This is a genomic window from Deferrisoma palaeochoriense (genome assembly GCF_054656955.1).
The window spans coordinates 1-54,419 of sequence record NZ_BAAHXI010000011.1; the positions used below are offsets into that span (position 1 = coordinate 1).

A 54,419-nucleotide genomic window follows, 5' to 3' on the forward strand; every position below is an offset into this window, starting at 1 on the left:
CCCAGGCCGGAGCTACCCCCGGCAGAAACGTGTGAGGAATCGCCACAAGATCCAGGCCTACAAGCCTGTCGGCTAAACTTAATGACATTGTCAAACGTATTGCCGGAGGCGGGCGGGGGACTGGTTCCGGCCGGGCGCGAGTGCGGCACCCTTTCCGCCGCGCCTTCTCACGCGGTTGTCAGCCCGGTAGGCTGGGGCATGGGTGGAGGGAGTTCTGGATCTTCCAAGTAACTTCCCGCTGGGACGCTAGGAGGCTAGGACGCTAGGACGCGAAAATCCTTTGGGATTCCAGCGTCGGCGGTTGTCCCTACTCGTGGGAGCGGCTTTCGAGCCGCGACCATGTTCCTTCGGGCCTTCGGCCCGGATCGCGGCGGGGACGCCGCTCCTACCCCTGAGCCACGTCTCGGGCGTTACTGTCATGCACAGTGGGGCCCCAAAGGGGCGTTGGGGAGCTTCCAAGTAACTTCAATCCACGGTTGCCGGTCTCGCGGTCTTCGGTCCCGTGGTCCAGACGGCCACGGTTCACCGTGTGGCCGAGGCGGAAGTTCTTATTTCTGCGAACAGGCCGCGCCTCGCGGCCTACCGGAGCTTCCAACTGACACGGAGTCGTCGCCCGCGTCTTGGGGGGCAAAGGGCCTCCGTGTCAGAAATCGGACATCAGGGGACAGAGGTCGGTGCACATCGGCGCCACCGAATCCTGTCGGCTGAATTCTGATTTCTGTTCACCGGTACGGCCGCACCCCACTCTCCACCCGCCCCCCCACCCGCTGGTTTCCGTAGCGACCAGAAGGATCTGACAAGACGTCCGTTGGTTTTGGTAACCGCGGGCCGCCCTTCGGCATCCAATATTCCGCAATTTACCGAGAAACTGCTTGCTGAGTGTCCAGGCTGTGGCAAAACGATTCTGCGCGCCACTTCCCTGCAGGGATTCCGGCGTGTGCCGACGCCACACCACAACCCGAAAGGAGGACGTCATGCGCAAACGATCGATTCTCTCTACCCTCTTTGTCCTCACACTCATCTGGTCGGCCGCGGCTTCCGCGGCCCAGACCCATCTCACCATCCGGGCCCGAGCGCACGACGCGAAGTTCATCGGCTCCGGGGTCGGCGGCATGGATGTCGCGGTATACGACGCCGTCACCGGGGCGCTGCTCGCCTCCGGTCGGATCGAAGGGGGCACGGGCAACACGAACGTTCTGATGAAAGAACCGGCGGCAAGGGGCCAGCGGTTGTCGAACGATGCCACCGCGGCGTTCGTGGCCGCGATCGACATCTACCGGCCCACAAAGGTCAAGGTGGTGCTCCGGGGTCCCTTGGCGGCCGGCAACAACGTTCAGGAGGCGTCCCGCACGCTCTGGGTGCTGCCAGGACAGGACATTACCGGCGACGGCATCGTCTTCGACATTCAGGGGTTCCTGGTGTATCCGGTGTCGCCGGCCCCCCACCAGTTTTTTGCCTTGGGCGACGAAATCCCGGTGGAGGCACAGGTGGGCATGATGTGCGGCTGCCCCATCAAACCCGACGGGCTATGGGATGCCAACCGGTATGCGGTGAAAGCCACGGTCGAGAGGAACGGAGAACCCGTCGCGCACCTGGACCTGGCCTATGCCGGCAGCACCAGCCGGTTCCGCACAACGTATCGGCCGGAGAAACCGGGCAACTACCGCATCGTCGTGACGGCGGCGGATCCGGCCACCAACAACTTCGGGGTGGGGGTCACGAGTTTCGTGGTGACGGCGCCGAAGAAGAAGTAGACTCCGGTCCGACAACCCGAAAGGAGGCAGCCGTGGCATACCGAATCCGCGTTCTGTGCGAAAACAGCGTCGCGGCCCCGTTCGGCCTGGTGGGGGAACACGGCTGGGCCGCGTGGGTCGAAACGCCCGACGGGGAGTGGTTGTTCGACACCGGCCAGGGGGTGGGCCTGGCCCGAAACGCGGCGGCGTTGCGCATCGACCTCTCTCGAGCGCGGGGGATCGCCCTGAGCCATGGGCACTACGACCACACCACGGGGCTTCCCGACGCCCTTCGGGCCCAAACCCGCCCCGTGAGCGTGTTCGCCCACCCGGATGCGTTTCTCACCCGCTATTGGGTGAAGGACGGAAACCAGCGGGAGATCGGGATTCCCTTCAAGCGCGAATTTCTCGAGAGCCTCGGCGCCCGGTTCGACGTGGCCCGGGAGTTCCGGGAGATCGGCCCCGGGGTTTTCCTCACCGGGGAAATCCCACGTGTGACGGACTTCGAACCCACGGATCCCACGATGAAGCTCCCCGACGGCCCGGGGAGGTGGCGTCAGGACCCCTTGCTGGACGATCAGGCCCTCGTGCTGGACACCCCGGAGGGGCTCGTCGTGGTCCTGGGGTGCGCCCACGCGGGCCTCGTCAACACCCTCCGGCACATCCGCTCCAGGATGCCCAACCGGCCGATCCACACCGTGGTGGGGGGTACCCACCTGGGATTCGCCCAGGACCGCCAATTCGAACAGACACTGGACCACCTGGCCGAGTTCGAGGTGAAGCGCCTGGCCGCGTCCCACTGTACGGGGCTTGGGGTGGCATCTCGGTTGGCGGCCGCCCTGGGCGAGCGGTTTTCCTTTGCCGCAGTGGGGGTCACCCTGGAAGTCGGGTAGAGGCAAACGGGCGGGCGTGGTACACTCGCCCGCCCGTTTTCCTCGTCCACCGGGGTGATCCCATGAACACGGTTCGACCGATCGAGTGGACCGGCGAGGCCCTGCGGCTTTTGGACCAGCGCCGGCTCCCCACCGAGGAGATCGTCCACACCTACGCCGACGCCGAGGCCGTGGCCCGGGCCATCGAGGACATGGTGGTGCGCGGGGCCCCGGCCATCGGGGTCACGGCGGCCTACGGCCTGGTGCTGGCGGCCCGGGCCGCCCGGGCAGAGCCGGCCGAGCGGTTCCGGGAGCGGGTGGAGGCCGCGGCCGGGCGACTGGGCCGCACCCGGCCCACGGCCGTGAACCTGTTCTGGGCCCTGGACCGGTTGCGGGGGGTGCTGGAAAGCACCTGGGCCGACCCGGCGCACTCCGTCAGCGCCCTGGAGGCCGAGGCCCGGGCCATCGAGGCCGAGGACCTCGAGGCCTGCCGGGCCATGGGCCGGCTGGGGGCCGAACTCCTCCCCGACCCCTGCACCGTGCTCACCCACTGCAACGCCGGGGCCCTCGCCACGGCCGGGTACGGCACGGCCCTGGGGGTGATCCGGGCCGCGGCCGAGGCCGGTAAGCGGGTGCGGGTGCTCGCCGACGAGACCCGGCCGTTCCTCCAGGGGGCCCGACTCACCGCCTGGGAACTCCACAAGGACGGGATCCCGGTCACCCTGATCACCGACAACATGGCCGGGTACCGGATGAAGCTCGGCGGGGTGGACGCCGTGGTCGTGGGGGCCGACCGGATCACGTCCACGGGCGACGTGGCCAACAAGATCGGCACCTATTCCCTGGCCGTTCTGGCCCGGGAGCACAGGATCCCCTTCTACGTGGCGGCCCCCCTGTCCACCATCGACTTCTCCCTCGCCTCGGGCGACGAGATCCCGATCGAGGAGCGCGACCCCTCCGAGGTCACCCACTGCGGCGGCGCCCGGATCGCCCCGGAGGGCGTGGGGGTGTGGAACCCGGCCTTCGACGTCACGCCGGCCGGACTCGTCACCGCCATCGTCACCGAGCGGGGGGTGGCCCGTCCCCCCTACAAGAGCTCCCTTGCGGCCCTGCGGCGTTGACGCGCCCGGGCTTTGCCGGTAGGGTTTTCGCCAACCACGGAGGCACGCCTTGTCCCGACCCCTGCGGCTTCTCCTCTGCCTGGCTTTCGCCGGACTTCTCGCCGGATGCTGGGGCGCCCAGCGCCTGGAGGACCTCTCCCCGGCCGAACTCTACACCCGGGCCCAGGAGGCCGTGGAGAAGTACCGGTACGAGGAGGCCCAGCAGCTCATCGACCGGATCCGGGACGACCACCCCTTCTCCAAGTTCGCCACCGAGGCCGAGCTCCTCGAGGCCGACATGCTCTACCGGCAGGAGAAGTACGAGGAGGCCGCCGCGGCCTACCGGGGCTTCGAGGAGCTCCACCCCACCCACCCCAAGGTCCCCTACGCCCTCTTCCGCCGGGGGATGAGCTACTACGAGATCAGCCAACCCCCCGACAAGGACCAAACTCCAACCCACAGAGCGCTCGAGGCGTTCCAGAAGCTCCTCTACGCCCACCCCAAGAGCGAGTACGCGGCCGAGGCCCAGGAGAAGGTGCGGGAACTCCGGGAGCGCCTGGCCGCCCACGAGATGTACGTGGCCCGGTACTACCTGCGTAAACAGCGCTTCACCGCCGCCCTGGAGCGGCTCCAGGGGCTCGTGCAGGCCTACCCGGAGTCACCCCTCAGGGACGAGGCCCTCCAACTCGCGCTCCAGATCCAGCCCGAGGCCGAGCGCGAACGGGCCGAGGCGCAGTAGAGGGGCGGGTGGGGGGGCGAACCCCGCCACCGCGCGGCGCGTGCACGGACATCGCGGGAACGGCCTCCGGCCGCCCGGCAGACCGAAGGGAGGTGTTCGCGTGGACTCGGCGATCGTGGAACTCACCCACCTGGGCCGCGAGGCCTTTGCGGACGGCCGGTACGACGAGGCCGAGCGGTACCTCCGGAAGCTCCTCGGCATGGGGTGCCGGTTCGCCGACATCTTCAACATGCTGGGGGCGATCGCCTTCAGCAAGGGCGACCGGGAGGGGGCGGTGGACCTGTTCCGGGAGGCCCTCGACATCAACCCCCACTACACCGAGGCGCTCCTGAACCTGGCCGTGGTTCTCAATGAGCTCGGACGCTACGACGACGCGGCCGAGGCGTTCCAGAAGGCCCGGCGGGCCTCCCGGGTGGACCAGGGCGCGGTGGACCCCTATATCAAGGGCCGGCTCGCCAACCTCCACGCCGACATCGCCGAGATCTACCACAGCCTGGGCATGCTGGCCGAGGCCGAGGCCGAGTACCAAAAGGCCCTGAACCTGGGGCCCACCTTCCCCGATCTGCGCACCCGGGTGGGCGTGCTCTACCGGGACATGGGCCGGTACGAGGAGGCCATCGCCGAGTTCGAGCGGGTCAAGCGGGAGCACCCCCACTACACCGAGGCCGGCATCCAGCTCGGCATCACCCACTACAGCCGCGGCGACGTGGAGCTTGCGGTGGAGGAGTGGAACCGGGTCTTGGAGCGGTCGCCGGAAAACCCCAAGGCCCTGATGTACCTGCGGCTGGCCGAGCGGGAGCAGGTGTGAGGGAGGCTGGAAGGCTGGGAGACGGCTGGAAAGCTAGGAATCTAGGAGGCCGGGAAGCGAGAGCGCCGAAGATCCGCAGATATTTGCCAGCGCACCCGGCAGGAGGGGCGCGATGGCGGAGGCGGACTCTCTGTTGCGGGCCTATGGCCCGGATCGCGGCGTGGACGCCGCTCCTACAGGGGCCCCGAACCGGCCGTTCTTTCCGGCCGCCCATCCCGGCGGAACCCGCCCAGCCGCCCAGCCGCCTCGCCGCCCCGCCGCCCCGCCGCTCAGCCCTTTCCCTCCGCGATCCGGAACTCCTCCTGGTGGAGCCCCGGGCGGGCCTTCAGCACGATCTGCTTCCCGAGGGTCTTCTCCAGGGCCTCCAGCCCGGACCGCTCCTCGTCGTAGAGGTAGTGCACCACCTCGGGGTGGGCCTCCACGACGATGGTGTCCGACACGAGGTGGTGGCGCCGCCGCCGGATCTCCCGGAACACATCGTAGGCCACGGTGGCGCGGCTTCGCACGTACCCCTTGCCCTCGCAGTAGGGGCACGGCTCGCACAGCATCCGCCCCAGGTCCTCGTGGACCCGCTTGCGGGTCATCTCCACGAGCCCCAGGCTCGAGATCTCCAGCAGATTCGTCTTCGCCCTGTCCTTCTTGAGCTCGGCCTCCAGGGTCTCGAACACCTTCCGGCGGTTCTCCTCCACCTCCATGTCGATGAAATCGATGATGATGATCCCGCCGATGTTCCGGAGCCGAAGCTGGTAGGCGATCTCCCGGGCGGCCTCGAGGTTGGTCTTGAGGATCGTCTCCTCGAGGTTGCGCTTGCCCACGTAGGAGCCGGTGTTGACGTCGATCGCCGTGAGGGCCTCGGTGCGCTCGATCACGATGTAGCCGCCGCTCTTGAGCCACACCCGCCGTTCCAGGGCCTTGGAGATCTCGATCTCGATGTCGTAGAAGCTGAAGATCGGCTCGGGCCGGTTGTAGAGCTCCACCAAGGGCCGGGCCTTGGGCACGTAGGTGGTGACGAAGTCCAGGATCTTCCGGTACTCCTCGGCCGAGTCCACCACGATCCGCTTGACCTCGGGGGTGTAGAGGTCGCGGATGGCCCGGAACGAGATGTCGAGGTCGCAGTGGAGCAGGTTGGGGGCCGACACCCGGGCCGAACGCTCCACGATGTCGTCCCACAGCCGGGTCAGGAACTCCATCTCCGGCCCGATGTCGTCCTCGGAGCACCCCTCGGCCGCGGTGCGCACGATGAACCCGCCGGGGCCGGTGCGAAGCCCCGCCACCACCTCCCGCAGCCGGGCCCGCTCCGCGTCGTCGGTGATCCGGCGCGACACCCCCACGTGGCTCACGTGGGGCAGATACACCACGTGCCGGCCGGGGAGGCTCACGTACTGGGTGATCCGCGCCCCCTTGCGGCCCAGGGGCTCCTTGGCCACCTGCACCAGGATCTCCTGGCCCTCGTGGAGGAGATCCTCGATGGGGGCCGCCGGTTTCGAGGGCCGCAGCGGCACGTCGTCCGCGTCCTCCTCCAACCCGAACAGCTCCTCGTACTCCCGCTGGTCGGAATAGACGTCCGACACATAGAGAAACGCCGCCTTCTCGAGCCCGATGTCCACGAAGGCCGCCTGCATGCCGGGCAGCACCCGCACCACCCGGCCCTTGTAGATGTTCCCCACGACCCGGCGGTCCTTCACGTGCTCGATGTAGAGCTCCGTCAGGACCTTGTTTTCCAGGAGCGCCACCCGGGTGTCCTGGGGGGTCGCGTTGATCACGATCTCCTTGGAGACGCTGGGGGCGGCTTCGGTGTCGGCCATGGTCGGCTCCGGTCTGTCGGCTGGAAAGCTGGAAAGCTGGGAAGCTGGAAGGCTCGGCGGCTAGGAAGCCAAACCCCTTCCCCGCCCCAAGTGGGAAAAAGCCCGTCACCCTGGCGAGAACGGCCCGCCGGAACGCCTCCGCCCGGCGGCGTGAGTCCCCCGTACCGGCTCGCACGCGGGCGGCCCGGCCCGGAAGCAGGATCGTCTCTCCTCCGCGTTCTCCGTGCCCTCCGTGGTACCCCGCATACCCGGTCCCGTCACGCGAGGCGCATCCGCACCTTCACGATGCGCTCGCAGGCCCGCACGCCGTCGGGCAGCCCGGCCAGGGTGTGCAGGAGGTCCTCCGGGGTCACGGCCGTGCCGTTCTCGTCGCGGCGGATCCGCACGAACACCCGGCCGGCGTCGGCCCACAGCCCCTCCACGAACCGCCGGGCGTCCAACACGCGGTCGGCCTTGTTTTTCCGGCGTTTCACCACCGGAAACCCGGCCGCAGCCCAGAACCCCTCGATCCGGGCGGGCCACCCTCCCTGGTCCCGCACCGCCGCATCGGCCTCGGCCGAGGGCACCACCTCGTACTCCTCCCGGGTGTTCCCACCGGTAAGCCCCTTGGCGTCGGGGCCCAACACCCACAGGGCGTCCACCCGCAGGCCCTCGGGCAGGTGGGCGTTCAGCCGTTCCTGCGTCTCGGCCAGGGGCGGCACGGTCCACACCTTGACGTCGGCCAGTTCCGCCCGGCTTTCCGTGCCGAGCGGCAGGGCCGGCCCCAGCACCAGCCGGGGCTGGGGATGGAACCCCCGGGAGTACACGAGGTCCACGCCGGCGGCCCGCAGGGCCCGGTGGAGCGCGCCCACGGTCTCCAGGTGGGCCAGGAACGAGGCCGGGCCCATCTTCTCGAACCGGAACCGGACCCGGGGCACCTGGGAGAGGTCCTCGGTTTCCTCCGGCGGCTCGGCCCGGGGCGGGTACTCGGCCGGCGGGCTTTTTCGAGGCCGAACCTCGTCGAAATCGCACAACCCGCACCCCTGGCACGCCCCGTCCCGGCAGTCGGGGGTGGGCTCCGCCCGCTGGGCCCGCTCCCATTCGCCCCTGAGGAACGCCGGGTCCACCCCGAGGTCCACCACGTCCCAGGGCTGGGGCGCGCCCGGGTCGCGCTCGGCGAGGAACGCCTCGGGATCGAGCCCGGCCTCGGCGAACGCCTCCTCCCAGAGGTCCCACCGGAACTCCCCGGTCCAGGCGTCCATGCGGCAGCCCCGGCGGTAGGCCGCCTCGATCACGTCGGCGAGCCGCCGGTCGCCCCGGGCGATCACCCCCTCGAGCAGGCTCATCCGGGCGTCGTGCCAGCGCAGCTCCACGTTGCCCCGGCGCAGGCGTTCCTTGAAAAACGCCTGGATCTCCTCGGTCTCGGCGATCCCGATCTGCCGGGCCCACTGGAACGGCGTGTGGGGCTTGGGCACGAAGGTGGAGAGGCTCACCCCCACCCGGCCCCGGCCCTTGGGCGCGGCCTGGGCCACCCGGCGCACGAGCTCCACGATGGCCTCCCGGTCTTCGGGGGTCTCGGTGGGAAGCCCGATCATGAAATAGAGCTTCAGGCCCTTCCAGCCGGCCGCGAACACCTTGTGGACCGCGCCGAAGATCTCAGCCTCGGTGATGTTCTTGTTGATGACCCGGCGAAGCCGATCGGTTCCGGCCTCGAGGGCCAGGGTGAACCCGGTTTTCCGCACCCGGCGGATCTCCTCGAGCACCCGGTCGTCGAGGCTGTCCACCCGGAGGCTCGGCAGGCTCACGGCCGTGCGCTTCGGGGCGTGCTCGGCCATGAGCCGGACGAGCAGGGGGCCGATCGCCGAGTAGTCCCCGGTCGAGAGCGACAGGAGCCCCACCTCGTCGTACCCGGTTTCGGCGAGCCCCCGGCCGACCGATTCGAGCACCTGCCCGGCCGGCCGTTCCCGCACGGGCCGGTAGTAGAACCCGGCCTGGCAGAACCGGCACCCCCGGGTGCACCCGCGGCACACCTCCACGGAGAGCCGGTCGTGGACGGTGCCGATGAAGGGCACGAGGGGCCGCTCCGGCGGAGGAGCGTCGGCCAGGTCCGGAAGCACCCGCCGTCGCACCCGCACCGGGGGCTCGAACCCCGCAAACCGGCCGGCCTCGAACCGGGGCCGGGTGCGCGCGGGCAGGTACACCCCCTCCACCCGTCCCAGGGCCTCCAGCCGGGCCGCCCGGTCGGGGCCGGCGGCCTCCAGCACCCGGGCCATCTCCACCACGGCCTCCTCCCCGTCGCCCACGAACACGGCGTCGAAGAACGGGGCGAAGGGCTCCGGGTTGGCCGCCACGGGCCCCCCGGCCACCACCAGCGGGTCGCCTTCGGTCCGGTCGGCGGCCCGCAGGGGGATCCCGCCGAGATCGAGCATCAGGAGCACGTTGGTGATCGAGAGCTCATAGGGCAGCGTGAACCCCACGAGGTCGAACTCCCGGAGGGGCCGGCCCGATTCCCGGGTCACCAGGGGCCAGCCCCGCCGGCGCAGGAGGGCCTCCATGTCCTTCCACGGGGCGTAGGCCCGCTCCGCCAGGACCCCCTCGGCGCGGTTCAGGGCGTGGTAGAGCACCGGCAGGCCCGCGTGGCTCATGCCGATCTCGTACACGTCCGGGAAGCACAGGGCCACCCGCACCCGGGCCGCGGCCCAGTCCTGGACCACGGCCCCGACCTCCAGGCCCTCGTACCGGCCCGGCTTTTCCACCTCGAGCAGTGCGCGTCCGTATCGCATGGGGTCCTTACGAGGGGCTGGGCGGCTCGGCCGCCGGGCGGCCCGGCGGCTCACCCGCTTCCGAGCCCCATCTCGTCGCCAGCGGAAACCTGCAGGAGCGTCCCCTCCCCAGGGGGCACAGGGGCCGGGTCAGGGAGACGGCACGTCGCGCCGTCAATGGACCCTCCCCCGGCTGGCCTGGGACTCCCCCGCGGCCCGGAGGCCCAGGGGATCGTCCAGGAACGACGCCTTGCACGCGGGGCACAGGAGAAACCCCTGGGACTGGTACACGTCCTTTCCGGCCTCTGGGGAGTCCGGCGCGTCGATGGCCCGCATGAACGCCTCCAGGTCCTCCATCTCCCCCTGGTCGGGCAGCACGCCGTCGAAATCGGCCGTCACGTGGATCGTCACCAGGTATTTGAGGCTGCCCGCCGGCAGATCCACGCCGCACCGGTCGCATCGGGCCATGGCCGCGCCTCCGCAAAACGAAACCGTAAGGGGATGGATTCAAACACACCCGGCCGCGGCCCCACAACCCGCGGGGGCGCGGGACCGGCGCGCGGACGCGTGTAGGGGAATCCAGAAGGGGTCGGGGTTCCCCCGGGGGCCCCTTTGCCAGGAACTCAGCCCTCGAGGGCCGAATCCCGGACCGCCCGGGTCAGGTCATCGGGGGTGAACGGCAGGGATCGGAACAGCTTTTCCTCGAGGCGCCGGGTGCGGTCCCAGTTGGCCCGGATCCGGGCCTCGGCCTCGGCGTTTCCCTTGGCGTAGCGGTGGATCAGGTCCTCGAACCGCTCGGCCAGGCTCACCACCTCCTCGTGGCGGACCCGCTTGTCGCTGTAGTTGAGGACCTCGGCCTCCCCCACCGGGCCTTCGGGGTCGAAGGAGGCGAGTTCCACGTGCTGGCCGACCAGGTCGGCCACGGCCTCGTACCCGGCCTCCCGGAGGATCTCCGCGCCCTCCCTCGCGTGGTCCTGGAGCGACCCGAAGCACCGGGCCTTGGCCACGTCGTGGAGCACGGCCGCCGCGTCGAGCAACGCGAGGTCGAGGGATTCCTCCCCGAACCGCCGCAGCCAGCCGCCCAGCACGCGAGCCACCCGGGCCACCTGTCGGCTGTGGCGGCGGATGTGGGGCGGCACACCCCACTCGTCCAGCAAGCGCTCCTGCTCCCCCGGCGCCGGGACCGGGGGGGAGACGTCGTGCAGGGGGGTCACCCGGCCCTCACCGCTTGAGGAACTTCGCGGCCCGGGCCACCAGGGCGCCGGCGTCGAGCCCCAACCGCCGGCGGGCCTCGCCGGCCTCGCCGGCCATGCCCACGCCCTCCACGCCCACGGCCAGGAGCCGGCACGAGATGCCCCGGGTCGCGATCACGTCGGCCACACGGGCCCCGAGGCCGGTGCGCACGTTGTGGTCCTCGTAGGTGATGACCCGGCCCTTGCGCAGGTGCTGCAGGAGCTCCGGATCCTCCACCTCCAACAGGGCGCCCGGCGACGGCACGTGGAGCACGGCCGGTTCCATGCCCCGCTCCTTCAAGGCCTCCCACGCTTCGATCGCGTCCAACACCAGGGGTCCCGTGGTCAGGATGACGCCCGAATCTCCGGGCCGAATCACGTCGACCCGGCCGTACTCGAAGGTGTAGCCGCAACCGAACAGGGGCTTTCCGTCGGCGTCGAGCACCACCGGGGTCGGCCCGTCCCAGATGCCCACGACCCAGTTGCCGGGCTCGGCGAACACGGCCCGGGCCACCCGGTCGAGCTGGTTTACGTCGGCCGGGAACACCAGGCGCCATCCCGGCAGGTTCTCCACCAGGCTCACGTAGTCGAGGCAAAGCCCGGCCCGGCCGCGGCGGCCGCCGTCGAGCCCCAGCCCCCCCGCGAACAGCTTGACGTGGGTGCGGTTGATCCCGTCGAGCCGCAGGCTCTGGAACGCCCCCTCCAGGGCGTCGGTGCCCCGGGCGAGCCACACCGGCACCCCGCCCGAGAGGCTGAACGTCCCCAGGGTAAGGGCGACCGTGTCGTGCTGCCCGCGCACCTCGAAGAACCGGTCCTTGGGCTTCGGCAGGCTCACCACCCCCCGGCCGACGGCCACCATTCCCTCGAACAGGACGACCGGCCCGGCGGTGTCGGAGGCGGCCTGGGCCTCCACCACGTCGTGGAGCACCGCGGCCAGCGCCTCGTTCCCGGAGACCTTCTCGCCGGCCCCGTACTCCCGGCCCCCCTCCGGGAGCTCCAAAACCGGCGCGTCCTCGGGCTCGTCCTCGGTGCTCAGATCGAACTCTCCGAACGCCGTGCGGTATTCCCGTTCCTCCTCCAGGGCCGGCTCCAGGCGGAGTTCCCGCATGGCCTCCTGGTACTCGTCCTCCGAGAACCGCACCTCGTGGTATTTGGGATCGTTCTCCATGAACGAGACCCCGTATCCCGAGGTGGTCCGGGCCACCACGAGCACCGGGGCGCTCTGGATCTGGATGGCCCGGCGGATGGCCCGGTAGATGTCATCGGGGTCGTGGCCGTTCACCTCGATCACGTCCCAGCCGTCGGCGATGTACTCGTACTTGATGCTCTGGAGGTACGCCTCGGCCGCCTTCCCGGTGGCCACCACCCCGTTGGCATCCATGAGCGCCGTGATCTGGTTCAGGCGGTTGCGCTTGGCGAACCGGCGGGCCTCGGCGACGATGCCCCGCTGCTGCTCGCCGTCGCTCATGACCACGAACACCTGGTTCTTGGCCCCGGCCACCCGGCCGGCCAGGGCAAACCCGCACGCGGCCGCCAACCCCGCGCCGGGCACCCCTCCGGTCCACTCCACCCCCGGGATCGCCCGGTTGGGAGCCCCTTCGAACACACTGCCGGCCTTGGCGAACAGGCTCACCGCATCGTCCCGGTCCACGAAGTCGAACCGGCCCAGGGTCGCATAGAGAGCCGCCGTGAGGTGGGGGGGACTCAGCACGATCCGGTCCCGCTTGGGGTCGTCGGGATCGCTGGGGCGCACGTTGGCGGCGGCGTAGAGGGTGACCAGGGTCTCGGCGCACGACAGGCATCCGGCCGGATGGCCCTCGCCGACCACCCGGATCATTTTGAGCACGTCGCCGCGCACCTGGCGGGCCACCTCCCGCAGGTTGCGCACCTGCTCCGCGGTCAGTTCCTCCTGCTTGAACCCCTTCGGCAACTGCATCCGCAACTCCTTGCCCCTCGGAACCGTGACAGACGCCCCCCGCACTCCGGCTTAGTCCTCGTCCTCGTCCAGGTCCTCGTCCTCCTCGTCCAGGTCCTCCTCGTCGTCTTCCTCCTCGAACGACTCGTAGGCCTTCCGGGCCACGGGGGTCCGAAGCAGTTTCGCCAACTCGGACAGGATCACCTGGACCGGGTTGTCGACGTCCTCGAGCTCGTCGGCCTCCACGTACTCGGCCAGCTCCTCGGCGGCCTCGGCCCGGAGTTCCTCGTCGAACAGGTCTTCCCAGGAGAACTCCATGTCCTCCACGGGCTCGCCGTCGCAGTAGAACACCACCCCGTCCTCGTCGTAGACCGCTTCCAGGCTCGACAGAATCTTCCGTTTCGGCATGGCTCCTCCTTCGCCGCCTCCGGACGAGAGAAAGACGCGGGAACATAGCATCGCGCCCCCCGGCTGACAAGGCCTCAGGCCCGGGAGAGCGTCTCGCGCACGGTCGTTCGGAACTGCAGGGCCTCCAGCACGTGCTCCCGGAGCACCTCCTCGACCCCCGCCAGATCGGCGATGGTGCGGGCCACCTTGAGGGCCCGGGTGTACGCCCGGGCCGAGAGCCCCAGGTGCTCCACCGCGTGCCGGAGAATCCGGTCGGCGTCGGCCGCCGGCGTGGCCCACCGGCGCACCGCCCGGCTCGACATGGCGGCGTTCGAGCGGATCGCGGTGCCGCGAAAGCGCTCCTCCTGGCGCCGGCGGGCGGCCTCCACCCGCGCCCGGATCTCCGCCGACGACTCCCCCGGCGGGCCCGTGTGGAGCTCCCGAAACGGCACGGCCGGCACATCCACCTGCAGGTCGAACCGATCGAGGAGCGGCCCGCTCACCCGGGTGCGGTACTTTCGGAGCGCGGCCGGAGAGCAGGCGCACGCGTGGTACGGGTCGCCCCAGTACCCGCAGGGGCAGGGGTTCATCGCCGCCACCAGCGTGAACCGGGCCGGGAACGTGAGCGAGGTGGTCGCCCGGGCGATCGTGACCTCCCCGTCCTCCAGGGGCTGGCGCAGCACCTCAAGCACGTTTCGCTTGAACTCCGGGAGTTCGTCGAGAAACAGGACGCCGTTGTGGGCCAGGCTGATCTCGCCGCACCGGGGCACCGTGCCGCCGCCGATCAGGCCCGCGTCGGAAATCGTGTGGTGGGGCGCCCGGAACGGTCGCCGGACCACGAGCGGGCTCGCCCCGTCCCGGATGCCCATGGCGCTGTAGATCCGGCTCGTCTCCAAGCACTCCTCCCAGGTCATGGGCGGCAGGATCGTGGGAAGCCGCCGGGCCAGCATGGTCTTGCCCGAACCCGGGGGACCCACCAGGAGCACGTTGTGGCCCCCGGCCGCGGCGATCTCCAGGGCCCGCTTCGCGTGGGCCTGCCCCCGGACCTCGGCGTAGTCCACGTCGTGGGTCTCTCGCGCGGCCAGGAGCTGGGCGAGGTCGGCCTTGACCGTCTCCAGGCCCCCGCCCCGAAGCCCCTCCACCAACTGGCCCAGGGAGTCCACCGGGTGCACCGTGAGTCCCCCCACCACGGCGGCCTCCTCGGCGTTCTCCCGGGGAACGCACAGCGCCGCAAACCCGAGCCGGCGGGACTCCAGGGCGATGGGGAGGACCCCCCGGACCGGGCGCACCCCGCCATCGAGGGCCAACTCCCCCAGAAACCCCATCCCTTCCGGGATCGGGACCGCCAAGTCGGGGTCGGCGGCTAGGACCGCGAGGGCAACCGGCAGGTCGAACCCGGCGCCCTCCTTCTTCACGTCGGCCGGTGCCAGGTTCACGGTGATCCGGTGGGGCGGAAACCGGTACCCCGTGTTTCGGATGGCCGACTTCACCCGGTCGCGGCTCTCCTTGACCGCCCCATCCGGCAACCCCACCACGGTGAACGATGGGAGCCCGTGGGCCACGTCCACCTCCACGTCCACCGGAAAGGCCTCGACCCCGAGCACCGCGGCCGACCGCACCCGTGCGAGCATCGGCTTCCCCCTACCGGTGGCCGCCCGGGCCGCCGTCCGGCGGCACGAGGCCGCCCCGTTGCCGCGCCGTTCGCGTCATCGCCTCCCTCCCCTCGGGGGTATGTCCCGGGGCCCGTCCGGACCGGCCCGGGCGCGTCCCGCGTCCGGCAACGTACCCAAGCGTTTCGGCCCCCGCAAGGGGCAGGGCTTTTCCCGGCACGGCCCGGGGGGGTAGAGTGCCGGCACCCCCTTTCGTCCGGAGCGATGCGGCACCATGACCCCCCGTGAGAAGGGCCGGCTCTTCGTCGTGGCGGTTCCCCTGGGCAACCCCGACGACATCACCCTGCGGGCGCTTCGCGTCCTGGCCGAAGCGGACCTCGTGGCGGCCGAGGACACCCGCACCGCGGCGAGGCTCCTCGCCCGCCACGGGATCGGCGTGCCCCTCGTGTCGTACCACGAGTGGAACGAGGAGGCCCGCGCCCGGCAACTCCTAGAGCGCCTGGAGCGGGGCGAAACGATCGCGCTGGTGTCGGAGGCCGGTACCCCCGGGATCAGCGACCCCGGGTTCGACCTGGTGCGTCTGGCCCGCACGGCCGGCCACCGGGTGGTGCCCGTGCCGGGTCCGAGCGCGGTGGCCGCCTTCCTGAGTGCCTCGGGGCTGCCCACCCACGCGTTTTCCTTTTTCGGGTTCCCTCCCAAACGGCGAACCGCCCGCCGCAGGCTCTTCGCGGAACTCGCCGGCCGCACCGAAACCCTGGTGTTTTACGAATCGCCCCACCGGGTGGTGGCCAGCCTCGAGGACGCCCTGGAGGCGTTCGGCGACCGCGAGGCCGCCCTGGCCCGGGAAATGACCAAACCCTACGAGGAGTTCCTCTTCGGCGCCCTGTCCGAGATCCTGGCCGAACTGCGGGGCCGGGACCGGGTGCGGGGGGAGGTCTGCTGGGGGGTGCGCGGACGGGATCCCAGGGAACCCGCCGGCGACCCCCTCGACCTCGAAACCTCGCTCTCCCGGGTGGAGTCCCGGGGGCTCCCGCCCCGCCAGGCGGCCAAGGAACTCGCAAAGCTGGCCGGGATCCCCACCGACGAGGCATACCAACTGCTCGCGGCCCGGCGAAAGGCCGGGGCCCCGTGAGGCGCAGTGGCGCCGGCCCGGGGTCCGACGGATTCCCCGTTTTCCGGCTTGACACCCCGGGAACCGATCGGGTAGCGTACCGGCGCCCGGCACGGGGAGGGGCCGGGCGAGGGGTTCCCGCTTGTTCCACTTTTCTTTTGGCCGACGCGATTCCCACCCCAAAGGAGGAGGAGCTATGAGGAAGCTGTTCGCCGCCGCCGTCGTTCTCGGTCTGGCCGCCCCGGCCGCCTGGGCCTATGGCCCCCACGACCCCAACTGCGTGGAATGCCACTCCATCCACTACGCTAAGGGCAAGGCCATCCTCGCCGTGGCGCCCAACACCAAGGAAAAGAACCCGGCCACCGGCAAGGGCGCCGAGGGCGACGCCGCCCTGTGCCTGGGCTGCCACAACGAGGACGAGGGCATCGTGCCGATCCACCTCGCCCAGACCCATCCCGTGGGCATGAAGCCCAACAAGGTGAAGGTGCCCGCCGAACTCCTGCGTAAGGACGGCACCCTGGGCTGCACGAGCTGCCACGATCCGCACCCCTCGAACCCCAACTACAAGTACCTGCGGGGCACGGTGGCCAAGGGTAGCGAGCTCGGCAAGTTCTGCGCCCTGTGTCACGGCGACAAGGCCGACATGGGCGCCTTTGCCAAGGCCCCGGCGAAGAAGAAGTAGCGCCACCGAGAATAGGCACCCAAAGGAGGGCTTCGGCCCTCCTTTTTTCATCCTTGGGCACGGGTTTGCCTGGGGGCGCCCGCCCCGGTACCCTTGTGGTTTCGTCGCCCCCCCTTTTTGATGGAGGACCCCCTTGGCCCAGAAGCGCCGGACCGTACGATCCCTCAAGCAGCACCGGGGCTCTGAGGCGGAGTTCGTGGACCTGTTCCGGCTGGGCGCTCTGTCGAGCGCGGTGAGCTCCCGGGGCGACCGGTACCTCCGACTCACGCTGGAGGACCGCACGGGCTCCATCGAGGGGTTCGTGTGGCAGGACGTGGAGCTGTACGAGGGAGCGGCGGCCCCCGGGGACATGGTGGAGGTCCGGGCCCGGCTCCGGACCCACCGGGACCGGCCCCAGCTGCACGTGGCCTGGCTCCGGCGGCTCGACGAGGCGGAACTCCAGGAGCTCGACCTCTCGGAGCTACGTCCCGGTCTCGACCGGGACGCCCTGGACGCCTGCTGGAAGCGGGTGGAAGGAGCCCTCGGGGAGATCGCCGACCCCAACCTCCGGCGGCTCGTGGCGAGCTATCTGGAAGAGCCGGGGTTCCGGGAGACCTTCGAGGAGGCCCGCGCCGCGAAATCCATGCACCACGCCTACGCCGGGGGTCTCCTGGAGCACACGGCCACCCTCCTCGATCTCGCCCGGTCGGTTGCTACCGTGTACGGCGACCGCCTGAACCGGGATCTCCTGCTCACGGGGGCATTCCTTCACGACGTGGCCAAGATCCGGGAGTTCGAGGACGTGACCGGCGAATACACCAACGCCGGCCGGCTCGTGGGACACATCGCCCTCGGGGTGACCGAGATCGACCGCCGCACCCGGGAGCTCCCGGGGTTCCCCGAGGACCTGAAACTCCACCTCATGCACCTCGTGCTCGCCCACCACGAGCGGGCCGAGTGGGGCTCGCCCGTGAAGCCCCAGACCCTCGAGGCCCTCGTTCTCCACCACCTGGACCTCCTGGACGCCCGGGTCGGGGGAGCGGCCGCCTGGATCGAGCAGGAAGGCGTGGCCCCCGGCCAGTGGACCGGGTTCTGGCGCGGCGGGGAGACCCAACTCCAGCGCACCCCCGCCTTCGAGACCCCCGAGGAGGAGGTCCCGCCGTTCCAGGACATCGAGGCCCATTTCCTCCGGGAGGAAGCTGCGCCAGAGCCGGAGGCTGCGCAGGAGCCGGAGGCCGAGGAATCCCCCCCCAAGCCGGCCAAACCGGCCCGGCAGCCGACCCTGTTCTGACTCTCTGAGGGGGCCGGTAAACCCCGGGCGGACCGCGCGCGTCCTAAAGGGCACGAAGCCGGGGCGGCGCCCGGGGCGGTCCCATGAACCTCCCTTTCCCGTGCCCCGGACCCCCGATGGACGACGCCCGGTTTGAACGACTCGTCGTAGAGGTGCAGGAGAAGGCCCTGCGGCTCGCCCACGCCTTCCTCGGCGACTGGGACGAGGCCCGCGACGCCGTGCAAGAGGCGCTCGTGAAGGCGTACCGCCGCCGCCACACGTTCCGGGGCGACGCCGACCCGGCGACCTGGTTCTTCCCGATCCTCGCGAACCACTGCCGCGACCAACTGCGGCGGCGGAAGGTCCGGTCGTTCCTCCTGCCCTGGCGGCACCGGACCGAAGGGGAGGACGAGGCCGGCCCGGCCGCCGAGGACCTGGCGGCCGACCCCGGGGACGGCCCGGAGGACCAGGCCCAGAGAAGCGCGTTCCGGCGGGCGCTCGCCCGCGCGCTGCGAAACCTCCCCCGGCGCCAGAGGGAGGTGTTCCAACTGCGGGCCCTGGCCGGGCTTACCGGGGCCGAAACCGCGGCCGCGCTGGGCATCAGCCCCGGAGCGGTCAAGGCGCACCTCTTCCGGGCCACCCAGGCCCTCCAGCGGGAACTCGCGGAGTGGAGGGAAGGACTCCGATGAACCCCATCGACCCGTGCCCCGAATACGCCGACGCCCTGACCGAGGCGGTCTGGGGCGGGCGAGCCGATCCGGCCTGGGAGGCCCACCGGGCGGGGTGCGCCCGGTGCCGGGAAGCCTGGGCCCGGGCGTCGGGGTTCGCCGCCGAGGTGCACGAGGCCGCTCCGGAGGTGCCCGCGTCCGCCCGCAACGGCCTCGCGGACGCCGTGTTCGCCCGGACCACCCGCCGAGCGAGGGCCGTCTGGGCCGCCTGGGCCTGGGCCGGAGGGGCCCTGGCCGCGGCCGGGGCGGCCTTCCTGGTGCTCCGGCGGCCGGGGCCCCCGGCGGTGCCCGGGGACGAGGGGATCGACTTCGCCAAGGTGGACCTGGAGCTCCTCGAGTCCCTGGACCTCGCCGAAAACCTGGAACTCCTGGAACTTCTGGACGCGCTGGAGGCGCTCGACGATGCCGGATGACCCGACTCCCCCGCCCGAACCCTCCCCCGAGGAACTCGACGAGATCCTCAAGGATCTCGAGTTCTTCCTGGCGATGGACGAGGCCGAGGCCCTGCCCCTGGAGGAGGACGGGGAAGGGGGAGAGGAGGACCGCGATGGCGACTGATGGGATCGGCCGCAGGGAGGCCCTCGCCCGGCTCGCGGCCCTCGGGGGCTGGGCGCTCCTCGCCCCCGCGGCCCGGGCCGAGAGCCTCCGGGAACGGTGGGAGCGCCTCACCCCCGAGCAGAAGGCGCGGGTGCTGCGCAACTACCGCCGGTGGAAGAGCCTGAGCCCCGAGGAACGCGAACGCCTGCGGCGGCGCTACGAGCGCTGGAAGCGGCTCACCCCCGAGCAGAAGGCCTTCATCCGGCGAAACTTCGACCGGATTCGCGCCATGTCGCCGGAGGAGCGCCGGGCCCTGGCCCAACGGCTTCGCCGGTGGCAGACTCTTCCCCCGGAACGGCGCGAGGAGTACCGACGCCGCCTCGAGCGGCTCATGCGGATGCCCCCGGCCGAGCGCCGGCGCACCCTCGACCAACTGCGCCGGTGGAGGGACCTCACTCCCCGCCAGAGGGACCACATCCGCCGCAAGCTCCGGCGGCGGTAGGGCCGGGGCCCGTGCCCGGGCCTCCGGAGGGGCTTCGCCGCCGCCAGGCGGACCCCGGAGGTCCCTTCGCCGGCGCCCCGGCGGGGGCCGCTCCCACCGCGTCTCGGCGCCGTTTCGTGGGAGGGAACTCCGTGGTCACGAACATCCCCGCGCCCCACCCTCCCGGGTCCCCGGGCTGGATCTGGCTCGCCGATCTCGTGGCGTGGATCCACCTAGGGTGGGTGCTGTTTCTCGTGTTCGGGGCAGCCCTGGGATGCCGTCACACGTGGGTGAGGCGGCTCCACCTGGCGGGGCTCGGGTTCGCCGCCTGGATCGTCGCCGGAAATCGGGTCTGCCCGCTGACCCATCTGGAGGCCTGGCTGCGGGAGCAGGGCGACGCCCCCGGGCCCTCGGGCACGTTTCTCGGCCGCCTAGCCGAGGCCGTGGTCTACGCGGAACTCCCCCGGGTCTGGGTTGCCGCCGGTTTTCTCGCGGTGGCCGGAGCGAGCCTCGGTGTCTACGGGTGGACGTGGTACCGGAGGCCAAGATGAGACACCTGGCACTGGCCGTTCTCCTCGTCGCAGCAACCGCCGCACCGGGCCGGGCCGACCCCTTCGCAGCGGCCCGGCAACGGATGATCCAAGACATCCAGGCTGACCTTGCGCTCACCCGGGCCCAGGTGGGGATCGACCGGTTTTCGGACGCCGTGCTCGCCGCCCTCGCCCGGGTGCCCCGCCACGAGTTCGTTCCGGCCGAATACCGGGACGCCGCCTACGAGAACCGGCCCCTCCCCATCGGCCACGGCCAGACCATCTCCCAGCCCTACATCGTGGCCCTCATGACCGAACTCGTCCGGGTGGGCCCCGGCTCCAGGGTGCTCGAGGTGGGCACCGGGTCCGGCTACCAGGCCGCCGTGCTCGCGGAACTCGGGGCCCGGGTGTACACGATCGAGATCATCGAGCCGCTCGCGGCGGCCGCCCGGGGCCGGCTCGCACGCCTGGGCTACCGAAACGTCGAGTGCCGCACGGGCGACGGCTATTACGGGTGGCCCGAGGCCGCACCCTTCGACGCCATCGTGGTCACGGCGGCGGCGGACCACGTTCCGCCCCCCCTCGTCCGGCAACTCAAGCCCGGCGGCCGCATGGTCATCCCGGTGGGCGGGCCGTTTCGGATCCAGACGCTAACGGTGGTGGAAACCGACGGGGCCGGAACGGTCACGAGCCGGGAACTCCTGCCCGTGCGGTTCGTGCCCCTGACCGGGGGCCCCGGGTAGGGACGCGGCCGTGGGCGCCGCCCCCAGCCCCGGACGGCTCCGCCTCGCGGTGGGGCTCCTCTCCGCCGGCGTCCTCGCCTACGAAACCCTCCTCCTCAAGCTCCTGCCGCTCAAGCTCTGGGCCCCGGCCGCCGGGGCGGTGATCAGCCTCGCCCTCCTGGGGTTCGGGGCGGCCGGGGCGGTCGTCACGACGGTCTCGCCGGAGGCCCTCCCGCCGCGCCGGGCGTTTCCCGGCCTGGCCGGGGCGTTCGGGATCGGCGCGCCCGCCGCGTTCGCCCTGGCCGAGGCGGTCCCCTTGAACCCGCTGGAGCTCCTGTGGTCGCCCGCCCCCTGGCTCGGGCTCGGCGCCGTGTACCTCGCGCTGGGGGCGCCCTTTTTCCTAGCCGGCCTGGCCCTGGCCCTGGCCTACCGACACCAGGCCGCCCGGCCCGGCCCCCTCTACGCCGCGGACCTCGCCGGGGCCGCGGCCGGGGCGTCCCTCGCCGTGGCGGTCGTGCACCTGGGGCCGCCGTCGTGGGGGTTGCGGCTCGTGTGCCTCGTGGGGGCCCTCTCCGCCGCGTCCCTCCTCCGCCCCAGGGCCGCGGCGGCGGTCGGCCTGGCCGGGCTCCTCCTTGGCACCGCCTGGCCCGACCGGCTCCTCGAGCCCCGGCTTTCGCCCTACAAGCCGCTCGCCCGGATGCTCGCTACCCCGGGCACCCGGGTCGAGGTGGACGCCTGGACGCCCTGGGGCCGGCTCACGGTCGCCCGATCCGCTGGGGTTCCGTTTCGCCACGCGCCGGGGCTTTCGCTCGCCTGCCCCCACGATCCGCCCCCGGCCCGGGCCGCCTTCCTCGACGGGGACCTCCTGGACGCCCTCCCCCCGGGCGACGCCCCGTGGGACTACCTGGAATGCCTCCCCTGGTCCCTCCCCTACCGCCTCTGGAAGCCCCAGACCGTGCTCGTGCTCGAGGCCGGCCTGGGGTTCCGGGCGGAAGGCGCCCTTCGGCTCGGCGCCCGCCGGGTGGTGGCCGTGGAGCCGATCCGGGTTCCGACCCGGCCGGCCGCCCGGGGCCGCCCGGGGATCGTCTGGGCCCACGAACCCCCACGGCTTGCCGTGGCCCGGACCCGGAAGCGCTACGATCTCGTCGACCTCGCGGCCCCGGGGCCCTACCGGCAGGTCGGGGCCGCCCCCGACCTCCTGACGGCCGAGGGCCTGTACGCCTGCCTCCGCCGCCTCGGGCCGGGGGGCGTTCTCTCCATCGCGGCCGGCGCCGAGGTGCCCCCGCGCACGTCCCTTCAGGTGGTGACCACGGCGGCCGAGGCCCTCCGGAGGTTGGGCCTCGACGATCCCGGCCGGGCCATCGCCTGGGTCCGCTCCTGGGGCGCAACCCAGGTGCTGGTGCGCCCCCGGGGGTTTTCGCCTGAAGACCTCGCCCGGCTTCGCGAGTTGTGCGACGCCCTCGCCTTCGACCTCGCCTGGATCCCCGGCATGGCCCCCTCCGAGGCCAACCGGCACCACTGGCTCGACCGCCCGTGGTTTTTCGAGGCCGCCCGCGCCGCGCTCGGCCCGGACCGGACGGCCCTCCGGCGGTACCCGTTCCGGACGACGCCGGCCACCGACCTTCGGCCGGCCCTCGGCCGCACGCTCCGCTGGACCCGGCTGCCCGAGTGGATCCGAAACCGCCGGCTGGGGACCTCGGGGTTCGCGGAGGAGGCGCCCCTTCTCCAGGCCGGGGTGCTGGCCGTGGCCACCTTAGCCGGGTCGGCCCTGATCCTCTGGCCCCTCCGGCGGCTCGAAGCGAGACTTCCCGTCCGGCCGGCCCTTTACTTCGCCGGGCTCGGGTTCGGGTTCATGGGCTGCGAGGTCACCCTGGTGGAGACCCTGGGCCGGCTGGTCGGCCATCCCGCGGCCGGCGCGGGGCTCGCCCTGGCCGGGATCCTCGTGGCCGCCGGCGCCGGCGCGGCCTCGGCCCGGACGACGGCCCCGGCCGCGGCCGCCGGAGCCGCTGCCGGGGCGGCGACCCTGTTGGCCCTTGGCTTCGGACCGCTCCTCGGGGCGGCCGGGGGCGCGGCGGCCCCGGCGCGCCTGGGGGTCGCCACCGCGCTCGTCGCCGCCACGGGCTTCGTCCTCGGCCGCCCGTTCCCCGCCGGCCTGGCCCGGGTGGGGGCCCGGGCCCCCCGGCTCGTGCCGTGGGCCTGGGGGGTGAACGGGTTCGCCTCGGTGGCCGGCGCGGCCCTTGCCGGCCTTGTGGTCCCGGAGGCCGGATACGCCTGGACCCTCGGCCTCTCCGCGGCCGCCTACGCGGTGGCGGCCCTGGCCGACCCGGAACCCCGCGGTTGACCTTTCGGGGCTCCCGCCCCATTATTCCCCCTCTTCCGCGGGGGAGCGCGGGGGGCCTCCGAAGGGTGCCGCCGGTTCCCGGGCCCGCGCCCCCACCCGACTCCCCGCGACCGGCCACGGCGGACCGAGGGAGGGAACCAGGAGGTACGAACCATGCCGGTGTACGAGTTCTACTGCCCCGACTGCCACGTGATCTTCAACTTCCTCGCCCGGCGGCCCGACCCGGCCCGGCGGCCCGACTGCCCCCGGTGCGGCCGGGAGGACCTGGAGCGGCAGGTGTCGCTCTTTGCGATCTCGAAGGGCCGGAAAGACACGGGCGGCGAGGGGGACGACGACCTCCCCGACATCGACGAGACCCGCCTCGAGCAGGCCATGGAGAGCCTGGCCGCCGAGGCCGACTCCATCGACGAGGACGACCCCCGGCAGGTGGCCCGGCTCATGCGCAAGCTCTACGACGCCACCGGCATGAACCTGGGCCCCGGCATGGAGGAGGCGATCCGCCGGATGGAGGCCGGGGAGGACCCGGACAAGATCGAGGAGGAGATGGGCGACATCCTCGAGGAGGAGGACCCCTTCACCGGGGGCGGCGGGCCGGCGGGGCCCCGGTGGAAGGCCCTCAAGAAGAGGCTGCGGCCCCCCGAGGTGGACGAGACCCTCTATGAGCTCTGAGCCCCGGTTCCTGGACCGGGCCGGGCGTCCTCGCCTGGCCTACCGGGCCACCCCGGGCCGCGGGCCCTGGGTGGTGTTCTGCGGGGGGTTCACCTCCACCATGGACGGCACCAAGGCCACGGCGCTCGAGGCCCACTGCCGGGGGCGGGGGATGGCTTTCGTGCGGTTCGACTACGCGGGCCACGGCGCCTCGGCCGGCCGGTTCGAGGACGAGACCGTGGGGACCTGGGCCGGTGACGCCCTCGCCGTGGTGGACCGGGTGGCCGAAGGGCCGGTGGTGCTGGTGGGCTCCAGCATGGGAGCCTGGATCGCGGCCCTGGTGGCCCGGGACCGGCCCGGCCGGGTCCGGGGGCTCGTGACCGTGGCCGCGGCGCCGGATTTTACGGCCGAGCTCGTGGAGCCGGGCCTCGGGCCCGAGGCCCGGCGGCGCCTCGAGACCGAGGGCCGGGTTCTCACGCCCAACCCCTACGGCCCCGAGCCCACGGTGATCACCCGCCGGCTCGTGGAGGACGGCCGGACCCGGCGGGTGCTCTCCGGGCCCGTGCCCCTCGACGGGCCGGCGCGGCTCCTGCACGGCCTGGCCGACGACCAGGTCCCGTGGAGCCTGTCGGTGCGGCTCGCCGAGGCCCTGTCCACCCCGGACGTCCAGGTCACCCTGGTCAAGGGGGGTGACCACCGGCTCTCCGATCCGGTGGGCCTCGAACTCCTCACCCGGGCCGTGGACGAGGTCTGGGCCCGGGCAACGGGAAGCTAGAGCCGTGCTTGTCGAGGCCCGGGGGCTCCGAAAGACCTACGCCGGCCGCGACGTGCTGGCGGGGGCCACGTTCCGGATCGCCGAGGGGGAGCGCTGGGCCCTGGTGGGTCCCAACGGAGCCGGAAAGACCACGATCCTGCGGCTCCTGGCGGGCCTCGAATCCCCGGACGGCGGTCGGGTCCTCCGGCGCCGGGGCCTCGAGGTGGGCTACCTGCCCCAGGAGATCCCGGCCGCCCCGGATCTCGGGCTCCGGGAGTACGTGGAGGACGTGGCCCAGGACCTCCGGGCCCTGGAGCGGGAGCTTCGGGCCTGCGAGGCCGAGCTCGCAGCCGGGGCCGACGACCCGGCCCTCCTGGAGCGCTACGGCTGGCTCCAGACCCGGTTCGACCACCTGGACGGGTACCGGCTCCGGGCCCGGGCCGAGAAGATCCTCCAGGGCCTCGGGTTTTCCGAGGACGAGTTCGTCCGTCCCCTGGCCGCGTTCTCGGGGGGCTGGCGGATGCGGGCCGCCATGGCCCGGATCCTCCTGCGGGAACCCGACCTCGTGCTCCTGGACGAGCCCACCAACCATCTCGACATCGTGAGCCTGGAGTGGCTCGAAGGCCACCTGGCCGAGAGCCCGAGCGCCTTTCTCCTGGTGAGCCACGACGTGGCCTTTTTGAACCGGGTGGTCCAGGGCGTGATCGCCCTGGAAGGGGGGCAGGCCGTGGTCTGCCGGGGCGACTACGATCAGTACGCCCGGGAGCGGTCCCAGCGGGAGGAGGCGGCCCGGGCCGCGTACGAGAACTACCTCCAGCGCCGCGCCCAAGCCGAGCGGTTCGTCGAGCGGTTCCGAGCCAAGGCCACCAAGGCCCGGCAGGTACAGTCGCGCCTCAAGCAGCTCGAAAAGGAGGAGCCGCCGCCCCCGCCCCCGCCGGCGGCCCCGGGCTTCCGGTTCCGGTTCCCCCAGCCCCTTCGCAGCGGCCGCACCGTGGTGGAGCTCGAGGGCGTGGAGGCCGGGTACGGCGGCCGGCCGGTGTACCGGGGGCTCACCCTCCGGATCGACCGGGGCGAGAAGGTGGCCCTGATCGGGCCCAACGGCGCGGGGAAATCCACCCTGCTGAAGCTCCTCGCCGGCGAGCTCGCCCCCACGGCCGGCCGGATCCGGTTCGGCCACAACGTGGCCGTGGGCTACTTCGCCCAGCACCACCTGGAGCAGCTCCACCCCGGCCGCACGGTGCTCGAGGAGATTCTCCGGCTCCCCACGGTGTCGGGAGAGCTGGAGGCCCGCACGCTTCTGGGGGCGTTCCTGTTCTCGGACGACGCGGTGGAGAAGCGGGTCGAGGTGCTCTCGGGCGGCGAGAAGAGCCGGCTCGTGCTCGCCCGGATGCTCGCGGCGCCCGGGAACTTCCTGCTCCTCGACGAACCCACGAACCACCTGGACATCCAGGCCTGCGGGGTCCTCAAGGAGGCCCTGACCTCCTTCGGGGGCACCCTGTGCCTCATCACCCACGACCGGGACCTCATCAACCGGGTGGCCACCCGGGTGCTCTACGTGGAGGGGGGCCGGGTCGACTCCCACCCCGGCAACTACGACGACTTCCTGCGGGTGCGCGCCCAGACCGAGGCGGCCCGGGTGCCGACGGGTGGGCAACCGGAAGACGCCGGTCGCAAGAGCAAGAGGGACCTCCGCCGGGAGGAGGCCGAGCGCCGCCGCCGGGTTCGGGAGCGCACGGCGCCCCTGCGGCGGAGGGTCGGGGAACTCGAGGACGAGATCGCCGGGCTCGAGGCGCGCCTCGCCGAGGTGGAGGCCGACCTCGCCCGGCCCGAGACCTACGCCGCCCCCGACCGGGCGGCGGAGCTCGCCCGGGAGCGGGCCGAACTCGCCCAGCGGGTGGAGACCCTCACCCGGGAGTGGGAGCGGGCGGCCGAGGACCTGGAGGCCCTGGAGGCCGAGGCGGGGACGGCGTGAGCGCGGCGGGGTGGATCGCCCGGTTCGTCGCGGTGGAGGGGGATGAGCCCCGGCAAGCCCTGTGGGCCGAGGCGCTGGGCGCCGGCCCCGCCGCCGAGGCCGCGGCGGTCCTCGACGCCCTGGTCCGGCAGGCGGCCCTCCGGGACGTGGGGGCGGGGCTCGCGCTCCGGGCGCTTGCCGACCTCGAGGGCATGGCCCGCCGCGTCGGGCCGGGGCGCATGGCCGACCTCCTGGCCGCGGCCCGGGAGGAGGACCTGGACGCCGCGCTCCTGGTGCTCGAGCACCCGGGCCCCCCGCGCCGGGCCGAGGAACTCGGCCCACCTCCCGACCCGGCCGTGGAGGCCCACACGCTGGGGCACCGGAAAACTGCGGCCCGGGGCCCCCGCTCCCCCCTTCTGGAACGCCTCCTCACGGACCCCGACCCGCGGGTGGTTCGGGAACTCCTCCGGAACCCCCGGCTCCGGGAGGCCGAGGTGCTGGGCCTCGCCAGCCGCCGGCCCTGCCCCGAGGCCGTGTTCTGGCACCTGGCCCGGGCCCCCCGGTGGATCGCGCGGCCGGCCGTGCAGCGGGCCGTGATCCGGAACCCCTACGCCCCGCCCCGGCTCGCCCTGGTGCTCCTCGTGCCCCAGCCCGACCCGTTCCTTGCCGAGATGGCCCACGACGGAGGGCTCCATCCCGCGGTGCGGGATGGAGCCCTCCGGGTCCTCGGGTGGCGCCGCCGCGCCTGAGCATCGGCCCTAGCCCGGTTTACGACCACCTCCCAACGCAGTGCCGGCGGCGGGTGGGGGCCTGGCTCCGGCCGGGCGCGAGTGCGGCATCCGTTTCGCCGCGCCTTTCCATGCCGTTGTCAACCCGGTGGGCCGGGGCGCCGGTGGCGGAAGTTCCGGATCTTCCCGATCGATCCAGGCCTGGTGGGGGCGCGGCGACGTGAGGGGCCGCGCCCGGCTCTCCACCAGGCCCCCACCCGCCGGGTTCCCCATCAATGCGGGGAATCTGCCAGCGCCTCCGTCGGTGTTCGCGAGGGGGCTAGGCCTTTTTCTCCTCGTCCTCCTTCTCGGCGGCCCCGGTGTTCTGGGGGATCTCCTCCTTCTTCTCCGGGGTCACATCGATGGGGTCGGGTTCGTTCATGGCCTTCTTGAAGCTCTTGATCCCCTTGCCGAGCCCCCCCATCAATTCGGGGATCTTCTTGCCGCCGAAGATCACGAGAACGATAAGCAGGATGATGAGCCACTCCGAGCCCCCGGGCATTCCGAACATGGGCATCTTCCTCCGCGTATAGTGGGAAACGGTGGTCTCAGGCGAACCGCGCGTACTCTACCATGCCGGGCGGAAACGGAACCAGGGAAAGGGCGCGCCTCTCACCCCTCCTCGTACCCCTTCGCCAGGTTCTCGAAGGCCGTGTACTCGTTGAGGAACGCGAGCTTCACCGTGCCGGTGGGGCCCTGGCGCTGCTTGCCCACGATGATCTCGGCGATCCCCTTGTCGGCCGACTCCTTGTTGTACACGTCGTCCCGGTAGATGAACAGGATCACGTCGGCGTCCTGCTCGATGGCGCCCGATTCCCGCAGGTCGGAGAGGAGGGGCCTCTTGTCGCTGCGGCTCTCCACGCCCCGGTTGAGCTGGGAGAGCGCGATCACCGGCACGTGGAGCTCCTTGGCGAGCGCCTTCAGGGACCGGGAGATCTCGCTGATCTCCTGCTCGCGCACGTCGTAGCTTCCCCGGGCCCGCATGAGCTGGAGGTAGTCCACGATGACGAGCTCGAGCCCGGCCTCGGCCTTGAGCCGCCGGGCCTTGGCCCGCAGCTCCAGGGTGGAGATGCCCGGGGTGTCATCGATGAAAAACGGGGCCTCGGCCAGCACCCCCGCGGCCCGGGCGAGCTTCGGGAAATCGGAGTCCTTGAGCATGCCCCGCCGGAGCCGGTGGGAGTCGATCCGGGCCTCGGCGCACAGGAGCCGCAGGGCCAGCTGCTCCCGGCTCATCTCGAGGCTGAAGAACCCCACCGGCAGGTTCTCGTGGACCGAGGCGTGGTGGGCGATGTTCAGCACGAACGAGGTCTTTCCCATGCCGGGCCGGCCGGCCACGATGATGAGGTCGGAGGGCTGGAGCCCCGCGGTGAGCTGGTCGAGGTCGTGGAACCCGGTGGGCACGCCGGTGACGAGCTCCTTGCGCTCGTAGAGTTCCTCCACCTTGGCCATCGCGCCCTTGAGCACGTCCCGAAGCCGGACGAACGACGGCGAGATCTTGCGCTGGGTGATCTTGAAGATCTCCTGCTCGGCCCGGTCCAGGTACTCCTCGACGTCGGCGTCCGGGTCGTACCCGCCGCTCGCGATCTCGGTGGCCACCCAAATGAGCTTGCGCAACACCGCCCGCTCGCGCACGATGCGGGCGTAGTGCTCGGCGTTGCGGGCCGAAGGGACCTGGTCGGTGAGGCTCCCCACGTAGGCCGCGCCCCCGGCCTTTTCCAACACGCCTTTCTTCCGCAACTCCTCGGTCAGGGTCACCAGGTCGATGGGCTCCCCCCGCTCCGAGAGGTCGAGCATGGCCTCGAAGATGAGCCGGTGGCCGGTGCGGTAGAAATCGTCCCGGTCCACCAACTCGGCCACCTGGGGCAGGACGTCGTTGTTGAGCAGCACGGCCCCCAGCACCCCCACCTCGGCCTCGAGGCTGTGGGGGGGAACCTTGGAGGGGGCGACCGCCACCTGGGAACCGGACATGGACCTCGCTCTCCGGGAACGACGAGGGCGACAAAACGAAACCGGCCCGACCCCTCCACGCCAGGTGGGGGCCGGGCCGGTCGGGTGCCAGCCGGGCGCCGGCGGCCCGATGGTGCCGCGGCGCGCGCGGGGAGGCTAGGCCTCGGCCGCCTCGGCCTCCACCACCGCCACGACCTCGGTGCGCACCCCGCCGTGGAGCTTCACGGGCACCGTGAACTCGCCCACGGACTTCAGGGGCTGGTCCAGCACGATCTGCTTCCGGCTGATCGCGAACCCCTTGTCCTGAAGGGCCCGCTCGATGTCGATGCTCGTCACCGACCCAAAGAGGTGCTGCTGGTCCGAGGCCTTGCGGGTGAACACGAGCCGCTGGCCCTTGAGCGCCTGGGCCAACTCCTCGGCCTTGGCGATCTCCCGCAGCCGCTTCTTCTCGAGGGCCCGCTTCTGGTGCTCGATGGCCTTCACGTTGCGCGGGTCGGCGAGCGCCGCGAGCCCCTTGGGGATCAGGTAGTTGCGGGCGTACCCGTCCTTCACCGTCACCACATCGCCCACGGTGCCCAGGTTGGGAACCGTCTCCTTCAGGATCACCTTCATCGGTCGCCTCCTTCGCAGGACTTCGGTCTACGGTCGCCGGTCTTCGGCCCCCGGTCGAGCCCCTCCCCGTGTCCGAAGCCGCGACTTGCTTTGAGCCGCTGGGGCCCCGGTCAGGCCTGGGGCGTGCGGGCCCAGCGGGCCCGGAAATCGAACCACAGATCGAACGCCCCGATGCCGGCCACGAGCACCATCACCGGGAACTGTACGAACACCAACACGTACGCGATCGCCCGCACGAACGCGGGGAACCCGCGGGTCACGAAAAGGTGCTGGACCACCGCGATCCCCTGGAGGAAGTAGGCGGTGGCGAGCACCAGGAACACGTTCCAGCCGAGGGTGCCGAGGGTGCCCCCCGCCAAAAGGGCCGAAAACCCCGAGGCGAGAAGGCCCCAGATCCACCCGGCCGGGGCCCTCCACTCGATCCAGGGCTCCGCCCCCGGGTCCCGGACGACCCGACGCAGGGACACGGCGTTCATCCAGCCGGTGAGCGCCGTGACCATGCCGAAGAGCCCGGGGAAGAGCCGTCGCAGGAGCTCGGCCGTGCGGTCGAGCCCCTCGGCCAGGGCCGCGGCGGCCGTGGGATCCGCGGCCGCGCCCTCGAGCATCCGGGCCAGGGCCTCCCGGGTCTGGGCGATGGTTGCGTCGAGCCAGGCCAAGGGGCCGGTGCCCGCCGCCCAGGCGAGCCCCGTCACGGCCACGGCCGTGCCGGTGGCGGCCAGGAACACGTAGGCCCCCACCACCTGGTGGGCCGGCCGCCGGGCCGCCTCGAAAAACCCCAGGGCCACGCCGGGGCCCGCGAACTGGGCCACGTAGAGGGCCGTGGCCGCCGGACCGGCCACGGCCGCGGAGGCCGCGGCAGCGATTCCCATGGCGGCGAGGCCCGGGCCGGGCCCCCTGGTCCGGGCCACCCAGGCCAGGGGCAGGGGGCTCAGGAGGGCCAGGCCAAACCCGAGCCCCGGGGCCCAGAGCGAAAGCCAGAACAGGCCGGCCGAGCCGAGGGCGGCCCCCACCAGGGGCATCCATCGGCGCCGGCCCGCCAACGACCGGATCACCCCGGCCTCAGGGCATCTCCGTGAACGGCAGCAGGGCCACGTTCCGGGCCCGCTTGATCTCCCGGGTCAGCACCCTCTGGTGGTAGGAGCAGTTCCCCGAGATCCGGCGGGGCACGATCTTGGCCCGCTCCGACAGGAACTGCCGGAGCACCTCGGGATGCTTGTAGTCGAGCGGGATGCTGGGATCCACACAGAACCGGCACACCTTCCGGCGGCCGCGACGTCTATACGGATGGGCCATGGGTCGCCTCCTTTAGTCCTCGTCCTCTTCGGCCTCGTCCTCGTTTTCCTCTTCCTCCTCGTCCGGCACCGGGGGCTGGGAGGTCGGGGCCGACGAGGCCTGCGCCACCTCCTCCACCTCCTCCGCCGGCAGCTCGGCCGGGTCCACCCGCTCGTCGAGCTTGATGGTCTGGAACTTGAGCACGGTGTCGAGGAGGTTCAGCCGGCGGTCCAGCTCGGTGGCGGCCCGGGCGGGGCCGGCGAACTCGAGAAGGAGGTAGTAGGCCTTGGACCGGCCCTTCATCTCGAAGGCCAGGTCCCGGAGGCCCCAGTGGTTGGTCTTGAGGATCCGGCCGGACTCGTTGGTCACGTATTCCTTGACCCGGCGGATCAGGTCCGTGCGGGCCTCCTCCCCGAGGTCGGGGTCGAAGAGCACCATGCACTCGTACCGATTCCAGATGTCAGCCATGCTCTCTCCTTTCGGCTGTCAAGCCCCCGAGGGGGCAAGGAGAAGGACCTGCGGGCGGCCCCCGCCGCCCGCGCGAACTGCGCCTTATACCGGAAACCCCGTCCCGGGGCAAGCGGTTTTCCGCCGGGGAGCCTACCGGTCCCGGGCCACCACGTAGTCGGCCACCACCTCCAGGGCGTCCCGTTCCGGGCACGGGGGGAACGCCCCCAGGCGGGCCTTGGCCGCGGCGACCCGCTCGCCGGCCATGGCCATGGCGGCCTCGATGCCGCCGTGGCGCGACACGAACTCCCGCACCCAGGCCCGGTCGGCGTCCGAGAAGGACTCCTGCTCCACCAACCGGGCCACCCGCTCCCGCTCTTCGGCCGACGCCCGGGCCAGGGCGTGGATCACCGGCAGGGTGACCTTCCCCTCCTCCAGATCGGCGCCCACGGGTTTGCCGAACCGTTCCCGGTCGCCCACGAAATCCAGACAGTCGTCCACCAGTTGGAACGCCACCCCCACGTCCATGCCGAAGCCGCGCAGGGCGGCCACCCGATCCTCCGCGGCGTTCCCGAGGAGCGCCCCCACCTCGCAGGCGGCCGCGATCAGGACCGCCGTCTTGTTGACGATCACCTCCAGGTAGTCGTCCGCCGTGACCCCGAGGTCGCAGGTGCGAAGGAGTTCCAGGATCTCCCCCTCCGCGAGCGCGGTGGTGGCGTCGGCCATGGCCCGGAGGATCCTTAGATCGCCGTCGGCCACCATGAGGGCAAACGATTTGCTGAACAGGAAATCCCCCACCAGCACGGTGGCCTCGTTGCCCCACACCGTGTTAGCCGACTTCTGACCGCGCCGCAGATCCGCGTCGTCCACCACGTCGTCGTGCAGGAGCGTGGCCGTGTGGATGAACTCCACGATGGACGCCAGCGGCACAGCCCGGTCCCCCCGGTACCCGCACAGCCGGGCCGAAAGCAAAAGCAGCAGCGGCCGGATCCGCTTGCCCCCGCTCGTGAGCACGTACCGGCCCACGGTCTGGATGAGCGGCACCCGCGAGTCGAGATTGCGCTCGAACTGCCGCTCCACCGCATCCAGGTCGTCTCGCATCATCCGCACCACCGCGCCCATGTCCATGGGGGCGCGGGCCGGCGCCTCGGTCTGCCGGACAGGCCTTGTCATGCGCGTACGTCCTCCGGGATTCGGAATGGTCGAAAAACGCGGCCCGGACCGCTGGGCCGCCGTCGGGGGCGGAAACCTACGCCGTGCCAGCGGCCTGCCGGCCGGCGGCACCTCCGGAGAGCAGGAACTCGACGGCCCGTTCCACCTCTCCGAGATCCACCAGGGTGTTGCGGCACGGCCCCTCGGGCCGGCGGTTCAGGATGCCGTACACCGGCAGGGGATAGGCGTCCTGGATGCCGCTCGCCAGGTCCCGCTCGCACGCCACGGCCACGATCAGGTCGGGCCGGGTTTCCACGATGGTCCTCCGCGCCACGGTTCCGCCCGTGGCCACGCTCAGGCTCACCCCGTAACGGTCCCCGATGGCCACCAACCCGGCGATGGGGCACTTGCCGCAGCCACGGCAGTTGTGGATGTCGCCGGTGATCCGCACCCCGCAGGAATCCACCTGCAGGCAGTGGGGCAGCAGGATGAGGAGCCGGCCCGGCCGGGCCCTCTGGCCCGAGCGCAGCACCAGTTGGTTGTTGACCGCGATGAACGACCTCTCGAGCCGCTCCTTCGACACCCCCACGAGCCGACCCAGCACGATCAGGATCGGGAACGCCCCCTTGACGATGAGCCCCCGGAGCCGTTTCGTGCCGGGCAGGTCCCGCTCGAACACGATGGCGTAGCACACCACCCCGATGCCCGCGAGGGCCACCAGGGCCGCGGCGCCGAACACCGCCCCGAAGGCCGTGAGGAACAGGGTCTCCGCGCCCGAAAACCAGCGGGGGCCGAGCCACACGCCGGCCCCCAGCACCCCGAGCAAGAGGCCGAGGGCCAGGAGCAGCCCGAGAAACAGCCGCTTGTCCTCGCCGCGGGTCACCCGGCCCCGCCTCCCAACATCTCGCCCGGTGCGGGGCCGCCTCCCCTCGCCCAGTCAGCACCGCCCATGGGCCGGCGGCCCTCGGGCTGCACCTCGAGGAGCACCACCGCCCCCCGGCCGCAGGCCACCACCGGACCGTCCCGGTCCAGCCGCACCACGGTGCCCGGGGGCCCTTCGCCGTCTCGTTCCCCGGCCCGCAGCACCTTGACGGCCGCCGCCCCGCGAAAGGTCAGGGCCCCGGGCCGGGGGGACAGGGCGTGGATCCGGGCCCTGACCCGCCGGGCCGGCTCGTCCCACCGGATCGTGCGCAACTCCCGGTCGATCAGCCGGCTGTAGGTCGCCCGGTCCTCGTCCTGGGGCTCCGGCCGGATGCGGCCCGCCCGGAGCCCCTCCAGGGTTTTCACCACCAGATCGGCCCCGGCCCGCGCCAGGTGGTCCTCCAGCTCCCCGCAGGTGGTCTGGGGCAGCAGGGGAAACGAGCGCTGCAGCAAGACCGGCCCCGCGTCCATGCGCTCATCCATGAGCATGGTGCTCACCCCGGCCCGGTCGTCCCCCTCGAGGATGGTCCACGCGACGGGCGAAGGGCCCCGGTGACGGGGCAGGAGGCTCGGGTGCAGGTTGACCGCGCCGCGCCTGGGCACCTCGAGGAGGCCGCGGCCCAGGATCTGGCCGTAGGCCACCACGACCAGGAACTCCGGCTCCAGGGATCCGATCCGTTCCAGGGCCTCGGGGGCGTTCACCCGCTCGGGCTGGAACACGGGAAGGCCCCGTTCCAGGGCCAGCGCCTTCACCGGAGGGGGTTCGAGTTTGCGCCCCCGGCCCCGGGGCCGGTCGGGCTGGGTCACCACCAGGGCCACCCGCTCCCCGGCCGCCAGAAGCGCCTCCAGGGCCGGGAGCGCAAAGGCCGAGGTGCCGAGGAACACGACCGGTCCGGGGTCGGCCACCCTCTACCCTCCGGCCTTGGCCGCCTGGAGCTCCTTCTTCCGGCGCGCCACGTAGCGGCTCCGCTTGAGCTGGCTCAGGTGATCGATGAAGAGGATCCCGTCGAGGTGATCGATCTCGTGCTGGAACGCCACGGCCAGGAGGTCCTCGGCCTCGATCTCGACGGGTTTCCCTTCGAGGTCGAGGCCTCGCACCACGACCCGGCTGCACCGGGTCACCTCGTCCCGGAGGTCGGGGACCGACAGGCACCCCTCCTCCATCCGGACCTTGCCCTCCCGGCACACGATCTCGGGGTTCACCACCACGATCCGTTCGTCCGGCCGCTCCCCCGCCGAGAGATCCACCACGATGACCCGCTGGGGCACCCCCACCTGGTTCGCCGCCAGGCCGATGCCCGGGGCGCGGTACATGGTCTCGGTCATGTCCTCCACGAGGCGGTGGATCGTCTCGTCGATCCGCTCCACCTCCTGGGCCCGCTGCCGGAGCACCGGGTGGGGGAAGGTCAGGATTTCCAGTACGGCCATGGGGTTCTCTCCTGGCGCGGGGATGGCCGGAGTCTACCGGAGGGCCGCCGGCCGATCAACCGGCTCCGGCCGCCCGGTGGGGCTCCTGGAAAAGGACCAGGTCCACCCGGCCGCCTGGGCCCTTGTCGGCCCGCACGAGCTCCATGTGCCGAAGGGTCGCGAGTGCCCGCTGGGCCTCCGCCGGGGAAACCCCCAAGAGCTTCGGCACCTCGTCCCGGGGCACCCGCCCCCTCTCCTTGACCAGGTCGTAGAGCCTGCGCTCCACCCCCTGGAGCGCGGCCACGGGGTCGCTCCCCAGGGAGCTCTTCGCGTGCCGCACGGCCCACGGGTCGCAGGCCTTGGCCGGGCTCAGGAGATCCATGAGGCAGTCCTCGCACACCTTCTGGCTCCCCTGCTCCACGAGGGTCTCGGCGGGAACGTCTTTCTGACAACGATCGCAGCGCATGGCACACCTCCGTCGTCGGCTTGAAAGCTGGAAGGCTCTAAGGCCGGAAAGCTGAAACCCCGCTCTCCCAGACTGCGCGCGAGATTTCCGCAACCCCCCCAAAGGGCCTCGGCCGCCGGACGGCCAAGGCGCCAAGCTGAAGCCACGAGACGCTCCGCTGGGCCGTGAGGGGGCCTGTTCGCAAGAACAAGAACGCTTCGCTTTCGGCCACACGGCGTCGCGGTCGGGGCTAAGGCACCGGCGATCGGCGACCGGGGTTACTTGGGCTACGCGTCCCGCCCACCCTTCGCGTCCGGCCCCCGGGATCGGCCCGCGAGGAAGCCCCCGACGGCCGCCGAAACACCGTAGACGAGCACGGTAACGACCAGGGAGAACCCGCCCACCCAGAAAAGGTCGTACACGAACACCTTGGCTCCGGCCGCCAGGTACACGAGCCCCCCTACGGCCCGAAGTTCCTTGTCCCGGCGCCTCGTTCCCCCGATCCACAGGAGCGCCGCAGCCACCGAAAGGAGCACCGTGTCGGCGGCCGCGAGGGCCCCGGCCCCAGCCCCCGGCCAGATCCACCGCGCGAGGATGCGGGCCGAGAAAAACGCCGCGCCCAGGGCCGAAAGGAGCACGATCGAAGCCGTATCGTCCGACCGGTCGATCCGGTCGAAATAGATCGACCCCGAGGGCGGAGGGGTTCGGCGGCACCGCCGGTGGACCGCCCATCCCAACCCGGCGGCCACCGCGGCCCCGAGCGCCTGCCCCGGGCCCCGGGCCGTGCCTCCCAGGAGGACGAGCATCACCGGCACCACGGCCAGGAGGTAGGCCGCGACCCGCAGCGAAGCCTCCCGGCACCGATCGGAGCGATCCAAGGCCACCAACGCGACGGCCATTCCCAGGGCCGGGCCCCACCACCCGGGCAGGAGCGCCCCTGCCCCCAGGCCGGCCGCCAGCCCCCCGGCCGGGGCCACCGAGCGGGCGAAGACCGGGTCCACGGCCGCGGCAAGCAGGAAGATCACTCCCGCCCCCCCGACCCCGGCCGCCGCCGGGGCGCCCGCCCCCGCCATGCGGGCCACAACATAAGCCGCCCCGACGCCCGTGGCCAGTTCCAGCGCCCCCCAGGCCCTGGTCTTGCCCCTCGCCCGGTCCGCCAGCGCGGCCGCCAGGGGGATCAGACAGAGCCCGGCCGCCGCCCAAAAGGCTCCCCGCCCATCCGCCTCGCCGGCCAAGGCCCCGGCGGCGGCCACCCCGAGAAGCCCCGGGGCCCGTAGCCACCGCCCCCCGGCGGGGTCGGCCAGGTGGGCCGCCGCCCACGTCGCAGCCGACGCCGCCACGAGAAGCATCCGGCCGTCCGGCGGCCGGGGAAGGAGCCACACCGCCCCCAGCACGGCCACGAGGCCCACCCCCACCCCGGTCGCCAGTTGGCCGAGGCGCCCCGCTGCGCCCACCGCGAGGGCCAAGAACGACAAGGCGACAAACGCCTCATTCGATGTCATCACCCCGAGCCGGGTCACCGACTCGAGCACGGCGGCCGATCCGGTAACCGCCCCGGCGGCGAGGAACGTGCCGGCTCCCTTCTTGCCCTTGGCGCCGACCCACCCCGCCGCCGCGGCCACGCACACCGCGTACGCGACCCCGATCCAGGCCCCCGCCCGGCCGGCGACCCACCCCGCCTCGGTGGCGGTCCGGAGCACCAGCGCCACCGCGAGCACGAAGCACACCAGGGCCGCCCTCTGGAGCGTGCCCCCCAACCGCCCTTCGCCTTCCCCCACGGCATCCGGCAGAGGGGCCGGTTGCCAGGGCTCGGCGGGCCGTTGCGGAGCGGCCCCCTCCAGCCTCGCCACCCGGAGTTCCAACGCCTCGACCTTCTCCCGGAGGGCCCGCAGTTCGGTTTCCAACGTGTTCGGGTCCATGGGTCACTCCTCGTCGCCTGGCACGCCGCCCCTTCGGCCGCCCAAATCGGCTTCCCCCCCGAACGCAGTTTGACTCACCAACCGCCCGGAAGGTAGTGTACCGGCGGTTTCTCCCCGGGCCCACCCCACCGCAGGGGATCTTCAGGGACAATCACGATGAAGCGGTTGGCGCTCCTGATCCTCGTCGCCTACGCCCTCTCGGCTTCGGCCCTTGCAGCCGACGCCCCAGGCCAGGTGCGCCTGAAGCCGGGGGATCCCTTCCCCGACCTCGAGTTCTGCGGGCTTCTCGCCCCGGAAGACTACCCCCATCTCGGGCTTCCCCGGCGGGACGGCCCGGTGCGCCTCTCGGACATCCCCGGGGAGGTGCTCGTCCTCGAGTTCTTCAACAAGTCCTGCGTGCCGTGCCAGCGGCAGGTACGGGAGGTCGAGGCGTTCTACAGGGAACTCGAGCGGCGAGGCCTTCGGGAACGGGTGCGGCTCCTGGCGGTCGCCGCGGGGAACCAACCCAAGTACCTCGGGAAATACCGACGAAAACGGAAACTCACCTACCCCATCACGGCGGATCCCCAGTTCGACCAGTGGCGCCGGGTGGGCGGGGCCGGCCGCACCCCGTTCACCGTGTTCCTCGTGCGTAGAGATGGCCGATGGCTCCTGGCCCGGTACTCCTTTGGGGTCCAGCAAAGCCAGGAACTCCTAGCCCACGGGCTTGCGCTGCTGGCGAACCCGGAGACGGCCCTCGCGCAAAACGACCCGGGCATTCCCCTGAGCGACCCCACCCTGGTCCTCCCCGTGGACTCCCTTGGGGTGCGCGAACGGGCGCGGGAACTCTTTCGAAGGGCCACGGGCCAGGAAGAAGCCGATGCGGTGGAACTCGAACTGGGAAACGGCGCCCGGGTGTATCAGGCCGTCACCGGGGGGCGGCGCCTCCCGGTGTTCGCCAAGCTCGCGAGCCGCCCGCCCGTGTGTGAGGTATGCGAGGCCGTGCACTTCCTGTTCGCCTTCGACCGCAGCGGGAAGATTCTCGGGTTCGAGCCGATCCATGTGACGAAATACGGAAACGACCCCTGGTCGGACGAGGACAACCGGTTCTTCGAGGGCCGGCTCCGGGGCAGGACCCTGAAGGACCTGTCCTTCGACCCCGAGGTGGATGCCGTGGCCATGGCCACCATGAGCTCGGCCCTCATCTTCGACGAGATCCGCCGCACCCTCCCCCTCCTGGAGCACCTTCCGGCCGGCGATGGGGGCTGAGGGACGGGTTGTGCCCGGGAACACGCCCGGCTAAGATCTGACATCAAACACTTTTTTACACCATCAAACCCAGCGAGGCGATCATGGAACGAGCGAATCTGGATTTCGCCCACCTTCCCTTTGCCTACCACAAAACGGACGCCAACATCCGGTACTGGTTTCGCGACGGCGCCTGGACGGAAGGGGAACTCACGGCCGACGAGACCGTGACCCTCCACATGGCCGCCACCTGCCTCCACTACGGCCAGGAGATCTTCGAGGGGCTCAAGGTGTTCGAGCGACCGGACGGGCGGATCCAGACCTTCCGGCTCGACGAGAACGCGAAACGCTTCCAGCGCTCGGCCCGGAAGCTCCTCATGGAGCCCGTGCCGGTGGAGCTGTTTCGGGAGGCGGTCCACCGGGTGGTGCGGGCGAACCGCCGGTTTGTGCCACCCTACGGGAGCGGGGCCAGCCTCTATGTGCGGCCGCTCCTTCTGGGGGCGAGCGCCGAGGTGGGGGTGAAACCGAGCCGGGAGTACCTGTTCCTGGTGTTCGTGACCCCGGTGGGCCCGTACTACAAGGCCGGATTCGAACCGGTGCGGCTCATCGTGGAGGAGGAGATCGACCGGGCGGCGCCGGGGGGCGTGGGCGACATCAAGTGCGGCGGCAACTACGCGGCCGGCATGCGGGCCACCATGGGGGCCAAGGAGAAGGGCTACTCCGAGGTGCTCTACCTGGACGCCCGGGAGAAGAAGTACATCGACGAATCGGGCTCTTCCAACTTCTACGCCATCCGGGGCAACGCCTACATCACCCCTGCGAGCCCGTCGATCCTGCCCAGCATCACCAACATGAGCGTCCAGCAGATCGCCCGGGACATGGGCCTCGCCGTGGAGCAGCGGCCCGTGTCGGTGGACGAGCTGGGGACCTTCGACGAGGCGGGCTGCCTCGGCACGGCGGCCGTGATCACCCCGGTGGAGTCGGTGACCTACCGGGACCGGGAGTTCGTGTACGGCACCCGGGGCCAGGCCGGCCCGGTGACGACCGAGCTGTACAAACGCCTCACGGCGATTCAGTGGGGGGAGGCCGAGGACCCCTACGGCTGGACCGAGATCATCCCGGAAGGCGCATGAACGAGAAGCTCATCGAGACCATCCAGGGGCCCACCGGGGTGGTGGTCGAGCTCCGGGAGGCCCGCACGCCGTACGGCTTCGAGAACCTCCTCGAGGTGAAGGTGACGCTGGTGGCACGGATCCCGGGCGCCAAGCGGCCCTACCGCTACGAACTGCGGCGCCTCGGGGTGGGCACCGACCAGGCCGACGAGGTGGTGGGACACCTGGCAGGGCGGTGCCGGTCGAACCTTGTGCCCTATCTCTTCCGGGCCTCGTTTCCCGAACGGTACCGGGCCGCTGAGGAGCGGGAGCGCCACCGGGTCATCCCGTTCGGCCCCGCCCGGGGGAGGGCCGCGTGATCTGCCGGGCCTGCGGCGCCGACACCGGGCTCGAACGGCCGGGCCGGCGCGACGCGTGCCCCCGGTGCGGCGCCGACCTCCACGCGTGCGTCCAATGCCGCTTCTACGCCCCCGGTTCCTACAACGACTGCCGGGAACCCCGGGCCGAACGGGTGCTCGACAAGGAACGGGCGAACTTCTGCGACTGGTTCGAGCCCGGCGGCGGCCCCCCATCGCCGGGGGACGACCCCAGGGCGAGGGCCAAGGCCCAACTGGACGCACTGTTTCGGAAGAAGGGGGAATCGTAGCCCCGCCGTCTCACTTCGGCCCGGCGGCTGGGCTGCTTGGCGGCGAGGCGGCGGGACTTCCCCCGGGAGGTCTGGGCGACGCCGCCAGCACCGCCCCGTGGGAACTCTTTCGGATCGGGGCAGGGGTCCGAACGACGTGGGTCAGGGGAGCCCCGTCCTCTGTCCCCTGAACGCGAGGGCACGGTGGCGCACGAAGGCGTCCGGATCGAAACCAGGGGACGGGCCGGTTGGGCGGTGCTCGACCGGCCCGAGAGCTTGAACGCCCTCACCCTGCCCATGGTGCGGGCCCTTGCCCGGGCCCTGCGGGCCTGGCGGGCCGACCCCGCGGTGGTGCTGGCCGTGGTGGAGGGGTCCGGAGACCGGGCGTTTTGCGCCGGGGGCGACGTGCGGGCCGTGTGCCGGCTCAAGGGCGCCGGGCTCGAGCCCGAGACCCGGGCGTTCTTCTTCGAGGAGTACCGCCTCAACCTCGCGATTCACCGATTCCCCAAGCCCTACGTGGCCCTCCTGGACGGCATCACCATGGGCGGCGGCGTGGGGGTGTCGGTGTACGGGTCCCACCGGGTGGCCACCGAGGCCACCCGGATCGCCATGCCCGAGACGGGGATCGGGTTCTTCCCGGACGTGGGGGGCAGCTTCTTCCTGTCCCGCCTGCCCGAGGGGTTCGGGCCGTATCTCGCCCTCACAGGGGTCGCGGTGGGGCCGGGCGACGCGCTGGCCCTGGGGCTCGCCACCCATTTCGTGCCCCGGTCGCGGCTGCCCGCCCTCCGGGCCGCCCTCCAGACGGCGGCCGGCCGGGCCGGGGTGGACCGGGCGCTCTCGGAACTCGGCGCCGACCCGGGCCCCACCCCCCTGTGGGACCGCCGCGGCGAGGTCCGGCGGGCCTTCTCCCGGGCGTCCCTGGACGAGGCGCTCCGGGAGCTCGACGCCATGGCACGGAACGGGTCGGAGTGGGCCCAAGCCACCCGCCAGGAACTCGCACGAAAATCCCCCACCAGCCTCAGGGTGACCTGGGAGGCCCTGCGGCGGGGCCGGGAGATGGACCTGGCCTCGTGCCTGGCGATGGAGTACCGTCTGGTGCACCGGTTCGTGGAGGGCCGGGATTTCTGCGAAGGGGTCCGGGCGGTGCTGGAGGACCGGGACGGGGCCCCCCGCTGGGATCCCCCTTCCCTCGACGGGGTGTCCGACGAGCTCGTGGCCGGGTACTTCGCCCCCCTGCCCGGCGAAGAGGAGTGGTCGCCCGGCCCTTGAGCCGGCGGCTCCACCGGCCGAAACGAAAGAGGACCCCGCGGCCCGGCCGCGCAAGCCCCCACGACGAGGAGGCCCGCCTTGGCCCTGGTGGAACTCGAGGGTGTCGAGAAGATTTACCGCCTTGGCGAAACCCGGGTCCACGCCCTCAGGGGCGTGGATCTCAGGGTCGACCCGGGGGAGTTCGTGGCGGTGTGGGGTCCGTCGGGGAGCGGGAAGACGAGCCTCCTAAACCTGATCGGTGTGATCGACGAACCCACCCGGGGCTCGGTGCGGATCGGGGGGCAAGACGTGGCGGGGCTTTCCGAGAACCGCAAGGCCGAACTGCGAAACCGCCACATCGGGTTCATCTTCCAGAGCTTCAACCTGGTTCCGGTGCTCTCGGCCCTCGAAAACGTGATGCTGCCCCTCCAGATCCGGGGGGAGCCGGCCCGGCGGGTCCGGGAGAAGGCCCTCCACCGCCTGGAGCAGGTGGGGCTTTCGGAGTTCGTCCACCACCGGCCCGACAAGATGAGCGGGGGGCAGCGCCAGCGGGTGGCCATCGCCCGGGCCCTGGTGACCGACCCCGAGATCGTGATCGCCGACGAACCCACCGCGAACCTCGACTCGGAAACGAGCCACACCATCATCGAGCTCATGCGCCGGCTCAACGACGAGCAGGGCACCACCTTCATCTTCTCCACCCACGACCCCCGGCTCCTGGACCAGGTGAAGCGGCTGGTCCGGCTGGAGGACGGCCGGATCGTGGGGGAGGAACGTCGAAACGGTATAGGGGAGGTTTCATGAAACGGATCGCGACCCTTCTTTGCCTGTTCCTGGCGGCCGCGGCGACGGGGGCCGGGGCCTCGGCCCTCTCACCGCGGCAGGTGCTCGAGAAAGCCGACCGGGCCCGAGGGAAACTGCCGGGGCTCGTCTGGACCGTGAAGATGACCTCGGTGGAGCGGGGAAAGGAACGGGAACAGACCCTCCAGGTCAAGGCCCGCAACGAGGACGTGCTGGCCACGTTCACGGCCCCGCCCCGGGTCAAGGGCCAGAAGCTTTTGATGGTGGGCCGGAACATGTGGTTCATCAAACCCGGCGTGTCGAAACCCGTGCCCATCAGCCCCCGCCAGAAGCTCATGGGCCAGGCCGCCAACGGCGACATCGCGAGCACCAACTACTCGGGCGACTACGAGGGGGTATTCGTGGGGGACGAGGCCGTCAATGGGGAGGACTGCTACGTGCTCGACCTCACGGCCCGCAACAAAAAGGTCACCTACGACCGGATCAAGTACTGGGTGAGCAAGTCACGGCTCGTGGGCGTGAAGGCCGAGTTTTACACGGTGAGCGGCAAGCTCTTCAAGACGGCGGAGTTCGACTACGAAAACCGGATCCGCTACCAGGGCGAAGAGATCCCCTTCGTGAGCCGCATGGTCATCCGGGACGCGATCCGGCCCCAGGAGGTCACCACCCTGGAGTACTCGGACATCACGGTGAAGGAACTTCCCGACTCCACCTTCAACCTGAACCTCCTGGTGCGGTGAGGCCGGCCATGGGCTGGCGCGGCCTCGTGGTCTTCGTCTGCCTCGTCGCGGCGGCCGGCCCGGCCGGCGCGTGGGAACTGCGTCTCCCGTTCCGGGTGCTCCGGGCCCTGGCCGGCCCCACGGCCCCCGATCCCTCGCCCCTGCGGACCGATCTGGCCCGGGCCAACCCCTGGGCCGTCCGGGCCGAGGCCCGGGCCGACCGGCTGGGGTTTCGGATCGAGCTCCACGCCGCCGAGGGCGGGGTGGTGGCCGTGCGGGGAAACCGGCGCGACGCCTACCAGTTGCTCCTGGGAAGCGCCGAGCCCCTGCAAACCCTTCTCGAGCTTCCCGAGAACACCCGGATGGGCTCGGTGGGGCGGGACGCCGAGGCGTGGGTGGTCGAACTCCTCCGGGAGGAGCCGGCGGAGGGGGCCGAACCCGAGCCGGGCCCCTCCTGGGCGCAGACCCCGTGGGAGGGGATCACGGCATCCCTTCGGCTCCTGGGCTCCCACCGGTACCAGGTCCCGACGCTGGGGAGCCTGAACCCGGACAACCGCGTGCTCGACCTGCCCCGCCAGACCTCCGAGGCCGAGGTCCGCCTCGACCTGACGGCCCAGTGGGGGCGGCTCCTCCTCACGGCCAAGCCCCGGGTCCGGGTCACCCGGGACCGCTGGCAGGACGGCCCGAACGCGGGCGAAACCGAGGGGGACGAGGAGACCCTGCTCCTCGAGGGAGCCGCCCGGTGGAGGCTTCACGACACGCTCTTCGTCTCGTTCGGCCGGGAGAACCTCCAATGGGGCCCCGGCCAGCTCGTCAACCCCTCGAACCCCTTCTTCGCCGAGAACGGCCGGGAGAACCCGGTTCGCGAGATCGCCGGCATGGACTTCCTGCGGGTGGTCTGGCTCCCCTCGTACGAGTGGACCGTGTCCTGGATCACCAACACCGGCCGGGGCGAGGGGGACCTGAACGGCCGCGACTGGCACCCCTCCCACGCGCTCAAGGTGGAGTACGTGGGGTACGAGGCCAACGGCGGGGTCCTCGTCCACGCCGGCCCCGACGAGGAGACCTCGGTCCGGGCCTACGGCAAATGGACCGCCTCGGACGCCCTGCTCCTCTACGGCGAGGCGAGCCTCCAGAAGGGCTCGAAGGCCCTCTACCCCGCGGACGGGCCGCCCCCCCTCGGCGTCACCCTGGCCGACGTACGGGACGACGACCCGGCGATCCTGCCGTTCACCCTGGCCGGGGCCTCGTACACCCTGGAGGCCGGCCCCACCCTGACCCTGGAGTACGTCTTCAACGGGGAGGGCTACCACGACCGGGACGCCGAGCGGTTCTTCGACCTGACGCACGGCTCGGCCCGGCTCGTGGAGGCCGGTCTCGCGTCCGCGGATCCCGATGGCCTGCCGCTGCGGCTCCGGCTGCTGCGGCGCCACTACCTCTTCGCCCAGTACCTGCACTCCGAGATCGCCGACCGGTTCACGGTGCTCCTGCGCTGGACCCAGAACCTCGACGACCGAAGCGGGCTCGCCACGGGATTTTTCGAGTGGAACGTCTCGGACCGCTGGCGGGTCTTTTCGTTCGCGGCCTACGGCTCCGGTGGGAACCGCGACGAGTTCGGCTCGGCGGTGCGGGCCCTCGGGCTTGTGGGTGCCGAGTTCTCGGCGTTCTAACCCCTTTCGACACGGAGCGCGCATCCATGGAAGACCTTCGCACCTCGGAGACCTGGCGCATCTTCCGGATCCAGGCCGAGCTCATCGACGGCATCGAGACCCTGAACGACCTCGGGCCCGCGGTGAGCGTGTTCGGGGGATCCCGGATCCCGCCGGACTCCCCGTACTACCAAGCGACCCGGGAGTTCTGCCGGCGGCTGTCCGACGCCGGGTTCGCCGTGATCACCGGCGGCGGCCCGGGCATCATGGAGGCGGCGAACCGGGGGGCGAAGGGCGGCCAGGGGAAATCCGTGGGGCTCAACATCCACCTGCCCCACGAGCAAAAGCCCAACGGGTACCAGGACCTGGGGCTTACGTTCCGGTACTTCTTCGTGCGCAAGCTCATGTTCGTGAAGTACTCGGTGGCGTTCGTGATCTGCCCCGGAGGGTACGGCACCTTCGACGAGCTCTTCGAGGCCCTGACCCTGATCCAGACCAAGAAAATCCGGAGGTTTCCGGTGATCCTGTTCGGGGTGGACTACTGGAAGGGGCTCGTGGACTGGATGCGCGACCGGGTGGCCGGGCTCGGGTGCATCGACCCAGAGGACCTCGATCTCTTCGACCTCACCGACGACCCCGACGAGGTGGTGCGGCTCATCACCACCCACTACGTGGCCATCTCGAAGGAACTGCCCCACGACCGCCGCCACCCCCTCGGGTAGGGGCGCCCACGGTGTTCGCCCACGTCCTCGGGGTCTTCCTCGACGTCGTCCTGCCGGTGTTTGCCATCGTGGGCCTGGGCTACGCCCTGGGCCCGCGCCTGGGGCTCGACGGCCGGACCCTGGCCCGGGTGGCCTACTACGTGTTCGTGCCGGCCTTCGCCTTCCACGTGATCAGCACCTCCCGGGTGGAGATCGGGGCCGTGGTCCGGATGACCGCCTACATCGTGCTCGCCCACCTGGCCTTTGCGGCTTGCGGGTTTCTCTTGGCCCGGCTCCTGCGCCGGAGCCGGGAGGTCACGGCCGTGTACGTCATGGTGGCCGTGTTCGGGAACGTGGGGAATTTCGGCCTCGCCCTGATCCGGTTCCGGCTCGGGGACGAGGCCCTGGCCCCGGCCACGATCTTCTTCATCGCCATCATGACCGCGGCGTTCGTGGTGTGCGTGGCCGCCGCCGGCTGGGCCAAGGGCGGCGGCATGCGGGCCCTGACCTCGGTGCTCAAGACCCCGGCGCTGTGGGCCGTGCCGCCCGCCCTTCTCGTCTCGAGCACCGGGCTTGCACCGCCCCTTTGGGTGGCCCGGACGACGTCGCTTCTGGCCGACGCCATGATCCCCACCATGCTCTTCGCCCTCGGGCTCCAGCTCGCCGGCGCCCGGGACCTCCGGCCCACGGCCGACGCCTGGATCGCCTCGGCGTTCCGGCTCCTGGCGGCCCCGGCGCTCGCAGCCGTACTCGCCGTGCCGTTCGGGCTGCCTCGCCTGGAATACGCGGCCGGGATCCTCCAGTCGGGGATGCCCGCGGCCGTGCTGGTGTCGATCATCGCCATGGAGTACGAGGTGGAGCCCACCCTGGCCACGACCACGGTGTTCGTGTCGACGCTCCTGAGTCTCCCAACCCTCACGGCGCTCCTCTCGCTCGTGTAGCCCCAAACTTTTTTCCGGCCTCCCATCTTTTCGCCTTGACCGGTTCCGGGAAGGGGCGTATCGTTTCGCCAACAACGCGGGGGCGGCGAGCACGACCGAGCGGCGGACTTTCGAGAAGCGGGAGCAGCCCAAAGGCGGCTCCCGCTTTTGCGTGGCCCGGTTGGGCGCCACGGTTTGGCGCGGTGTTTGCCGACGGACCCAAGGCCCCCGACCGGTGACCGAAGTTTTTGTCACATCGATGGATCCAGCTTGATCCCGGACCGGAACGGTTCCTGCCCGGGCGCTTCGACCCGTCGCATGTGTCTCACCTGGGCCGAACGCCCAAACACCCAAAGGAGCAGTACCATGGCAAAGGGAACCGTGAAGTGGTTCAACGACCAGAAGGGCTACGGATTCATCAGCCAGGCCGGCGGCGGCCCGGACGTGTTCGTGCACTTCAGCGCCATCCAGGGCCAGGGCTTCAAGACCCTGACCGAGGGCCAGGAAGTCGAGTTCGACGTGGCCCAGGGCCCCAAGGGCCCCCAGGCCGCGAACGTCCGCGCCATCTAGGCCGGCCGCGAGCCAACCCGAAAAGGGGTTCCCGCAAGGGAACCCTTTTTCTTTTCGCATATTCCACAAAGCCCCCCTTCCCCAGCACGAGACCAACGACGGGCGTTTCGGGCCCCTTTTTTCCCACAAACATGATTTTGCTTTCTTGACGAATCCGGACCCTGATTGTATACAGTATGCATTCTCCAGGAGGCCCCATGGACCCGATCTCGGTGCGCGCGCTCCACGAGGAGGTCGCCCGGCGGATCCGCGAGATGATCCGGAAGGGCGAACTCCAGGTGGGGCAGCGGCTCGTGGAAACGGAACTCTGCGGCCGCTTGGGGGTGAGCCGCACCCCGCTCCGGGAGGCGCTCCGGGTGTTGAGCACGGAGGGGCTCGTCCGGCTCGTGCCCAACCGGGGCGCCTACGTGAGCCAACCCACGATGGCCGAGGTGCGCGACATGTTCGAGGCCATGGCGGTGTTGGAGGGCACTTGCGCCCGGTGGGCCTGCGAACGGGCTTCCGACGCCGACCTCCGACGGCTCCGAAAGCTCCACGACGGCCTGGAGAGGCATTTCGCCCGTCGGGACCACGAGGGCTACATCCAGACGAACCACGCCTTCCACACGCTGCTCCAGGAACTTTCCGGCAACCGCACCCTCGACACCGTGCTGCGAGGCCTCCGGCACAAGCTGTTCCTCTACCGGTACCGCCAGCTGTACCAACCCTCGCGGTTCCGAGAGTCCATCGAGGAACACCGCCGCCTGATGGAGGCCCTCGAGGCCCGTGACGGGCTCGCGGCCGAGGCGGCCATGCGCGAACACCTCCTCAACCAGTGCGAGGCCCTCGTCAGCCTCTTTGAACGGGACGCCCCCCGGGCAGACACGGGACCCGATCCGGGCTAACCGCATCCCCTCGTTTCGAGCCGCGCGCACGGCGAAAGGAGGTTCACCATGACAAGGGCACGTTGGAACGGTCGGATCGTGGCGGTGGTGTGTGTTCTCGGTCTTCTCGCCTTAGGGGCACTCCCATCCCATGCCAAGCTCCGGCTCAAGGTGTCGCACCAGTTCGCCGAGGGCGACGTACGGGACCGGCTTGTGCGGGTGTTCGCCGAGCGGGTGAACGAGAGGCTCGGCGGCGGGGTGGACATCCGGGTGTACCCCGCGAAGTCCCTCTACAAGCCCAAGGCCCAGTGGGACGCCATGCGAGACGGCGCGCTGGACATGAGCGTGTTTCCGCTCGACTACGCCTCCGGCAAGGTGCCGCAACTCTCCATCACCCTGATGCCCTGTGCCGTCACCAGCATGGAACAGGCCATGAGTTGGCGCCACAAACCCATCGGCAAGCGCATCGAGAAACTCCTGGAGGAGAACGGGATCAAGCTGCTGATCTGGGCGTGGCTGGACGGCGGGATCGGGAGCACCGTGCGACAGGTCCGGGTGCCAGCCGACGTGAAGGGGCTCAAGATGCGCGCCGCCGGCAAGAAGTTCGAGTACATGCTCCGGGAGGCCGGCGCCTCCATCACCAGCATGCCCTCGTCCGAACTCTACCACGCGCTCTCGACCGGGGTGCTGAACGCCTGCCTCACTTCGTCGGCCTCGTTCGTGTCGTACCGACTCTACGAGCAGCTCAAATACATGAACGCGCCCCGCGACTACGCCATCTGGTTCATGGCGGAACCCCTCATTATGTCGCTGAAAACCTGGAACCGGCTGAGCCCCGAGCAACAAAAGGTGTTCCAGGAGGTGGCGCTCGAAATGGAGAAGGACTGGGTGCTGCCCGAGTTTTCCAAGGCCAAGGACGTGCTGGCCGAAAAGTTCAAGGCCGCCGGCGCCGAGGTGCACTTCATGACCAAGGCGGAGTTCGACGAGTGGCTGGCGTTCGCCAAAAAGACCGCCTGGAAGAGCTATGAAACCGATGTGCCGGGCGGGGCCGAACTCCTGAAACTTGCCCTGGAAGCCATGGAGTAGACGGTGCTGGGGGAGCCCGCCCTGGCGGGCTCCCCCACTCCGGGTCGGAGGCGCGCCATGGACTATGCCTCAGGGATGTGGGGCCGGGTCGAACGGGCCATCGAGGGGCTCAGCCGGGTCACGGGGTGGATCGGGGCGGCCGCCCTCCTGGCCGCGGCCTTCATCGTGACCGAGGGTGTGATCATCCGGAAGGTGCTCGGATGGTCCACCGTCTGGCAGATCGAGATGGCGGTGTTTCTCCTGATGTACGCTTGCTTCGTGGGATCCGCGTACACCCAGAGCCGGGAGGGCCATCTCAATGTGGACCTCCTCATCGTGTACCTCCCCCCCCGAACCCGGGAACTCGTGCTGATCGGCGCGGCGGCGCTGGGCGCCGCCCTGTGCGCCCTGATCGCCTGGTACGCCTGGCCCATGTGGTGGGAGGCCTGGGTGCGAAACGACCACAGTGAATCCCTTTGGGGTCCGCCCCTGTGGATCCCGTACCTTTTCCTTCCGGCCGGCATGACGCTCCTCTTTCTCCAGCACCTGGTGACCCTGGGCCGGAGGATCCGGGCATTTCGTCGGGGGGAGTACACCCGGGAGGTGGCCCGGGCCGAACTCAAGGAGATCGAGATTCCCGGAGGGGATGGCCATGGATGAGCGGGTCCTCGGGCTTCTCGTGTTCGGCGGGGCGCTGGTCGTCCTCCTTTCGGGGATTCCCATCTGGGCCGGACTCGCCGCGGTGTCGGTGGCCTGCGTGGTGCTCCTCGAACCCCACCTCCTCACCACCCTGCCCCACGTGTTCCACGACAGCATGGACAGCTTCGCGCTCCTTGCCATCCCCCTGTTCATCCTGCTGAGCGCCCCCATCGCCGCGTCCCGGGCCAGCCGCGATCTCTACGAGGCCCTGCACCGCTGGATGCACAAGCTACCCGGAGGACTTGGGATCAGCACCATGATCGCCTCGGGCATCTTCGCCGCCCTGTGCGGCTCGAGCCCGGCCACAGCCGCAGCCATCGGGGGCATCGGGATTCCCGAGATGCGCCGCAGGGGATATCCGGCCAGCCTCGCCTGCGGGCTCATTGCCCACGCCGGAACCTTCGGCATCCTGATCCCGCCCAGCATCACCATGATCCTGTACGGGGTGGCCACCGAGACCTCCATCGGAAAATGCTTCATCGCCGGCATCGTACCGGGCCTCCTGGAGGTGGTCCTGAGCTGCGTCTGGGTGGGGTTCTACTTCCGGTTCGTCGCCCGAAAGCCCAAGGGCTCCGGGGAGGAGGAGCACTTCACCCTCCGGGAGAAGATCGAATACCTCCCCCGGGTGCTCCCGTTTCTTTTCATCATTTTCGGCATCATGGGCTCCCTGTACGGGGGCTGGGCCACCCCGAGCGAGGCGGCCGGGGTCGGGGCGGTGCTTTCCTGCCTCACCGTGGCCGTGCTCTACCGGATTCGAGGCTGGACCGAATGGCGGGACATCCTGCTCAAGGCCCTGAACGATAGCTCCATGATCCTGATGATCATGGCCGCGGCCCTGGTGTTCAGTTGGGTGTGCTCGTACCTCTACGTCACCCAGTCCCTGGCCGAGATGCTCCTGGGGCTGCCGCTGGGGAAATGGGGCATTTTCGTCCTGATCAACGTGCTTCTTTTGATCCTCGGGTTCTTCATCCCCCCGGCCGCGGTGATCCTCATGGTGGCCCCCATGCTCCTCCCGGTCGTGGAGGGGCTCGGTTGGGACCCCGTGTGGTTCGCCGTGATCATGACCGTCAACCTGGAGATTGGGCTGGTAACCCCGCCCGTGGGCCTCAACCTCTACATCGTTAAGGGCATCGCCCCCGACGTGCCGCTGTCGCAGGTGCTCTGGGGCGTGCTACCGTTCGTGATCATCGAACTCGTCGTCATCGGGCTCGTGGCGGCGTTTCCGCAACTGGCGCTCTGGCTGCCCAACCAGATGATCGGCTGATGCCGGGAGGCAACCGTTCATGAACCTCGCAAAACTCTTGGCCGACGTGGGCGCGCGGGATCCGGAGAAGACCGCCGTGCGGTTCGAGGGGCGGCCCGTGACCTACGGGCAGTTCTGGGAGGCCGTGCGACTCCACGCCGGCGCGCTCGCCGACCTTGGGGTCCGGCCGGGGGATCGGGTGGCCCTACAACTGCCCAAACGGCTCGACTTCCTCTACCTCCATCTCGGCGTCCTCTCCCTGGGCGCGATCACCCTGCCCCTCAACGCGGACTACAAACCCGAGGAGGTCGATTACTTTCTCCGGGACTCGGAGAGCGCTCTTTTCGTGTCCGATCCGGAACGCCTGCTTCGTGCAGAAGCGGTGCTCCGGGATCTGCCCGGGACGAAGCCGGTTTGCGTGGACCCAGAGGGATCCTCGTGGGCCCAACCCCTTCCCGCGGCGCTCGGCCGGGTGCCCGGGTCGTTTCGGCCGGGGTACCCCGCGGGTGACGACGACGTGGCGGTGATCTGCTACACCTCGGGGACGACGGGCCGGTCGAAGGGCGCCATGATCACCCACCGGAATCTCGTGTCGAACCTCCTCGACCTCCACGAGATCTGGCGGTGGAGCGAGAGCGACGTGCTCTTGCACGTGCTTCCGCTGTTCCACGTCCACGGCCTCATGGTGGCCGCCCAGGGCGCCCTCCACGCCGGCGCGACCATGGTGATGCACGAGCGGTTCGACCCGGCCCGCGCCTGGGAGGCCATCGAGGCCGACGGCTGCACGGTGCTCATGGCCGTCCCCACCATCTACCAGAGGCTCATGGCCGAATGGGACCGCCGGACCCGCAAGCCCGACCTCTCGACCATGCGGGTGTTCATCTCGGGCTCGGCCCCCCTCTCCGAGAACCTGTTCCGCCGGTTCGAGGCGGCCACCGGCCACCGGATCCTGGAGCGCTACGGGATGACCGAGGCCGGCATGATCGCCTCGAACCCCTACGAGCCCGAACGCCGGATCCCGGGGAGCGTCGGCTACCCGCTGCCGAGCGTCGCGATCCGGGTCTGCGACGACCAGGGTCGCGACGTGGCCCCGGGCCAGATCGGGGAGGTCTGGGTCCAGGGGCCCAACGTGTTCAAGGGCTACTGGCGGATGCCCGAGAAGACCCGGGAAACTCTGGTGGACGGATGGCTTCGCTCGGGCGACCTGGGCTACCAGGACCCCGGGGACGGGGGGCGGCTGTACCTCAAGGGACGGGCCAAGGAACTCATCATCACCGGCGGGTACAACGTGTACCCCAAAGAGGTGGAACTCGTGCTCGAGACCCACCCGGCCGTGCGAGAGTGCGCCGTGGTGGGGGTGCCCGACGAGGAGTTCGGGGAGCGGGTGATCGCCGTGGTGGTCCCGAAGCCGGACGTCCCCCCACCGGCGCCGGAGGAACTCATCGCCCTGTGCAAAGCGAGACTCGCCGGCTACAAGTGCCCCAAGCAGGTGTTCCTCGCCGAAGAGCTTCCCCGCAACGCCATGGGGAAGGTGCAAAAGAACCGACTCGTGGAACACTACGGCGGCCCCGACTCTCGGGCATAGAAAAAGGGGACCCGCATAGGTCCCCTCTTCCGTGAGCCCCCTGGGCCGGGTTATTCGGTGATCACCTCGACCTTCCGGCGGTGCTCCTCGCGCACCTTCGGCAGGGTCATGGTGAGCACGCCGTCCTTGAGCTTCGCGGTGACGCCGTCCACCCGGATCTCCTCGGGCAGCCGGATCACCCGCTCGAAGCTCCCGGCCCGGGTCTCGCGGTACAGGTAGCTCTCGCCTTCCTTGAGCTCCTCCTCCTTGCGCTCGCCCTTCAGCGTGACCGCATTCTCCGTCACGTCCACCTGAAGGTCCTCGCGGCTGAACCCGGGCACCTCGGCCCTGAGCTCGTAGAGGTTCCCCCGGTCCATCACGTCGATCCGGGGCGAGAACTGCCACTCACCCCAGTCGAACCGGAACCGGGCGGGCACCCGTTCAGCCCAGTCCCCCAGCACGCTGTGGAACATGCGGTCCACTTCCTGGGTGAGCGCACGGATGGGCTCGAACACCTCTTCCCTCGGAATCAGGCTCGTCCCACGCATGGCTACACCTCCTCACGCTGGGATTTGGACTGTGGCCGGCGTGCCCCGCCGGCGCGATGGTTTGAATAACCACGCCCGCACAGGTGTCAAGGGGGTCACCGCCGGCTGAGGAGCCACAGCACCAGGGACAACACCACCGAAAGGAGGATCGAGGTCCCGAGGGGGAAGTAGAACCGAAACCCCGGCCGCTCCACCACGATGTCGCCGGGGAGCCGCCCGATCCACGGGACCTTCCCCACGAGGAGAAGAAGAACGCCGAGGCACGCGAGAAGAAGCCCCATCAGGATCAGCATCTTCGCCAGATCGGTCATGGCTCACCTCCCGAGCGCTTCGGGCGGTACCGCTCCTGCTCGCTGTAGATGCACCCGCAGTACGACTGCCGGTACAGTCCCATGGCCTTCGAGGCCTCCACCCCCTCCTTCCACCCCTCCCGCCAGTCCCGGTACACGAACCGCACCCCGGTTTCGCTGGCGACCGCCCCGGCCACCTCGGCGATGAGATCGTGCTTTTGGAACTTGCTGTAGAGCAGCGTGGTCGTGAACCCGTCGAACCGCCCCCGCTTTGCCAGATGGGCCGTCTGCCGGAGCCGCAGGTGGTAGCAGATCCGGCAGCGCTCGGCTTCCCGGAACGCCACCTGCCGGAGCCAGGACACCACGTCGTACTCCCCAGGGGGAAGGAGCCGGAGCCCCTCGGCCTCGGCCAGGGTCTCCAATGCTTCCTTCCGCCGGACCCATTCGGTGTAGGGCTGGATGTTGGGGTTCGCGTACACGCCCATGACCTCGGTGCCCTCGGCGCGCAACCGCCGCAGGGGCACGATGGTGCACGGGCCGCAGCAGGTGTGAAGCAGGAGTCTCATCGGTTTGCGCTCCTTCGGATCACCGGTAGGATGGGGCCCGGCCGCCGGACGGTCAAGGGCCCGTCTCCGGAGCCGGACCCCGAGCGGTCCCCGGCATTCTGGCCTTCCAGATCCCTAGCTTTCTAGCGACAGGAGGGACAATCCCATGCCCCACCGCGCCCGTTTGATCCATGTGCCCCGGCGCGGCCGAGATCTGTGTCACATGGCGTTTCGCCAGACGCTCGACCTCTTGCGGGTCACCGACGAGGCCCTGGCCGAGCTCTGCCAAGACTGCCCCTCGGTGCCCGATCCCGACGCCCTGGTGCTGCGGGCCCTGAACGAGATGACCCTCGGCGAACCCGGTCAAGGCACCCGGGCTCCGTCCCACGTGTTCCTGGTGCACGCCCGGGGCGAGGAGTTCGAGGGGGTGCTCTACCGCTCGACCCCCGAGGGATTCCGGCCGGC

58 protein-coding genes (1 of these 58 running past the window's edge) are annotated in these 54,419 nt (G+C 70.9%); 36 read left to right on the plus strand and 22 right to left on the minus strand.

Features of this window, described 5'->3' with window-relative positions; genetic code table 11:
• Positions 1-974: 974 nt before the first annotated feature.
• From ACYQ8L_RS04700 to ACYQ8L_RS04720, 5 genes are all read left to right on the plus strand, one after another.
• Positions 975-1,754, plus strand: coding sequence for a hypothetical protein (locus ACYQ8L_RS04700; RefSeq protein WP_459940616.1), 780 nt, complete (start codon positions 975-977; stop codon positions 1,752-1,754).
• Positions 1,755-1,786: 32 nt separating this feature from the next.
• Positions 1,787-2,626, plus strand: coding sequence for an MBL fold metallo-hydrolase (locus tag ACYQ8L_RS04705; RefSeq protein ID WP_459940617.1), 840 nt, complete (start codon positions 1,787-1,789; stop codon positions 2,624-2,626).
• 62 nt (positions 2,627-2,688) lie between these two features.
• On the plus strand, positions 2,689-3,726 hold the full coding sequence (gene mtnA / locus ACYQ8L_RS04710; protein WP_459940618.1) for an S-methyl-5-thioribose-1-phosphate isomerase: 1,038 nt from the start codon (positions 2,689-2,691) through the stop codon (positions 3,724-3,726).
• A 49-nt stretch (positions 3,727-3,775) separates the two neighbouring features.
• Positions 3,776-4,444: an outer membrane protein assembly factor BamD gene (locus ACYQ8L_RS04715; RefSeq protein WP_459940619.1), complete on the plus strand. Its 669-nt coding sequence runs from the start codon at positions 3,776-3,778 to the stop codon at positions 4,442-4,444.
• Between the two features lie 100 nt (positions 4,445-4,544).
• Positions 4,545-5,252 (plus strand): tetratricopeptide repeat protein, encoded by a 708-nt coding sequence (locus ACYQ8L_RS04720; protein ID WP_459940620.1) that lies wholly within the window; start codon positions 4,545-4,547, stop codon positions 5,250-5,252.
• Positions 5,253-5,521: 269 nt separating this feature from the next.
• Here ACYQ8L_RS04720 and ACYQ8L_RS04725 read toward each other — a convergent pair whose 3' ends face one another.
• From ACYQ8L_RS04725 to ACYQ8L_RS04755, 7 genes are all read right to left on the minus strand, one after another.
• The gene (locus ACYQ8L_RS04725; protein ID WP_459940621.1) at positions 5,522-7,057 is read right to left on the minus strand and encodes an Rne/Rng family ribonuclease; all 1,536 of its coding nucleotides are present in this window, start codon (positions 7,055-7,057) and stop codon (positions 5,522-5,524) included.
• Positions 7,058-7,314: 257 nt separating this feature from the next.
• Positions 7,315-9,819, minus strand: coding sequence for a TIGR03960 family B12-binding radical SAM protein (locus tag ACYQ8L_RS04730; protein WP_459940622.1), 2,505 nt, complete (start codon positions 9,817-9,819; stop codon positions 7,315-7,317).
• 153 nt (positions 9,820-9,972) lie between these two features.
• Positions 9,973-10,266 (minus strand): hypothetical protein, encoded by a 294-nt coding sequence (locus ACYQ8L_RS04735; protein ID WP_459940623.1) that lies wholly within the window; start codon positions 10,264-10,266, stop codon positions 9,973-9,975.
• Positions 10,267-10,421: 155 nt separating this feature from the next.
• Positions 10,422-11,012, minus strand: coding sequence for an HD domain-containing protein (locus ACYQ8L_RS04740; RefSeq protein WP_459940624.1), 591 nt, complete (start codon positions 11,010-11,012; stop codon positions 10,422-10,424).
• Positions 11,013-11,019: 7 nt separating this feature from the next.
• Positions 11,020-12,966 carry a transketolase C-terminal domain-containing protein gene (locus ACYQ8L_RS04745; RefSeq protein WP_459940625.1) on the minus strand — a complete coding sequence of 649 codons (1,947 nt, stop codon included), beginning with the start codon at positions 12,964-12,966 and terminating at the stop codon, positions 11,020-11,022.
• 51 nt (positions 12,967-13,017) lie between these two features.
• Entirely contained in the window at positions 13,018-13,353 is a 336-nt protein-coding gene (locus ACYQ8L_RS04750; RefSeq protein WP_459940626.1) for a hypothetical protein, read from the minus strand.
• A 74-nt stretch (positions 13,354-13,427) separates the two neighbouring features.
• Complete coding sequence (locus ACYQ8L_RS04755) at positions 13,428-14,963, minus strand: YifB family Mg chelatase-like AAA ATPase (RefSeq protein WP_459940627.1); 1,536 nt, start codon at positions 14,961-14,963, stop codon at positions 13,428-13,430.
• Positions 14,964-15,216: 253 nt separating this feature from the next.
• Here ACYQ8L_RS04755 and rsmI point away from each other — a divergent pair, with 253 nt between their 5' ends.
• From rsmI to ACYQ8L_RS04825, 14 genes are all read left to right on the plus strand, one after another.
• Complete coding sequence (rsmI, locus tag ACYQ8L_RS04760; RefSeq protein ID WP_459940628.1) at positions 15,217-16,074, plus strand: 16S rRNA (cytidine(1402)-2'-O)-methyltransferase; 858 nt, start codon at positions 15,217-15,219, stop codon at positions 16,072-16,074.
• Between the two features lie 175 nt (positions 16,075-16,249).
• Positions 16,250-16,735 carry a cytochrome c3 family protein gene (locus ACYQ8L_RS04765; RefSeq protein ID WP_459940629.1) on the plus strand — a complete coding sequence of 162 codons (486 nt, stop codon included), beginning with the start codon at positions 16,250-16,252 and terminating at the stop codon, positions 16,733-16,735.
• Positions 16,736-16,868: 133 nt separating this feature from the next.
• On the plus strand, positions 16,869-18,005 hold the full coding sequence (locus ACYQ8L_RS04770; RefSeq protein WP_459940630.1) for a 3'-5' exoribonuclease YhaM family protein: 1,137 nt from the start codon (positions 16,869-16,871) through the stop codon (positions 18,003-18,005).
• 116 nt (positions 18,006-18,121) lie between these two features.
• Positions 18,122-18,673, plus strand: coding sequence for an RNA polymerase sigma factor (locus tag ACYQ8L_RS04775; protein ID WP_459940631.1), 552 nt, complete (start codon positions 18,122-18,124; stop codon positions 18,671-18,673).
• Entirely contained in the window at positions 18,670-19,125 is a 456-nt protein-coding gene (locus tag ACYQ8L_RS04780; protein WP_459940632.1) for a hypothetical protein, read from the plus strand. The genes ACYQ8L_RS04775 and ACYQ8L_RS04780 overlap by 4 nt, the downstream gene beginning before the upstream one ends.
• A complete protein-coding gene (locus ACYQ8L_RS04785) occupies positions 19,115-19,270 on the plus strand; it encodes a hypothetical protein (protein WP_459940633.1) in 156 nt (51 codons plus the stop codon). The genes ACYQ8L_RS04780 and ACYQ8L_RS04785 overlap by 11 nt, the downstream gene beginning before the upstream one ends.
• Positions 19,260-19,751: a DUF3106 domain-containing protein gene (locus ACYQ8L_RS04790; protein WP_459940634.1), complete on the plus strand. Its 492-nt coding sequence runs from the start codon at positions 19,260-19,262 to the stop codon at positions 19,749-19,751. Before ACYQ8L_RS04785 ends, ACYQ8L_RS04790 begins: the two co-directional genes overlap by 11 nt.
• 131 nt (positions 19,752-19,882) lie before the next feature.
• Positions 19,883-20,281, plus strand: coding sequence for a DUF2784 domain-containing protein (locus ACYQ8L_RS04795; protein ID WP_459940635.1), 399 nt, complete (start codon positions 19,883-19,885; stop codon positions 20,279-20,281).
• A complete protein-coding gene (locus tag ACYQ8L_RS04800) occupies positions 20,278-21,003 on the plus strand; it encodes a protein-L-isoaspartate(D-aspartate) O-methyltransferase (RefSeq protein WP_459940636.1) in 726 nt (241 codons plus the stop codon). The genes ACYQ8L_RS04795 and ACYQ8L_RS04800 overlap by 4 nt, the downstream gene beginning before the upstream one ends.
• A gap of 10 nt (positions 21,004-21,013) precedes the next feature.
• Positions 21,014-23,323, plus strand: a complete 2,310-nt coding sequence (locus ACYQ8L_RS04805; protein ID WP_459940637.1) for a polyamine aminopropyltransferase — start codon at positions 21,014-21,016, stop codon at positions 23,321-23,323.
• 153 nt (positions 23,324-23,476) lie between these two features.
• A complete protein-coding gene (locus ACYQ8L_RS04810) occupies positions 23,477-23,992 on the plus strand; it encodes an FmdB family zinc ribbon protein (protein ID WP_459940638.1) in 516 nt (171 codons plus the stop codon).
• Positions 23,982-24,746: an alpha/beta fold hydrolase gene (locus ACYQ8L_RS04815; protein ID WP_459940639.1), complete on the plus strand. Its 765-nt coding sequence runs from the start codon at positions 23,982-23,984 to the stop codon at positions 24,744-24,746. The genes ACYQ8L_RS04810 and ACYQ8L_RS04815 overlap by 11 nt, the downstream gene beginning before the upstream one ends.
• Positions 24,747-24,750: 4 nt before the next feature.
• A complete protein-coding gene (locus ACYQ8L_RS04820; protein ID WP_459940640.1) occupies positions 24,751-26,697 on the plus strand; it encodes an ABC-F family ATP-binding cassette domain-containing protein in 1,947 nt (648 codons plus the stop codon).
• Positions 26,694-27,425, plus strand: a complete 732-nt coding sequence (locus ACYQ8L_RS04825; protein WP_459940641.1) for a hypothetical protein — start codon at positions 26,694-26,696, stop codon at positions 27,423-27,425. The genes ACYQ8L_RS04820 and ACYQ8L_RS04825 overlap by 4 nt, the downstream gene beginning before the upstream one ends.
• A 298-nt stretch (positions 27,426-27,723) precedes the next feature.
• On the opposite strand, the gene tatA is transcribed toward ACYQ8L_RS04825, so the two are convergent.
• From tatA to ACYQ8L_RS04885, 12 genes are all read right to left on the minus strand, one after another.
• Positions 27,724-27,954 (minus strand): twin-arginine translocase TatA/TatE family subunit, encoded by a 231-nt coding sequence (gene tatA / locus ACYQ8L_RS04830; RefSeq protein ID WP_459940684.1) that lies wholly within the window; start codon positions 27,952-27,954, stop codon positions 27,724-27,726.
• A 101-nt stretch (positions 27,955-28,055) separates the two neighbouring features.
• Positions 28,056-29,411, minus strand: coding sequence for a replicative DNA helicase (gene dnaB, locus ACYQ8L_RS04835; protein ID WP_459940642.1), 1,356 nt, complete (start codon positions 29,409-29,411; stop codon positions 28,056-28,058).
• A 135-nt stretch (positions 29,412-29,546) separates the two neighbouring features.
• Positions 29,547-30,002, minus strand: coding sequence for a 50S ribosomal protein L9 (gene rplI / locus ACYQ8L_RS04840; protein ID WP_459940643.1), 456 nt, complete (start codon positions 30,000-30,002; stop codon positions 29,547-29,549).
• A gap of 110 nt (positions 30,003-30,112) precedes the next feature.
• Positions 30,113-31,054, minus strand: coding sequence for a DUF2232 domain-containing protein (locus tag ACYQ8L_RS04845; protein ID WP_459940644.1), 942 nt, complete (start codon positions 31,052-31,054; stop codon positions 30,113-30,115).
• Between the two features lie 7 nt (positions 31,055-31,061).
• Entirely contained in the window at positions 31,062-31,295 is a 234-nt protein-coding gene (rpsR, locus tag ACYQ8L_RS04850) for a 30S ribosomal protein S18 (RefSeq protein WP_459940645.1), read from the minus strand.
• Positions 31,296-31,307: 12 nt separating this feature from the next.
• The gene (gene rpsF / locus ACYQ8L_RS04855; protein WP_459940646.1) at positions 31,308-31,742 is read right to left on the minus strand and encodes a 30S ribosomal protein S6; all 435 of its coding nucleotides are present in this window, start codon (positions 31,740-31,742) and stop codon (positions 31,308-31,310) included.
• 132 nt (positions 31,743-31,874) lie between these two features.
• Positions 31,875-32,843, minus strand: coding sequence for a polyprenyl synthetase family protein (locus tag ACYQ8L_RS04860; RefSeq protein WP_459940685.1), 969 nt, complete (start codon positions 32,841-32,843; stop codon positions 31,875-31,877).
• A gap of 127 nt (positions 32,844-32,970) precedes the next feature.
• Positions 32,971-33,756, minus strand: a complete 786-nt coding sequence (locus tag ACYQ8L_RS04865) for a DUF116 domain-containing protein (protein WP_459940647.1) — start codon at positions 33,754-33,756, stop codon at positions 32,971-32,973.
• Complete coding sequence (gene fmt, locus ACYQ8L_RS04870; protein ID WP_459940648.1) at positions 33,753-34,700, minus strand: methionyl-tRNA formyltransferase; 948 nt, start codon at positions 34,698-34,700, stop codon at positions 33,753-33,755. The genes ACYQ8L_RS04865 and fmt overlap by 4 nt, the downstream gene beginning before the upstream one ends.
• 3 nt (positions 34,701-34,703) lie before the next feature.
• A complete protein-coding gene (gene def, locus ACYQ8L_RS04875; protein ID WP_459940649.1) occupies positions 34,704-35,222 on the minus strand; it encodes a peptide deformylase in 519 nt (172 codons plus the stop codon).
• 55 nt (positions 35,223-35,277) lie between these two features.
• Entirely contained in the window at positions 35,278-35,667 is a 390-nt protein-coding gene (locus ACYQ8L_RS04880) for a hypothetical protein (RefSeq protein WP_459940650.1), read from the minus strand.
• Positions 35,668-35,933: 266 nt separating this feature from the next.
• Positions 35,934-37,565: a hypothetical protein gene (locus ACYQ8L_RS04885; RefSeq protein WP_459940651.1), complete on the minus strand. Its 1,632-nt coding sequence runs from the start codon at positions 37,563-37,565 to the stop codon at positions 35,934-35,936.
• A 156-nt stretch (positions 37,566-37,721) separates the two neighbouring features.
• Here ACYQ8L_RS04885 and ACYQ8L_RS04890 point away from each other — a divergent pair, with 156 nt between their 5' ends.
• The 16 genes from ACYQ8L_RS04890 to ACYQ8L_RS04965 all read left to right on the plus strand — a co-directional run bounded on the left by ACYQ8L_RS04890 (position 37,722) and on the right by ACYQ8L_RS04965 (position 52,592).
• Positions 37,722-38,813 carry a peroxiredoxin family protein gene (locus ACYQ8L_RS04890; RefSeq protein WP_459940652.1) on the plus strand — a complete coding sequence of 364 codons (1,092 nt, stop codon included), beginning with the start codon at positions 37,722-37,724 and terminating at the stop codon, positions 38,811-38,813.
• A gap of 62 nt (positions 38,814-38,875) precedes the next feature.
• A complete protein-coding gene (locus ACYQ8L_RS04895) occupies positions 38,876-39,925 on the plus strand; it encodes a branched-chain amino acid aminotransferase (RefSeq protein WP_459940686.1) in 1,050 nt (349 codons plus the stop codon).
• The gene (locus ACYQ8L_RS04900; RefSeq protein ID WP_459940653.1) at positions 39,922-40,263 is read left to right on the plus strand and encodes a hypothetical protein; all 342 of its coding nucleotides are present in this window, start codon (positions 39,922-39,924) and stop codon (positions 40,261-40,263) included. Before ACYQ8L_RS04895 ends, ACYQ8L_RS04900 begins: the two co-directional genes overlap by 4 nt.
• Positions 40,260-40,550 (plus strand): hypothetical protein, encoded by a 291-nt coding sequence (locus ACYQ8L_RS04905; protein ID WP_459940654.1) that lies wholly within the window; start codon positions 40,260-40,262, stop codon positions 40,548-40,550. The genes ACYQ8L_RS04900 and ACYQ8L_RS04905 overlap by 4 nt, the downstream gene beginning before the upstream one ends.
• Positions 40,551-40,733: 183 nt before the next feature.
• Positions 40,734-41,798 carry an enoyl-CoA hydratase/isomerase family protein gene (locus ACYQ8L_RS04910; protein ID WP_459940655.1) on the plus strand — a complete coding sequence of 355 codons (1,065 nt, stop codon included), beginning with the start codon at positions 40,734-40,736 and terminating at the stop codon, positions 41,796-41,798.
• Positions 41,799-41,876: 78 nt separating this feature from the next.
• Positions 41,877-42,581 (plus strand): ABC transporter ATP-binding protein, encoded by a 705-nt coding sequence (locus ACYQ8L_RS04915; RefSeq protein WP_459940656.1) that lies wholly within the window; start codon positions 41,877-41,879, stop codon positions 42,579-42,581.
• Positions 42,578-43,318: an outer membrane lipoprotein-sorting protein gene (locus ACYQ8L_RS04920; RefSeq protein ID WP_459940657.1), complete on the plus strand. Its 741-nt coding sequence runs from the start codon at positions 42,578-42,580 to the stop codon at positions 43,316-43,318. The genes ACYQ8L_RS04915 and ACYQ8L_RS04920 overlap by 4 nt, the downstream gene beginning before the upstream one ends.
• An 8-nt stretch (positions 43,319-43,326) precedes the next feature.
• Entirely contained in the window at positions 43,327-44,967 is a 1,641-nt protein-coding gene (locus ACYQ8L_RS04925; RefSeq protein WP_459940658.1) for a hypothetical protein, read from the plus strand.
• 26 nt (positions 44,968-44,993) lie between these two features.
• A complete protein-coding gene (locus ACYQ8L_RS04930; protein WP_459940659.1) occupies positions 44,994-45,668 on the plus strand; it encodes an LOG family protein in 675 nt (224 codons plus the stop codon).
• 11 nt (positions 45,669-45,679) lie between these two features.
• Positions 45,680-46,588, plus strand: a complete 909-nt coding sequence (locus ACYQ8L_RS04935; protein WP_459940660.1) for an AEC family transporter — start codon at positions 45,680-45,682, stop codon at positions 46,586-46,588.
• A 345-nt stretch (positions 46,589-46,933) separates the two neighbouring features.
• Entirely contained in the window at positions 46,934-47,137 is a 204-nt protein-coding gene (locus ACYQ8L_RS04940) for a cold-shock protein (protein WP_459940661.1), read from the plus strand.
• Between the two features lie 197 nt (positions 47,138-47,334).
• The gene (locus ACYQ8L_RS04945; protein WP_459940662.1) at positions 47,335-48,021 is read left to right on the plus strand and encodes a GntR family transcriptional regulator; all 687 of its coding nucleotides are present in this window, start codon (positions 47,335-47,337) and stop codon (positions 48,019-48,021) included.
• 48 nt (positions 48,022-48,069) lie between these two features.
• Positions 48,070-49,086: a TRAP transporter substrate-binding protein DctP gene (dctP, locus tag ACYQ8L_RS04950; protein WP_459940663.1), complete on the plus strand. Its 1,017-nt coding sequence runs from the start codon at positions 48,070-48,072 to the stop codon at positions 49,084-49,086.
• Between the two features lie 57 nt (positions 49,087-49,143).
• Positions 49,144-49,725: a TRAP transporter small permease subunit gene (locus tag ACYQ8L_RS04955; RefSeq protein ID WP_459940664.1), complete on the plus strand. Its 582-nt coding sequence runs from the start codon at positions 49,144-49,146 to the stop codon at positions 49,723-49,725.
• On the plus strand, positions 49,718-51,028 hold the full coding sequence (locus ACYQ8L_RS04960; protein WP_459940665.1) for a TRAP transporter large permease: 1,311 nt from the start codon (positions 49,718-49,720) through the stop codon (positions 51,026-51,028). Before ACYQ8L_RS04955 ends, ACYQ8L_RS04960 begins: the two co-directional genes overlap by 8 nt.
• A 19-nt stretch (positions 51,029-51,047) precedes the next feature.
• Complete coding sequence (locus ACYQ8L_RS04965; protein ID WP_459940666.1) at positions 51,048-52,592, plus strand: AMP-binding protein; 1,545 nt, start codon at positions 51,048-51,050, stop codon at positions 52,590-52,592.
• A 50-nt stretch (positions 52,593-52,642) separates the two neighbouring features.
• On the opposite strand, the gene ACYQ8L_RS04970 is transcribed toward ACYQ8L_RS04965, so the two are convergent.
• From ACYQ8L_RS04970 to ACYQ8L_RS04980, 3 genes are all read right to left on the minus strand, one after another.
• Positions 52,643-53,119: an Hsp20/alpha crystallin family protein gene (locus tag ACYQ8L_RS04970; protein ID WP_459940667.1), complete on the minus strand. Its 477-nt coding sequence runs from the start codon at positions 53,117-53,119 to the stop codon at positions 52,643-52,645.
• A 95-nt stretch (positions 53,120-53,214) separates the two neighbouring features.
• Positions 53,215-53,430, minus strand: a complete 216-nt coding sequence (locus ACYQ8L_RS04975) for a DUF2905 domain-containing protein (protein WP_459940668.1) — start codon at positions 53,428-53,430, stop codon at positions 53,215-53,217.
• Positions 53,427-53,975 carry an epoxyqueuosine reductase QueH gene (locus tag ACYQ8L_RS04980; protein ID WP_459940669.1) on the minus strand — a complete coding sequence of 183 codons (549 nt, stop codon included), beginning with the start codon at positions 53,973-53,975 and terminating at the stop codon, positions 53,427-53,429. The genes ACYQ8L_RS04975 and ACYQ8L_RS04980 overlap by 4 nt, the downstream gene beginning before the upstream one ends.
• 145 nt (positions 53,976-54,120) lie before the next feature.
• Between ACYQ8L_RS04980 and ACYQ8L_RS04985 the strand changes: the two genes are divergently transcribed.
• Positions 54,121-54,419 carry the start of an HD-GYP domain-containing protein gene (locus ACYQ8L_RS04985; RefSeq protein WP_459940670.1) on the plus strand. It continues 922 nt past the right edge of the window, so only the first 299 of its 1,221 coding nucleotides appear in the window; it begins with the start codon at positions 54,121-54,123; the stop codon falls past the right edge of the window.

What these genes read in the sequence shown, in the direction of transcription:
- ACYQ8L_RS04700 (WP_459940616.1), top strand. Translation starts at nt 975, where the DNA reads ATGCGCAAACGATCGATTCTCTCTACCCTCTTTGTCCTCACACTCATC.
- mtnA (WP_459940618.1), top strand. Translation starts at nt 2,689, where the DNA reads ATGAACACGGTTCGACCGATCGAGTGGACCGGCGAGGCCCTGCGGCTT.
- ACYQ8L_RS04725 (WP_459940621.1), bottom strand. Translation starts at nt 7,057, where the DNA reads ATGGCCGACACCGAAGCCGCCCCCAGCGTCTCCAAGGAGATCGTGATC.
- ACYQ8L_RS04730 (WP_459940622.1), bottom strand. Translation starts at nt 9,819, where the DNA reads ATGCGATACGGACGCGCACTGCTCGAGGTGGAAAAGCCGGGCCGGTAC.
- ACYQ8L_RS04735 (WP_459940623.1), bottom strand. Translation starts at nt 10,266, where the DNA reads ATGGCCCGATGCGACCGGTGCGGCGTGGATCTGCCGGCGGGCAGCCTC.
- ACYQ8L_RS04745 (WP_459940625.1), bottom strand. Translation starts at nt 12,966, where the DNA reads ATGCAGTTGCCGAAGGGGTTCAAGCAGGAGGAACTGACCGCGGAGCAG.
- ACYQ8L_RS04750 (WP_459940626.1), bottom strand. Translation starts at nt 13,353, where the DNA reads ATGCCGAAACGGAAGATTCTGTCGAGCCTGGAAGCGGTCTACGACGAG.
- ACYQ8L_RS04755 (WP_459940627.1), bottom strand. Translation starts at nt 14,963, where the DNA reads ATGCTCGCACGGGTGCGGTCGGCCGCGGTGCTCGGGGTCGAGGCCTTT.
- rsmI (WP_459940628.1), top strand. Translation starts at nt 15,217, where the DNA reads ATGACCCCCCGTGAGAAGGGCCGGCTCTTCGTCGTGGCGGTTCCCCTG.
- ACYQ8L_RS04765 (WP_459940629.1), top strand. Translation starts at nt 16,250, where the DNA reads ATGAGGAAGCTGTTCGCCGCCGCCGTCGTTCTCGGTCTGGCCGCCCCG.
- ACYQ8L_RS04775 (WP_459940631.1), top strand. Translation starts at nt 18,122, where the DNA reads ATGGACGACGCCCGGTTTGAACGACTCGTCGTAGAGGTGCAGGAGAAG.
- ACYQ8L_RS04780 (WP_459940632.1), top strand. Translation starts at nt 18,670, where the DNA reads ATGAACCCCATCGACCCGTGCCCCGAATACGCCGACGCCCTGACCGAG.
- ACYQ8L_RS04785 (WP_459940633.1), top strand. Translation starts at nt 19,115, where the DNA reads ATGCCGGATGACCCGACTCCCCCGCCCGAACCCTCCCCCGAGGAACTC.
- ACYQ8L_RS04790 (WP_459940634.1), top strand. Translation starts at nt 19,260, where the DNA reads ATGGCGACTGATGGGATCGGCCGCAGGGAGGCCCTCGCCCGGCTCGCG.
- ACYQ8L_RS04800 (WP_459940636.1), top strand. Translation starts at nt 20,278, where the DNA reads ATGAGACACCTGGCACTGGCCGTTCTCCTCGTCGCAGCAACCGCCGCA.
- ACYQ8L_RS04810 (WP_459940638.1), top strand. Translation starts at nt 23,477, where the DNA reads ATGCCGGTGTACGAGTTCTACTGCCCCGACTGCCACGTGATCTTCAAC.
- ACYQ8L_RS04815 (WP_459940639.1), top strand. Translation starts at nt 23,982, where the DNA reads ATGAGCTCTGAGCCCCGGTTCCTGGACCGGGCCGGGCGTCCTCGCCTG.
- tatA (WP_459940684.1), bottom strand. Translation starts at nt 27,954, where the DNA reads ATGTTCGGAATGCCCGGGGGCTCGGAGTGGCTCATCATCCTGCTTATC.
- dnaB (WP_459940642.1), bottom strand. Translation starts at nt 29,411, where the DNA reads ATGTCCGGTTCCCAGGTGGCGGTCGCCCCCTCCAAGGTTCCCCCCCAC.
- rplI (WP_459940643.1), bottom strand. Translation starts at nt 30,002, where the DNA reads ATGAAGGTGATCCTGAAGGAGACGGTTCCCAACCTGGGCACCGTGGGC.
- rpsR (WP_459940645.1), bottom strand. Translation starts at nt 31,295, where the DNA reads ATGGCCCATCCGTATAGACGTCGCGGCCGCCGGAAGGTGTGCCGGTTC.
- rpsF (WP_459940646.1), bottom strand. Translation starts at nt 31,742, where the DNA reads ATGGCTGACATCTGGAATCGGTACGAGTGCATGGTGCTCTTCGACCCC.
- ACYQ8L_RS04860 (WP_459940685.1), bottom strand. Translation starts at nt 32,843, where the DNA reads ATGGGCGCGGTGGTGCGGATGATGCGAGACGACCTGGATGCGGTGGAG.
- def (WP_459940649.1), bottom strand. Translation starts at nt 35,222, where the DNA reads ATGGCCGTACTGGAAATCCTGACCTTCCCCCACCCGGTGCTCCGGCAG.
- ACYQ8L_RS04880 (WP_459940650.1), bottom strand. Translation starts at nt 35,667, where the DNA reads ATGCGCTGCGATCGTTGTCAGAAAGACGTTCCCGCCGAGACCCTCGTG.
- ACYQ8L_RS04885 (WP_459940651.1), bottom strand. Translation starts at nt 37,565, where the DNA reads ATGGACCCGAACACGTTGGAAACCGAACTGCGGGCCCTCCGGGAGAAG.
- ACYQ8L_RS04890 (WP_459940652.1), top strand. Translation starts at nt 37,722, where the DNA reads ATGAAGCGGTTGGCGCTCCTGATCCTCGTCGCCTACGCCCTCTCGGCT.
- ACYQ8L_RS04900 (WP_459940653.1), top strand. Translation starts at nt 39,922, where the DNA reads ATGAACGAGAAGCTCATCGAGACCATCCAGGGGCCCACCGGGGTGGTG.
- ACYQ8L_RS04920 (WP_459940657.1), top strand. Translation starts at nt 42,578, where the DNA reads ATGAAACGGATCGCGACCCTTCTTTGCCTGTTCCTGGCGGCCGCGGCG.
- ACYQ8L_RS04925 (WP_459940658.1), top strand. Translation starts at nt 43,327, where the DNA reads ATGGGCTGGCGCGGCCTCGTGGTCTTCGTCTGCCTCGTCGCGGCGGCC.
- ACYQ8L_RS04930 (WP_459940659.1), top strand. Translation starts at nt 44,994, where the DNA reads ATGGAAGACCTTCGCACCTCGGAGACCTGGCGCATCTTCCGGATCCAG.
- ACYQ8L_RS04940 (WP_459940661.1), top strand. Translation starts at nt 46,934, where the DNA reads ATGGCAAAGGGAACCGTGAAGTGGTTCAACGACCAGAAGGGCTACGGA.
- ACYQ8L_RS04945 (WP_459940662.1), top strand. Translation starts at nt 47,335, where the DNA reads ATGGACCCGATCTCGGTGCGCGCGCTCCACGAGGAGGTCGCCCGGCGG.
- dctP (WP_459940663.1), top strand. Translation starts at nt 48,070, where the DNA reads ATGACAAGGGCACGTTGGAACGGTCGGATCGTGGCGGTGGTGTGTGTT.
- ACYQ8L_RS04955 (WP_459940664.1), top strand. Translation starts at nt 49,144, where the DNA reads ATGGACTATGCCTCAGGGATGTGGGGCCGGGTCGAACGGGCCATCGAG.
- ACYQ8L_RS04960 (WP_459940665.1), top strand. Translation starts at nt 49,718, where the DNA reads ATGGATGAGCGGGTCCTCGGGCTTCTCGTGTTCGGCGGGGCGCTGGTC.
- ACYQ8L_RS04965 (WP_459940666.1), top strand. Translation starts at nt 51,048, where the DNA reads ATGAACCTCGCAAAACTCTTGGCCGACGTGGGCGCGCGGGATCCGGAG.
- ACYQ8L_RS04970 (WP_459940667.1), bottom strand. Translation starts at nt 53,119, where the DNA reads ATGCGTGGGACGAGCCTGATTCCGAGGGAAGAGGTGTTCGAGCCCATC.
- ACYQ8L_RS04975 (WP_459940668.1), bottom strand. Translation starts at nt 53,430, where the DNA reads ATGACCGATCTGGCGAAGATGCTGATCCTGATGGGGCTTCTTCTCGCG.
- ACYQ8L_RS04980 (WP_459940669.1), bottom strand. Translation starts at nt 53,975, where the DNA reads ATGAGACTCCTGCTTCACACCTGCTGCGGCCCGTGCACCATCGTGCCC.